Here is a 42893-nt window from a genome sequence, read left to right as displayed (position 1 = left end):
CCCGCCAGACGCCGCACCGGCACCAATGATGGTGTGGATTTCGTCGATGAACAGGATCGCCTGCGGGCGCTTGCGCAGCGCGCCGAGCAACGGCTTGAAGCGCTTCTCGATGATTACTTCGGGCAGCACGGTGTCGCGCGCTTGTTCCAGGCCAAGGATGAGGTTTTCGCGAATGCTTTCCGGTTGCAGGAAGGGTGTTTGCCAGAAGCTTTTCTCGACCTTGTAGCTGTTCAGCAGGATCAGCCGCGGCACGCCGAGGGTAGCCACGGTCTGGAACAGCCGGCGCAGCATTTTCGGCCGAGGTACGGCGAGCACCAGGGTCAGCGGCAGCTTGGCCGGTGGCTGCTGGTCAAAGACGACTTCCAGTTCGGCTTCGTGCTTTTCCAGGCGCAGCACCGTGGCCTTGCCCATCAGGCCGTTGATACGGCCCACGCGCAAATTGTCGCCCACCGCCACACGGTGGATGTCCTGCATGTGGGTGAAACGCCGGTCTGCGAGAACGACGCGGTTGGCCGAGACGAAGTCGGCCTCTTCAAGGAGCAACAGGTTCACGGTTGGGTCGCTGGTGGCTGGTCGTTATGGTCGTTGGCGGCGCTATCGTCGGCTTCGCTGCGTTTGCGGATCAGGCTGCCGCACAGCACGCCGATCTCGAACAGCAGCCACATGGGTACGGCCAGCAGGGTCTGGGAGAAGATGTCCGGTGGGGTAAGGACCATGCCGACCACGAAGCAGCCGATGATCACGTAGGGGCGAATCTTCTTGAGGTACTTCACATCGACCACGCCGATCCATACCAGCAGCACCACCGCCACCGGTATTTCGAAGGCCACGCCAAAGGCGAAGAACAGCGTCATCACGAAGTCGAGGTAGCTGGCGATGTCGGTCATCATCGACACGCCTTCCGGCGTGGCGCTGGCGAAGAAGCCGAAGATCAGCGGGAACACCAGGAAGTAGGCGAAGGCCATGCCGGCGTAGAACAGGAAGATGCTCGACACCAGTAGCGGAATGGCGATGCGCTTTTCATGACGGTAGAGCCCGGGTGCGATGAAACCCCAGATCTGCTGCAGGATGAACGGGATCGCCAGGAACAGCGAGACGATCATGGTCAGCTTGAAGGGCGTGAGGAACGGTGATGCCACATCGGTGGCGATCATCGTGGCATTGGCCGGCAAGTGCTCGCGTAGCGGTGCGGAGACCAGGGTGTAGATCTGCTGGGCGAAGGAGAACAGCCCGGCAAAGATCAGGAAAATGACGGCAACGCAGCGCAGCAGGCGGGTGCGCAGTTCGGTCAGGTGCGAAACCAGCGGCATAGGCTGGTCATGTTCCGGATTTTCGCTCATGGGGCTCGCGGCGGTTGAGGCGGTTCAGAAGGCGTGGCCGGGGTGGCAGCGGTCTCGACCGGCCTGGCTTCGAGCCCGGCGGGCGGCTGCACGGTGGCGGTGGTGACAGGCGGCTGCGCCGGTGGCGTCATCGGGTTGAGGATGCGCTTGGCTTCCTCTTCCATCTGCAGAATGTGCTCATTGTGCAGCTGGCGGCGGATTTCGTCCGCGCCGATCTCGCGCTCCACTTCCATCTTGATGCTGTTGAAACTGCGCTTGAGCCGGCCGATCCACAGGCCTGCCGTGCGCGCGGCACCGGGCAGGCGCTCGGGGCCGAGCACCAGCAGGGCGACCAGACCGACGAGCAGCAGCTCGCTGAAACTGATGCCGAACATTAGTCAGTCTTTCCGCTGCGGCTCTTGGACCGACTGGGCCTGGCCTTCGATGGTGTGGCCCTGGTTCTGCTGGGCAGTGTTCTGCACCGGTGGAACGGGCTGGGCAGGCGGCGGAGTCTGCTCGGCCGGCTTGTTCTCTTCGTCGCTCATGGCCTTGCGGAAGCCTTTGATCGACTCGCCCAGGTCGCTGCCGAAGTTCTTCAGCTTCTTGGTGCCGAACACCAGGACCACGACGACCAGCAGGACGATCCAGTGTTTCCAGTCAAAGATACCCATTTCGTACTCCTGAAATTTACAGGTACAGCGAATTTTTTCGGCAGCGCGGCCCCTGTGGGAGCGGGTTTACCCGCGAACACCGGCGAAGCCGGTGCCACCGCGTTGCATTCTTCGCGGGTGAACCCGCTCCCACAGGGGGAAAATACATCAGGCCGACGGTTGGCGTGCGGCCTTCTCATCATGCCCGGACAAACCGAAGCGACGTTCCAGCTCATCGAGCACGGCTTGCGGATGCTGGCCCAGCGCACTGAGCATTACCAGGCTATGAAACCACAGGTCGGCGGTTTCGTAGATGACATCGCTGTAATCCTTGCTGACCGCAGCGTCCTTGGCGGCAATGATCGTCTCGACCGACTCTTCGCCAAGCTTTTCGAGGATCTTGTTCAGGCCCTTGTGGTACAGGCTGGCAACGTAGGAGCTGTCGGGGGCCGCTTGCTTGCGTTCTTCAAGCACTTCGGCCAGGCGGTTGAGGGTGTCGCTCATGTCAGTGTCCTGCGCTGTAGATGGCATCCGGGTCTTTCAGGACCGGGTCGACGGTTTTCCACTGGCCGTCTTCGAAGACGCGGTAGAAGCAGCTTTCACGGCCGGTATGGCAGGCAATATGGCCCAGTTGCTCGACCATCAGGATGATCACATCGGCATCGCAGTCCAGGCGCATTTCATGCAGCTTCTGCACATGCCCGGATTCCTCGCCCTTGCGCCACAGCTTGCCACGCGAACGCGACCAGTAGATGGCGCGTTGCTCGGCGGCGGTCAGGGCCAGCGATTCGCGGTTCATCCAGGCCATCATCAGCACGCGTCCGGTCTTGTGGTCCTGGGCGATAGCCGGTACCAGGCCCTCGCTGTTCCACTTGATCTCGTCCAGCCAGTCTTTCATCGTCGACTCCAAAGCGGGCCCGCTCCTGTGCCGGGCCCTTTGCGCTAGTGTGCCAGCCATGGGCGCGGCTGGCTATTGGCGCACGATCAGGTAAAGGCCGGCGGCCAGCATCAGCCAGGCAGGCCAGGCGGCAGGGGCGGTCAGGCTCGCGGCCTCGGCGGCACCAGCAGCCAGTACCGCACCACCGCCCAGCAGGCCGGCACCCAGCAGGCGCAGCGCCCAGCGGTCGCCCTGGCGACGGCGTTCAGGCAGTTGCGGGTCGTGCAGGTGCGGTTGTGACAGGCGTTCGAGGACGTCGCGGGCCATGTCGGCCAGGTGCGGCAACTGCTCGACCTGGCTGTGGATGTTGCCAAGCACGGCTTTCGGGCTCATGCGGTCACGCATCCAGCGTTCGAGGAACGGCTTGGCGGTGCTCCACAGGTCCAGGTCGGGGTACAACTGACGGCCCAGGCCTTCGATGTTGAGCAGGGTTTTCTGCAGCAGGACCAGCTGCGGCTGGACTTCCATGTTGAAACGCCGTGCCGTCTGGAACAGACGCATCAGCACCTGGCCGAAGGAAATATCTTTTAACGGTTTTTCGAAGATCGGCTCGCAGACGGTACGGATCGCTGCTTCGAATTCATTGACCTTGGTGTGCACCGGTACCCAGCCCGAGTCGATGTGCAGTTGCGCGACGCGGCGGTAGTCTCGCTTGAAGAAGGCAATCAGGTTACGCGCCAGGTAATCCTGGTCCTCGTCCGTCAGGCTGCCGACGATGCCGCAGTCGATGGCGATGTACTGCGGGCTCCAGGGGCGTACCGTGCTGACGAAGATGTTGCCGGGGTGCATGTCGGCGTGGAAGAAGCTGTCGCGGAACACCTGGGTGAAGAATACTTCCACGCCGCGTTCGGCCAGCATCTTCATGTCGGTGCGCTGATCGGCGAGCGTGGCCATGTCGGTCACCGGCACACCATAGATGCGTTCCATCACCAGTACTTTCGGCCGGCACCAGTCCCAGTACACCTGTGGCACATACATCAGCTCGGAACCTTCGAAATTGCGCCGTAGCTGGCTGGCGTTCGCCGCTTCGCGCAGCAGGTCGAGTTCGTCGTAGATGGTTTTTTCGTAATCGCCGACGATTTCCACCGGGTGCAGGCGGCGAGCATCGGCAGAGACACGCTCGGCACCTTTGGCGATCAGGAACAGCCAGGCAATATCAGCGGCGATCACCGGCTTGAGGCCTGGCCGGACTACCTTGACCACCACCTCTTCGCCGCTTTTCAGGCGGGCAGCGTGAACCTGAGCCACCGAGGCCGAGGCCAGTGGCTCGACGTCGAAGCGGCTGAACACCTGGCTGACCGGGGCGCCGAGCTGCTCTTCGATCAGCACCACGGCCTTTTGCGGGTCGAACGGCGGCACGCGGTCCTGCAGCAACATCAGCTCATCGGCGATGTCGGTTGGCAGCAGGTCGCGGCGGGTAGACAGCAGCTGACCGAACTTGATGAAAATCGGCCCAAGGTCCTGCAGCGCCAGGCGCAGGCGCGCGCCACGGCTGAGCTCGGACGGCTTGCGCGGGAGCCAACGCCACGGCATCAGCAGGCGCAGGCTCATCAGCCACCAGGGCAGCGGGTAGTCGAACAGCAGGTCATCCAGCCGGTAACGGATGACTACACGCTGGATGCGAAAAAGACGGCGGACGGCGAGCAGCTTCATGCGTTATCGCTGATATCAAGGGATCGGGAGAGGCGCTTGAGGCGCGCCTCGAGGCGTTCTGTATCGAGCTTCAGGGCATCGAGCTCGCTGAAGGCGGCTTCGGCTTCGCGTTTGCCGACCAGGGTGCGGGATTCTTCGGCCAGGTACTCGGAAAGGTTCTGGCTGAAGCGCGCCAGGCCCTGGCGGGTCCAGCGTGCGCGCAGGCGGATATGGCCGGCCAGCAGCGCGGTGGCGACCGGGCCGAGCCAGCGTTGCAGCTCGTGCTCCCAGTCGAGCTCCAGGTCCTGCAGCACGCCGAACAGGTCGAGCAGCACGGCACTGTCGCCATGCAGTTCGACTTGCGGGCTGTGCAGCACGGCAGTCTTGTCCCTGGCTACGGCCAGTTGTGCCAGGCTGCCGGCCGGGGCGCGCAGGCTGCAGTCGACCTCGCCTTGCCAGTGGGCGGCGAGCATCAGGCCCTCTTCATCGGGCAGGATGAACACCTGCAGGGCCGGTTGGCGGCAGTCGATCTCGATGACCTTGCCTTCCAGCGCGGCCAGCCGCGGCAGGGCCGTGCTGTCCATGCGCAGCACGCGGTTCAGGCCATGTTCGACGCTGGCGAGCAGCCCGGCCAGCAGCATCAGGGTTTGATTCCCCGGTGCACGGCGACGATGCCGCTGGTCATGTTGTGGTAGGTGACGCGGTCGAAACCGGCCTCGACCATCATGGCCTTCAACGTTTCCTGATCCGGGTGCATGCGGATCGACTCAGCGAGGTAACGGTAGCTCTCCGAGTCGTTGGTGATCAGCTTGCCGGCCAGCGGCATGAAGGCGAACGAGTAGGCGTCGTAGGCCTTGGACATGAGCTTGTTGGTCGGCTTGGAGAACTCCAGCACCAGCAGGCGACCGCCCGGCTTGAGCACGCGCAGCATCGAGCGGATGGCTTCGTCCTTGTGGGTAACGTTGCGCAGGCCGAAGGCAATGGTCACGCAGTCGAAGTGGTTGTCGGGGAATGGCAGCTTTTCGGCGTCGGCCTGGACGAACTCGATGTTGCCGGCCACGCCACGGTCGAGCAGGCGGTCACGGCCGACCTTGAGCATCGACTCGTTGATGTCGGCCAGCACTACCTGGCCGGTCGGGCCGACCAGCCGCGAGAACTTGGCGGCCAGGTCGCCGGTACCGCCGGCGATGTCCAGCACACGGTTGCCGGCGCGTACGCCCGACAACTCGATGGTGAAGCGCTTCCACAGGCGGTGCATGCCGCCGGAAAGCACGTCGTTCATCAGGTCGTACTTGGCCGCTACCGAGTGGAACACCTCGGCGACTTTCTTCGCCTTCTGGCTTTCAGGGACATCCTGGTAACCGAAATGGGTGGTGGGTTCGGCGTGGTCGCCTTTGCGCTGGTCGTTCATATCGCTTCACCGGAAAAAATTACCGCCATTCTAGGGCGAACGGGCGGATTTGTCTTGGCGGGGTGTGCCAGTGGGCAGGGGCGGGCATAATGCCCATTATGTCTTCATCTTCAGGAACACCTGCATGACTCAGATCAGCGTCGAACGCAAACATTCCCTCGGCCGCGATGCCGCCCGTGCCAAGGCCGAAGCGCTGGTCGACAGGCTGACCCGCGAATACGACCTCAAGGCCACCTGGAACGGTGACCGGGTCGACGTGGCGCGCAGCGGCGCCAACGGTAGCGTGCATATCGGTGAGGACAGCATCCGCGTGGAGCTGAAGCTGGGCATGATGCTGTCGATGATGAGCGGTACCATCAAGGGCGAAATCGAGCGCGCACTGGACAAGGCCCTGGCCTGAGGCCCAGCGCGCGCGGCCTGCTATGGTAACGCGGGCGGAAACGGGATGAGATCGGCAATCTGTGCCAGGCGCAGGTCGCCACGGTAAATCGCTATTCGCTCCCGCGGGTTACTGGCCAGCTCCAGTTCGGCGTCCCGGCCGACAGCGCGGGGCTCGCGGAATTTCAGGTGGCCTTTGACGAAATCATGGGGCTGGGCATCCGCAGTACGGTAATGAAAGTGGGCCTCCCACAGTACCGTTTGCGGCGCTTGGACGTCGCTGATCAGGTAGGTGTCGAGGTAGTCATCGGCGTGGCGAAGCGCCTTGCGCACTATGCCTGGCCTGATCGAGACGCGCTGCTGCCCTACCAGGTAGCGCAAGGCGGCGCTGTCTGGGTGGCGGGAGTTCAGGTAGGCATTGGTGAGCAGCAGCTGCTTGCGCTCGCTGACCCTGGCGATCGCCTGGCGCAGCTGATCGACCAGGCTGCCGTCGGTCCGCTCCAGTTGTCGCGCCAGCGCGCTCATGTCATCGATAGGCCAGTCCAGAAAGTCAGCCAGGCTATTGGGCTGGTTTGCGTAGCGGGCTGCGAAGTCGAGTTTTTCGTCAATTCTTGCCAGCAGGTGCCTGGCTTCCGTGCGCAGCTGGGACAGGTCGGACTCTGCGGCGCGCGGCTGGGCGACTTGCTCATGCCACTCATTGCCGCGTCGCTCGTAGTTGCCAGCGGGTTGCTGATTCAGCGGGTTGCGTTGAACCGCGCGGTCGCCTTGCGCTTCGACCAGCGCCGGGCGCCCGCGTGCGACGCGGATCACCGTGCGCCTGGCCGGCATCGGGTGCTGGATTGTGCGCTGCGGCGGCGTGGCGATGCCTTTGTCGAGGCTGGCCAACGCCGTGGCCAGCTGGGCTTCGGTCGTGTGTACCAGCGCTTGCATTTCCTGGATATATTCATCGAGGATGGCCTCGTCCAGGGCCGGGTCGCTGAGCGACCTCATGTAGTGGGCCTTGTCGAGTATCGCGCGATACCGGCGTAGCACATCTTCCAGCACGTCGGCCTTGTCTTCGGCAGAGCCGTCGGCCGTGGCGAGGCCGTCATGGCTCCAGACCGTACGGCTCAGTTCATTGTTGCTGAGCACCTCCCGTAACGGCAGCAGGTTGTCCGCTGCTTCGGCGGTTAGCTTGGTCTTGTCCAGTGTCAGGTAGGCCAGGTCGCCGATTAATTGCGCGCGCACCACTAGCGTTGAATAGGTGCGCCGTTTGATGGCGTTTTCGATCTTGGTGGCCTTGTCGGCGAAGTCGATTTTGCTGTTTTCCAATGCTTCGGGTATGGCCCGATCCAGGCGTCGGCTGACCACCAGCAGACGGCGGCTGGCCTGCAGCGAGTCGCGAACGCTGTCACGGTAGCTGAGATAGCTCTGAATCTGCTCGTCGGTCTGCGGCAGCCGCACCATGCGCTTGCCCTGCTCCACCAGCAGTTCACGATCGACTTGTTCCAGCAGACGTTGGCATAACAGCATGTCGTTTTCGATGGCCGCCCCGAACCAGTTGCTGAATTTGCGTGCGTTGTTTTCGGTGGTGTCGAGCCTTAGAAAGCGCGGTTCACTCAGCTCCCTGAAGGTGTTGACGTTCGCTTGCAGAATCTCGCCCTGATTCTCCAGGAACAGCGCAGAAGCCTTGAGCTCGGTGGCATGTAGCCGACGCTGGGCCAGCAGCTGTTGTTTTTGCGCCTGCAGTGCTTCTGGTGGATTGGCGCGCTCATGCGCGGGCAACGCTTGCGACGCGCGGCGGTAGGCTGCGGCGAGCTCGTCATGATCGGCAAGGCGCTGGCTGTTGCGTTCCATGAGAGGGCGCAGCTTGTTCAGCGCGTCGCCATTGCGCATTGCCGCATCGTGCAGTTGTGAGTAGCGCTGCTGGTTGTCGGCGTTGATGGACCTGCTGGTCCTGGGCATGCCACCTGCCAATTTAAGGTTGAGCGCCCATTCTCCGTTCCAGCGCGTCAGCCAAGGGCCTCTGCTACGTTCACGGCCTACGATGTGGTAACCGTCGGGTGCGCCCTGCCATCGTGATTGCCATTCACTGCTGCTCGGGTCCGGGCCGACGATCTGTATGCCGCCCCATGTCTCCTGTACTTCGTACGCTACCCCCTGCAGTGCCACATAGTGGCGGTCGGCGATTTTATACAACCCGCGCAGGCGGCCCTCTACCAACGGTGCATGACCCTCCAGCGACAAGGTGGCCCGAAGCTTGACCAGCGCCTGGCGCTCGGGCGGCGTCAGGTTGCCCATGCGTTGGTTGTTGTGCCAGCTGGAGAGCCGCATTGGCACGGCCTTCTGTTCGGTGGTCAGTGTTTCCCAGGTGCGCTCATGCGGTTTGTCTGCGACCGCTGTCATGGCACCGTCCGGCTCGACGGGCTCGGCGAATCGCAACCTCTCAGCCGGCAAGCCGCTGGCGGGGAGGGGCGCATCTCGGTGTGCCAGAAGCATGGCCAGGTTGGTCAGCAGGTCGACTGTCGCCACGATCCGCGCGTCATCGCTACCGTTGGCCAACACCGATATATCATTCCGGGTGGCCGACAGCGCTTGCACCAGCCAGGTCAGGACGGCCAAGGGGCCGCGCCAGAATACGGTCAGGTTGTTGAACAACGACCAGGCCGCTTGTTGCACCAGTTGCCATTTTTCCTGCGCGTTGGACATGCTGCTGGTGGATGCGGCCAGACGCATGGCGCTGATCCTGGCGTCGAACAGGTGCGTGTCCAGATCGGTGAGCCAGGGGCTGAAAACGCAATCGACCGGTTGTCGAAGCAGCTGCACGAGTTCATCCGCCACCAGGCTGTCCCCACCCAGCAAATGTGCCAGTTGCTCCAGCCTGGGATGGAGGTGAGGGCGCGTGAAGCCGTCGTTTGCATATACCGCGCGTACGTCTTCATGCAGCCAGTCGAGGACACTTTGTTGCAATTCACCTTCAGTGCGGATTGCGGCCATCAGCTGATCCAGCTCAGCGAACTCCAGCAGGGCCTGGCTGGCATAGAACGGTCGGTACAGGACCCAGCCGTGCGTGGCGGGTAGCTTGATGAGGAACATGCCGTGGGCGATGTCCGTGGTCGCAGCGCCTGGCGCGCAAAGAAAGGCCAAGGGGGCAATGCGCAGTGGCTGGCCATCGCCGTTACCTTGGCAACAAGCCAGTAGCGCATCGCGCGCGGATTCGCTCAGCTGTTGCTGGATGCTGGCCTGGAGGGTGCTGAACAGCAAGTGGCTACGCCATTCCCGGGCGTATTGCCGGATCCGCTCGGCCCTGCGTGGTTGTTCGGCCACTGTAGTGTCCAGATAGCGAGGGTAGTGGCCACCAATATCCACTTCGTGTATCAGCGCGTTGATCTGCTCGATGCTCAGCCAACCGCCGGGCTTGCCGCCAGTGGGCACCGTCACGCCAGTCATTACCTCGCCAGCGCCCAGGCGCAGGCGAGCGATCGCCAGCTCAGTCAAGCTTACCCTGCGCAGGGGCAGCGATTGCCCGCCTTGTATCGTGTTGCCGACGATGCTTTGTGAAACCTCGATCATGACCTCGTCAGGGTCGTGCTGTGCCACCTGCGGGTAGCTGCTTTGCAGTTGTTCGCGCAGGCGGCGTTTGGCGTAGCGCTGAAGGTCGTCGATATCGCTGAGTGAGGTGGAACCTTTGGCCTGCCCTTGCTGAGCCGCCAGGTCGAGCAGCGCCGCATGATAGGCGTAACGGTCGCTGCCCTCGGCGTCGGCCAGCCATGCCGGCAGGCTGACAGCAGGCGAGTCGTGCAGCCGACAGGCCTGGTTCAGAAAGTGCGCACTTGGGTCGGTCAGCCGGTGCAACTGGTTCTGCAGGTCACTCACCGAGGTCAACGAGCCGAGGCGCAAGCGCTCGATGTCTTCAAGCATGGCATTGAGCATTTGCCTGGCCTGAAAGGCGAATGGACTGCCAATCACGGGGGTGTGCGCCCATGACAGTCGCTCAAAGCGATAGCCCCGGGCCAACTCGTCCTGCAGTGCGCTGGCGAAGGCTGCAAGGTCGGTGAACCTGCGCACCCTGCCATCAGGCTTGCAATGCAGAAGCAGGCGCCGCGAGCCGTGCGTCATGCTCAGCAGCAGGCCCGCCAGTGTTACCGGCAGCGTCCCGCCTGCTGTTTTCAGGCTTACGCTCACTGCGCTGATGACCAGGTCTTCATGGGCCTCGGCGAGCAGAGCGTACAGGGCAGCCTTTTCATCGTTGTCCAGGCCCTGATCGTGCATGTTGCTGATCAGCGCGGCCTTGATCGTGTGCTCGAGCCAGCGCATGCGGCAGACCTGGCTGGTTTGGTCGATGCCATTCCAGAAACCGACCTGCGCCTGCTGAAACTTCTCCAGCAGGGCCCCCAGCACGTGGTCCAGGTCCTCGTTGAGCCTGCTCAGGTCCAGGGCAATCGCAGGCTTTTTGCTGCTGCCCGTCCCCTCAACCTGTACCTGAAACGGCTGCGGCGGCGCGATGCTTGGCCGATCGCCAGGGCTCAGCTGCAGATGTTTACCCGTCAGAAAATGCTCAAGCAGTTTATCCAGCAGCGAGCGGTGCGGGTCGGCACCACCTGCAGTGGGCAGGATGACGAATTCATCGAGCGAGGTGAGCTGTGGATGGTTGTTGCGCACCCACGGGTAATGATCAACGAGAACCTGGAACCCTTCATGGGACAGCACCTCACGTACCGTGGGGCGTCCAGCGAAACAGTCTGCGACTTTTTGTTTGAAGGTTTCCCTGGTTGCGTCAGGGGTGTCAGTCATGGCGTCAGCTCCGAACAGGTGAGTGACGTGACGCTAGCGTGGGGTTGCCCTGCACATGCGGTAGATGGTTAAAGCCGGTGGCACCTTAGGGTGAGGATTCTAATTTTCCTGCCTACCGTATGCTCAAGCCCAACCTTCATGGGCGGTTGTTCCCACTCATGAGCATGAGGTACACAGCATGGCCAAAGTGAACGTGAAGAAAAAGGACGACGCCCCGGGCACCCTGGGCGAGGTGCGCGGCTACGCACGCAAGATCTGGCTGGCCGGGATTGGCGCGTACGCACGCGTGGGGCAGGAGGGCTCGGACTACTTCAATGAGCTGGTCAAGGCTGGCGAAGGCGTCGAGAAACGTGGCAAGAAGCGCATCGATCAGGAGCTGGAGGCAGCCAATAACCAGATCGATGAAGCCACCCAGGCTGTCAGCCGTGTGCCAGGCCGGGTAGAAATTCAACTCGACAAGATTGAAAAAGCTTTCGACGCGCGGGTAGGGCGCGCCTTGAATCGCCTCGGCATTCCGTCTAAACATGACGTTGAGGCGTTGTCCATCAAGCTTGAACAGCTGCATGAGCTGCTCGAGCGCGTCGCGCACAAACCATAAGGAGAGCAGGATGGCTGGCAAGAAGAATTCCGAGAAAGAAGGCAGCTCCTGGGTCGGCGGGATCGAGAAGTACTCCCGCAAGATCTGGCTGGCAGGGCTTGGTATCTATTCGAAGATCGACCAGGACGGCCCCAAGCTGTTCGACTCGCTGGTGAAGGATGGCGAGAAGGCCGAGAAGCAGGCGAAGAAGACTGCCGAAGATGTTGCTGAAACTGCCAAGTCGTCGACCACTTCGCGTGTGTCGGGCGTGAAGGACCGTGCACTGGGCAAGTGGAGCGAACTCGAGGAGGCTTTCGACAAGCGCCTGAACAGCGCCATTTCGCGCCTTGGCGTGCCTAGCCGCAATGAGATCAAGGCCCTGCACCAGCAGGTGGACAGCCTGACCAAGCAGATCGAAAAGCTCACCGGCGCTTCGGTTACGCCGATTTCGTCGCGCGCTGCGGCCAAACCGGCTGCGAGCAAGGCGGCCAAGCCACTGGCCAAGACGGCAGCGGCCAAGCCTGCGGCGAAAACCGCGGCAGCCAAGCCCGCAGCCAAGCCAGCAGCAGCCAAGACCGCAGCGGCTAAACCTGCTGCCAAGACTGCGGCGGCCAAACCCGCGGCGAAACCGGCAGCGGCCAAGCCGGCCGTGGCGAAAAAGCCTGCAGTGAAGAAAGCCCCGGCCAAGCCGGCGGCCGCCAAGCCGGCAGCTCCAGCGGCCAGCGCCACTCCGGCCGCTAGCGCAGCTCCGGCACCAACCGCGGCTCCGGCCAGCAACCCGCCTTCGGCACCGACAGGCACCGGCACTCTGATCTGACACCGCGTCGCCTTATTCGCGAGTGAACCCGCTCCCACAGGCACACTACAGACCTTGTGGGAGCGGGTTCACCCGCGAATGCGTCGGTTGCTGCAATACATTCCTGTCAGTCTTACCCCTCCAGATAACGCACCGCCAACTGCTCCGTCGCCCCCCGCGCCTGGGCCTGCAGATGCGGCGCCACCAGCATCATCACCTGGTACACCACTATCCCCACATCCCCCTCGCGCCCCAGTACCCGCTGATAATCCAGCGAGAACATCAGTGTCAAAGTGATCTGCTCCACCAGTTGCCCCAGCGCCTGGGTCTCGCTCTCTATCAGCCCTTGGCCCTTGAGGCTGGCCAGCAACGCCGCCAGAGTGCGCTTGAGCGCGTTGATCAGGCTGCGCATGCCGCGCGCCAGTTTGGGCAGGCGCCCAGTCAGGTTCGACAGGTCCTGGAACAGGAAACGGTACTGCGCCATGCGTTCGACGATCAGGTGCAGGAACAGCCAGTAATCCTCGGCATCCAGGCGTACCTCCAGCGGCGGGTCGAGCAGGGGCATCAGCGCTTCTTCAAAGCGCTCGAACAGCCCCAGCACCAACGGCTCCTTGCCATGGAAGTGGTAGTAGAGGTTGCCGGGGCTGATGCCCAGTTCGTTGGCAATTTCCAGGGTGGACACGTTCGGTTCGCCCTGCTGGTTGAACAGCTGCAGGGCACATTCGAGGATACGATCGCGAGTCTTCATCCAGTCGGCATGCTCATCGGGTCAGCACATAGGTGCCCGGCGCCGGGCCCAGCGGTGGGTAGGTGGCATTACCCAGCTCGTTGCGCGGTGCCTTGAGCGGGCCGGAGCGCGGGGTGATCCACTCCAGCCACAACGGCCACCAGCTGCCTTCGCTGCGCTTGGCATCGTGGAACCAGGCACGCGGGTCGCTGGACAGCTTGGGGTTGGCCAGGTAATAGGCCTTGGGGTTGCCGGGCGGGTTGATGATGCTCTGGATGTGCCCGCTGTTGGCCAGCACGAAGCGCCGGTCGCCACCCAGCAGCAATGTCGAGCGGTACACTGCATCCCACGGGGTGATGTGGTCGTTGCTGCCGGCAACGGTGAAGCTGTCCAGCTCGACCTTCTTCAGGTCGATGGGTGTACCGCATACCTCCAGCCCGGCGGGGTGGGTAAGCGGGTTGAGCTTGAAGAAGTCCAGCAGGTCGCCATGCAGTGCGGCGGGCAGGCGCGTGCTGTCGGCGTTCCAGTACAGGATGTCGAAGGCTGGTGGTGTCTTGCCGAGCAGGTAGTTGTTGACCCAGTAGTTCCATATCAGGTCGTTGGGCCGCATCCAGGCGAAGATCCGCGCCACTTCGGCGCCATCCAGCACCCCGCGCTGGTAGGAGCGACGCTTGGCGGCCTCGATGGTCTGCTCGTCGGCGAACAGGCTTGCGGGGCTTTCGAACTTGCTGTCCAGCAGGCTGACCAGGTAGGTGGCACTGCGTACCCGGCGCAGCTGGTGCTTGGCCTGCAGGTGGCCCTGCAGCGCGGCCATGGTCAGGCCCCCGGCGCAGGCGCCCATCAGGTTGGGGTCGCGGTTGCCGCTGATGCTGCGGCAGGCGTTGAGCGCTTCTTCCAGGGCCTGCACGTAGCTGGACAGGCCCCATTCGCGGTGGCGCGGGTCGGGGTTGCGCCAGCTGACCATGAACACCTGCAGGCCATTCTTGAGCATGTACTGGACGAAGCTGTTGGTCGAGCTCAGGTCGAATATGTAGAACTTGTTGATCTGCGGGGGCACCACCAGCAGCGGCCTGGAGTGTTGCTTTTCGCTCATCGGCTTGTACTGGATCAGCTCCAGCAGTTCGTTGCGAAACACCACGGCACCGGCGGTCGCGGCCAGGTTGCCGCCCACTTCGAAGGCGCGCTCGTCGACCTGGCGTGGCAGGCCGTCGTTGTGGCGCAGGTCATCGAGCAGATGGGCCACGCCGCGTACAAGGCTCAGGCCACCGCTGTTGAACAGTTCCTTGACCGCCAGCGGGTTGAGCAGCGAATTGCTTGGTGCCAGTGCATCGTTGATCAGGTTGAACAGGAAGTGCGCACGGGCCCGGTCATCGTCGTCCAGGTGGCTTTCCTCGATCCACAGGCGGGTCTGCTTCTGCCAGGCCAGGTAGGCCTGCAGGCCGCGCCGGTAGAACGGGTTCTGGCTCCATGTCGGATCGTTGAAGCGCGCATCGCGCGGGTTCGGCTGAAACGGTGTGTCACCCAGCATCACCCGACCCAGCTGGCCACCCAGAGCCAACAGGTGATGCGCGGTATGCAGCGGGTGGCGCAAGCTTTGACGGCTGACATTGCGCAGCGTGGAAATCAGGTCACGGCCACGCAGGCCGAGGATGGCGTTCTGCACGTTCATGCTGGTGGCGGGAAGCGTTGGCGTTCCTTTGGCCGGTTTGTCTTTCATGGCAACACTCCCTCGTCCTGACCTGGTGCTTCATGACTAAACATATTCACTGATTTAGCAGGGGCTCTGTGGGAGCGGGTTCACCCGCGAACACCGGCGAAGCCGGTGCCATGCACCGAGTTGGATTCTTCGCGGGTGAACCCGCTCCCACAGGGCCCCAAATCGCCCTCACACACCCGAAGCCGGGCGGGGATGCATGACAGCGCGCTGACGTTCTTGCTGAAGGAACTTCATGATGATCGGGGCGACGGCCTCGGCCCGGGTGATCAGGAACAGATGACCGTCGTCGATAATGTGTAGCTGGGCATTGGGAATTCGCCAGGCCAGCAGACGCATGTTGATCAATGGGATCAGCGGGTCGTCGTCGCCTGCCAGCACCAGGGTCGGCTGCTGGATCTTGTGCAGCCAGTGGATGCTGGTCCAGCCAAGCCCGGCGAACAGCTGCCAGTAGTAGCCCATCTTGCCGCCGGAGCGCACCTTGGCGGCGTGCTGCATGGCCAGCTCCGGGTCCCGTCGGAAGCCGCCGCCGTAGATCATCGGTGCGATGCGGATGACATGCGACGGCTGTACGTAGCGCCGTGGGCTGGCCATCATCCACAGCACCTTGGGTTTGCCCGGTACCATCACCGCACCGGCGGCAGTGGCGGCCAGCACCAGCTTCTTGCAGCGCTCGGGGTAGTCATGGGCGAACTGCTGGGCCAGGGCGCCGCCCCAGGACACGCCGATGACATTGACCTGGCCGTAATCGAGGTAGTCGAGCATGCGCGCCGTCAGCTTGGCCAAGCCGGGGAAGCGGTACGGGTGGCGCGGCGTGGACGAGCCGCCGACCCCGGGCACATCGAAGGCAATGACTTCCAGGTCCGGGTCCAGTGCTTCGATGAACGGGAACACCAGCTCCAGGTTGGCGCCGATGCCGTTGAAGATCAGCAAGGGCGTCAGGTGCGGTTTGCCCGGGCGGACGGCGGTGCGGATGGACTGGTTGTCCAGCTCGACGGTCCTGAAGATATAGGGTTGCGGCATGCACGTGACTCATGGGGTGAAATGAACACCGTGGCTCCCCGCTGGGGCCACGGCGCTGCTACTCAACGTTCGTGAACGTAGGTGCCCGGGGCGGCTTCGCCAGCGGCGTAGGCACGGTTGCCCAGGCGGGTCGGCGCCTTCTTCAGCTCGCCGGCACGCTCGGCCAGCCAGCTCTGCCAGTGCAGCCACCAGGAGTCGGCATGCTTGGTGGCGTTTTCCTGCCAGGCCACCGGGTCACCCGGGCGATCTGCACCGGTCATGAAGCGCGCCTTGGGGTTGCCTGGTGGGTTGAGGATGCTCTGGATGTGGCCGCTGTTGGACAACACGAACTCGATCTTGCCGCCGAACAGGTGCGCCGAGCGGTAGCACGACTGCCATGGGGTGATGTGGTCGTTGGTGCCGGCGAGGCTGTAGATATCGCATTTGACCTGTTTCAGGTCGATCGGGGTGCCGCACACTTCCATGGCGTCCGGGCGTGTCAGTGGGTTGCTCTTGAACATCTCGATCAGGTCGCCGTGGAAGGCCGCCGGCAAGCGCGTGGTGTCGTTGTTCCAGAACAGGATGTCGAACACCGGCGGCTCGTTGCCGAGCAGGTAGTTGTTGACCCAGTAGTTCCAGATCAGGTCGTTGGGGCGCATCCAGGCGAACACCTTGGCCATCTCGCTGCCTTCCAGCACGCCAGCCTGGTAGGAATGGCGCTTGGCGGCTTCCAGGGTCTGCTCGTCGACGAACAGCGCGACCTGGTTGTCCAGGGTGGTGTCCAGCACGCTCACCAGCAGGGTCAGGGCATTGACCTTGTTCTCGCCGAGGGCGGCATAGTGGCCGACCAACGCCGTGCAGGTGATGCCGCCGGAGCAGGCACCGAGCATGTTCAGGTCCTTGCTGCCGGTAATCGCCAGCACCGCGTCGACCGCCTCCTTGAGCGCATCGATGTAGGTGGACAGGCCCCATTCGCGCTGGGCTTTGGTCGGGTTGCGCCAGCTGATGATGAAGGTCTGTTGCTGCGAGCGCAGGCAGTAGCGCGCCAGGCTCTTTTCCGGGCTCAGATCGAATACGTAGAACTTGTTGATCTGCGGCGGCACCACCAGCAGTGGGCGGGCATGTACCTGCTCGGTGATGGGACTGTACTGGATCAGCTCGAGCACATCGTTGCGGTATACCACGGCGCCGTCGCTGGTACCCAGGTTCTTGCCCACTTCGAAGGCGTCCATGTTCACCTGGCTGGGCATGCCACCGTTGTTGACCATGTCCTTGGCAAGGTTGGACAGGCCATCGAGCAGGCTCTTGCCACCGGTTTCGAAGAAGCGTTTGACCGCTGCCGGGTTGGAAAGGGTGTTGGTCGGAGCCATGGCTTCGGTCATCAGGTTGATGACGAACTGGCCGCGGCTGATGTCCTGGGGCGACAGGTCGCTGCTGCCGATCCAGTCCTGCAGCTCCTTGCGCCAGGCCAGGTAGGTTTGCAGGTAGCGGCGGTAGAGAGGGTTGTTGCTCCATGCCGGGTCATTGAAGCGACGGTCGTCGCTTTCCGGGGCAAGGCTGGACTTGCCCAGCAGCACGTTCTTCAGCTCCAGGCCAAAGTGCGCCACATGCTTGGCGCTGTGCAGCGGTTGGCGTACGGCCTGGCGCAGCACGGTGCGTGCCGAGCTCAACAGATCCTTGCGCCGGATACCGATGACCGGGTTCAGCCCCAGGGTGTTTTCCGAGGCCTGCCGCTGCAGCTCATCGTTGTTCTTGTTACTCATCTAAGACGCTCCGTTGTCCTGAGACGAGTACCGGTTGCTGTGACAGGTGCACAGTCCTGAGCCCGGTACTGCTACTCGGGTGACCAGTGATAAGGAACAGCGGTGCTGCGAGGGTTCTGTCTACCTGCAAATGGATGCAGGGAGCTTGCCAGCCTCATTGGTTACCCGACTTTCATGTAATGCGCAAGACAGCCCTTCACTGGGCTGTCTGTAGGCCATTCAAACAGATGAATCTAGAAAATGCGCTCTAAACCTTTCAGGCCTTGCGCTAGAGCATGAGTTTGACCACCGACTCGGCGGGGTCGCGGGATTTTCCGGCCTTGTGCAGTTCGTCGAGGTACTCGGCCCACAGCTGTTCCTGGCGCAGGCACAGCTGCTCGAGGTATTCCCAAGTGAACAGGCCGCTGTCATGGCCGTCGTCGAAGGTCAGTTTCAGTGCATATTGGCCGGCAGGTTCCAGGCCGCTGAGGCCGACGTTGATCTTGCCGAACTGCAGGATTGGGTTACCGTGGCCCTGGACCTCGGCGGAGGGGGAATGCACGCGCAGGAACTCGGCGGGCAGGTGGTAGACCTCGCCGGGGGCGTAGGTGAGGCTGAGGGTTTTCGAGGCTTTGTGCAGGTTGATGGCGGTGGGCAGGCGGGCCATGGGCAGAATCTCTCCGGAGCTGATGAAGCAAGCTTCCAGCTTATGGGCGAGGGATTCAAGGGCCCTTTCGCGGGTAAACCCGCTCCCACAGGGTCATCACATTCCTTGGAATTGTGGTGACCCTGTGGGAGCGGGTTTACCCGCGAAGAAGGTGAAACCAGTCTTACAGGATGTAGCGCGACAGGTCTTCGTTCTGCGCCAGCTCACCCAGGTGGCTGTTCACATACGCCGCGTCGATCTGGATCGGCGCTTCGTCATGGGTGCTGGCCAGGTCGCCAGCGCTGAACGACACCTCTTCGAGCAAACGCTCGAGCAGGGTGTGCAGGCGGCGGGCACCGATGTTCTCGGTCTTCTCGTTGACCTGGTAGGCAATCTCGGCCAGGCGCTTGATACCGTCGGCGAGGAACTCGATGTTCAGGCCTTCGGTCTTGAGCAGGGCCTGGTACTGTTCGGTCAACGACGCGTGCGGCTCCTGCAGGATGCGCTCGAAGTCTTCAGGAGTCAGGGCCTTGAGCTCCACGCGGATCGGCAGGCGGCCTTGCAGCTCGGGCACCAGGTCGCTCGGCTTGCTCAGGTGGAACGCACCCGAGGCAATGAACAGGATGTGGTCGGTCTTGACCATGCCCAGCTTGGTGTTGACAGTGCAGCCTTCGATCAGCGGCAGCAGGTCGCGCTGCACGCCTTCACGGGACACATCGGCACCGCCAACATTGCCACGCTTGGCAACCTTGTCGATTTCGTCGATGAACACGATACCGTGCTGCTCGACCGCTTCCAGGGCCTTGGCCTTGAGCTCTTCCTCGTTGACCAGGCGGCTCGCTTCTTCATCACGAACCATCTTGAGGGCTTCTTTAACCTTCAGCTTGCGCGCCTTGCGCTTGCCTTTGCCCATGTTGGCGAACAGGCTCTGCAGCTGGTTGGTCATTTCTTCCATGCCGGGCGGCGCGGCAATTTCGACGCCCACGGCATCGGCCACTTCGATCTCGATTTCCTTGTCGTCCAGCTGGCCTTCGCGCAGGCGCTTGCGGAACAGCTGGCGGGTGTTGGAATCGCTGCTGGTCTGCGCGGCTTCTTCGCTGAAGCTGGTCACGCGTGCCTGTGGCAGCAGGGCATCGAGGATGCGGTCTTCGGCGGCGTCTTCGGCGCGGTGGCGCACGCGGATGATCTCTTGCTCGCGCAGCATTTTCAGCGCGGCATCGGCCAGGTCACGGATGATCGACTCGACGTCGCGGCCCACATAGCCCACTTCGGTGAACTTGGTGGCTTCGACCTTGAGGAACGGCGCATTGGCCAGCTTGGCCAGGCGGCGGGCGATTTCAGTCTTGCCGACGCCGGTGGGGCCGATCATCAGGATGTTTTTCGGGGTTACTTCGGCGCGCAGCTCGGCGGGGAGCTGCATGCGCCGCCAGCGGTTGCGCAGGGCGATGGCCACGGCGCGCTTGGCGTCGTCCTGGCCGATGATGTGGCGGTTGAGTTCGTGGACGATCTCGCGGGGGGTCATGGACATGATCAATTGGGTCCTGGGGCAGATGAGTCAGCGTGGAAAAGCCCCCGCACCGGGCGGGGGCGCCAGAACAGCTGAATCACTCGGCCAGGTCCTGCTCCTCGATGGTCAGGTTGTGGTTGGTGAACACGCAGATGTCGCCGGCGATGTTCAAGGCGGTTTCGGCGATTTCACGGGCCGAGAGGTCGGTCTTGTTCAGCAGGGCGCGGGCTGCGGCCTGGGCGTAGGCGCCACCGGAACCCATGGCGATCAGGCCGTCTTCGGGTTCGACCACGTCGCCGTTGCCGGTGATGATCAGGGAGGCGTCCTTGTTGGCCACGGCCAGCATGGCCTCCAGGCGGCTCAGGGAGCGGTCGGTACGCCATTCCTTGGCCAGCTCGACGGCGGCACGGACCAGGTGGCCCTGATGTTTCTCGAGCTGGCCTTCAAAGCGCTCGAACAGGGTGAACGCATCGGCGGTGGCACCGGCGAAGCCCGCGATGACCTGGCCGTGGTACAGGCGGCGCACTTTCTTGGCGTTGCCTTTCATCACGGTGTTGCCGAGGGATACCTGGCCGTCGCCGCCCATGACGACTTTGCCGTTACGGCGGACAGAAACGATGGTGGTCAAGGGGAGAGTCTCCACGCAGCGGGGCGAAAGTGCCTGATGCAGACTCATATGGGGGTGGGGGAAAGGATTTCAACCGTGGGGGATGAATGGTCGGGCCGGGCAGGTAGATCTGTGTTTGGTCATTCGCGGGTAAACCCGCTCCCACAGGGATCCCGCTGTTTTCAAGGACAGCGCAATACCTGTGGGAGCGGGTTTACCCGCGAATGGCTTTACTCAGGCCTCGTGGCAGATGTGCCCATCGACCAAGGTATAACGCACCGCACCCGGCAGGCAGTGGCCGATGAACGGGCAATTCTCGCCGCGCGAGAACCACTGCTCGCCAGCCACGGTCGAGGCTTGCGGGTCGAACAGCACCAGGTCGGCCGCGCCACCCACTTTCAGCTCACCGGCCGGCAGGCGCAGGGCCGCCGCCGGGCCGCTGCTCAGGCGGGCCAGCAAGGTTGGCAGGTCGAGCAGGCCGTCCTGCACCAGGGTCATCGCCAGCGGCAGCAGCAGTTCGACGCTGCTGATGCCCGGCTCGGTGGCGCCGAACGGGGCCAGCTTGGCGTCGCGCTCGTGTGGCTGGTGGTGGCTGGAAATCGCCTGGATCACCCCCGACTTCACGGCCTCGCGCAGGCCGTCGCGGTCAGCGGCGGTGCGCAGCGGCGGCTGCACGTGGTACAGGCTGGAGAACTCGCGCAGCGATTCGTCGGTGAGAATCAGCTGGTACAGCGCCACATCGGCGGTTACCGGCAGGCCCAGGGCCTGGGCCTGGGCGATCAGCCGCGCGCCACGGGCGCTGGTGATCTGGGTGAAGTGCGCGCGCACGCCGGTCTGTTCCACCAGCAGCAGGTTGCGCGCCAGGGCCACGGTCTCGGCGGTTTCCGGAATGCCCGGCAGGCCGAGGAAGCTGGCCATGGCACCTTCATGGGCCAGGCCACCTTGGGCCAGGTCGCGGTCCTGGGAGTGGAACACCACGGTCAGGTCGAAGGTGGCGGCGTATTCCAGGGCTCGGGCCAGGGTACGGTTGTTGGGGATTTCCTTCAGGCCATTGCCGAAGGCCACGCAACCGGTGTCGCGCAGGGCCACCAGCTCGGCCAGTTGCTCGCCTTCCAGGCCCTTGGTCAGGGCGCCGATCGGGTAGACCTTGCTGTTGGCAGCCTCGCGGGCGCGGTCGAGGATCAGTTCGGCCACGGCCGAGGTGTCCAGCACCGGCTTGGTCTGCGGCGGGCAGCACAGGCTGGTGACGCCGCCGGCGACGGCGGCGCGGGTTTCGCTGGCGATGTTGCCTTTGCGGCTGTAGCCCGGCTCGCGCAGGGACACGCCGAGGTCTACCAGGCCGGGCGCGGCGACCAGGCCATCAGCCTGGATCGTGCGGCTGGCGCTGAACCCGGCCGGGGCGGCGCCGATGGCGGCGATGCGGCCGCCGTCCAGGTGCAGGTCGGTGACCTGGTCCAGGCCGCTGTTGGGGTCGATGACCCGGGCGCCGAGAATACTGATGGTCACTGGGCGTTCTCCTGGTCGAATTGACGTTGCGCGTTCTGCCCGCTCATGGCCATGGACAGCACGGCCATGCGCACGGCGATGCCGTAGGTGACCTGGTTGAGAATCACCGAGTGCTTGCCGTCGGCCACCGCCGACTCGATTTCCACGCCACGGTTGATCGGGCCCGGGTGCATGACGATGGCGTCGGGCTTGGCACCGGCCAGGCGCGCGGTGGTCAGGCCGAACAGGCGGTAGAACTCGCCTTCGCTGGGCAGCAGGCCACCGGCCATGCGCTCACGCTGCAGGCGCAGCATGATCACCACGTCGACGTCCTTGAGGCCTTCGGCGAGGTCGGTGTACACCTTCACGCCGTACTGCTCGATACCGATCGGAATCAGGGTTTTCGGGCCGATCACGCGGATGTCCGGGCAACCCAGCGCTTTGAGCGCCAGCATGTCGGAACGCGCCACGCGCGAGTGCAGGATGTCGCCGACGATGGCCACCGACAGGTTCTCGAAGCTGCCCTTGTGGCGGCGGATGGTGAGCATGTCGAGCATGCCCTGGGTCGGGTGCGCATGGCGGCCGTCACCGCCGTTGATCACGGCAACTTCCGGGCACACGTGCTCGGCGATGAAGTGCGCGGCACCGGAGTCGGAGTGACGTACCACGAACATGTCGGCGGCCATGGCTTCGAGGTTGCGCAGGGTGTCGAACAGGGTTTCGCCCTTGCTGGTCGAAGAGGTCGACACGTTCAGGCTGATCACGTCGGCCGACAGGCGCTGGGCCGCCAGTTCGAAGGTAGTACGGGTGCGGGTGGAATTCTCGAAGAACACGTTGCACACGGTCTTGCCGCGCAGCAACGGGACTTTCTTCACGGCCCGGGCACCGACTTCCAGGAAGGAGTCGGCGGTGTCGAGGATCTCGGTAAGCAGTTCGCGGGGCAAACCGTCGAGCGAGAGGAAGTGGCGCAGCTGGCCCTGATCATTGAGCTGCAGCGGGCGCTTGGCGTCGATTGGCGTCATCGCGGGGGACTCTTAAAGGGCGGAAGCGGAGGCGAGGTCCTGGCGCTCGAGGGCGAGCGGTGCGGGTCCGGTCAATTTTACCCGTTCATGGGCGGCCAGCGACAGGGTGGCGCCGAGTACATTCGGGCGGATTGGCAGTTCGCCGGCATCCAGGTCCAGCAGGCAGACCAGAGTGACGCTGGCCGGGCGGCCATAATCGAACAGTTCGTTGAGCGCGGCGCGCACCGTGCGGCCGCTCATCAGTACGTCATCCACCAGCACCAGGTGCTGGCCTTCGACCTCGAACGGCAGCTCGGACGGGCGCACTTGCGGGTGCAGGCCGTTCTGGCTGAAGTCGTCGCGGTAGAACGAGACGTCCAGGGTGCCCATGGGGCTGGTGTCGCCCATGGCTTCCTGCAGGGCCTGGGCAACCCAGACGCCGCCGGTGCGGATACCGATGTAGCGCGGCTCGGTAATTGCCCGGCGGGCCAGGTGGGCGCGTAGGTCGTCAGCCATCTGCCGGATCAGCTCGGCGGGATTGGGTAGGCTCATTGCGGGCTCCTCGGAAGGGTGCGCCGGGCGCGCCCGGCGGCAAAGATGATCAGGTATTGGCCTCCAGCCATCCTTGCAGCAACAGGGCGGCGGCGATGGCATCGACCGGGTTGTCGCGGTAGCTGCCGCGCTGGCCGCCACGGGCCATGCGCTCACCCTTGGCCTCGAAGGTGGTCAGGCGTTCGTCGTGGGTGTGCACGGGCAGGTTGAAGCGGCCGTTCAGGCGGCGGGCGAACTTTTCCGCGCGGGCGCTCATTTCGCTGGGGGTGCCGTCCATGTTGAGCGGCAGGCCCACGACGATGGCGTCGGGCTTCCATTCGGCAATCAGCTTTTCCACCTGGGCCCAGTCCGGCACGCCGTTCTGGGCCTTCAGCGTGCACAGCTCGCGGGCCTGGCCGGTGACCACCTGGCCGACGGCCACACCAATCTGTTTGCTGCCGTAGTCGAACCCCAGCAGCAGGCGTAGTTCAGGGTGCAGTTCAGCCATCAGGCGTGGCCCGCCTGGCTGGTCAGCAGGTTCAGGTTGATGCCCAGGCTGGCGGCAGCGGCTTCCAGGCGCAGGTCGCTGGCCTTGCCGAAGATGATTTCCGGGTCGAACGGGCAGTTGAGCCAGGCGTTGTCGGCCAGTTCCTCTTCCAGTTGTCCGGCTTCCCAGCCGGCATAGCCCAGGGTGATCAGGCTCTGTTTCGGGCCGACTCCGGCGGCGATGGCCAATAGAATATCCTGCGACGTGGTCAGCGACAGCCCTTCCAGCGCCACGGTGGCCTGGAAGCTGCACTCGCTGCTGTGCAGCACGAAGCCACGGTCGGTCTGTACCGGGCCACCTTGGTAGATCGGCACCTGCAAGGTGCTGGCCGGAGGCATTTCGTCCGGGCGCAGCTGCTCGAGGATATCGGCCAGGTTCAGCTCCTGCGGCCGGTTTACCACCAGGCCCATGGCGCCATGGGCGTTGTGCTCGACGATGTACGTGAGGGTCTGGGCGAAGTTCGGATCGGCCATGTGCGGCATGGCGATCAGGAACTGATGCTTGAGGTAGCTCGGCGTGAGGGTTTTCATGGGGGATAGTGTGGCGCCAGGTGGCGAGGCTGACAAGGTGCGTAACGAGGCTTGCGCGTTGCCTGTGGGAGCGGGTTTACCCGCGAATGCGCCAGATCAGGCAGCGATGTCGCTTAGTCGGACGCTTTCGCGGGTAAACCCGCTCCCACAGGGACCGCGTAATACCGCAGGTCAGTTACTGGACAAACGGTCCCCACGGGCAAAGCGCCAGGTGCGGATGATTTCCAGCCGGTCGAACTCGGCCAAATCCCCGGTAAACGGCGCAAACGGCGCCGCCAGCCGAACGATGCGCTGCGCCGCCTGGTCCAGCACCGGCTGCCCGGACGACTCCAGCACCAGTACCTCATACAGCGAACCATCGCGGTTGATCGACACCATCATGCGCAGGTTGCCGTAGATCTGCTGCCGACGCGCTTCGTCGGGGTAGTTCAGGTTGCCCACCCGCTCGACCTTCTTGCGCCACTCTTCCTTGTACCAGGCGCCCTTGTCGCGCATGGTCGAGGCGGCATTGAGCCGGTGGATGCGCGGGCGCTTGGCGTACAGTTGCTGCTCGTTGGACAGCTCCGCCTCCAGGCTGGCGATCTGGCTGGACAGTTGCGAGCTGTCGAAATCTGGGGCGGGCGCAGCCGGCTTGGGCTGCGGCTTGCTTTCCTTGGGCTTGGGCTCGACCTTCTGCGCCTTCGGGGCGGTGGTCACTACCGCCGACTTCTGCGGAGTTGGCGGTGGCACCACCTCGGGCCTGGCCGCAGGTGGCGGGGTGATCTTGTTGATCTTGCTGTCCTGGAACGGTGCCAGCTCGGTGGTCTTGGGCACCGCTTTCTTGTCCAGGGTGCCGCTGCCCTGCTGGTTGTCCTGGGCCTGGAAGTCGGCCTTCTCCGGCGCCTTCTCGCTCTTGAAGGTGGCCAGGGTGATGTCCATGGTGTGGCGGATTTCGGCAGGCTTGACCACGCTGAAGCCGACACCGAGGATCAGCGCCAGGTGCACCAGGGCAGCCAGGAACAGGGTAAAGCCGAGCCGGTCCACCGGGCGAACACGGGGAGGCAGCAGGTCGGCGGGGATGTCAGCGGGCAGCGTCATCGGGTTTCCAGCAACCGCAGGGCGGGGTAGCAGGCCAGGCTAAAAGAACCCGCATCATACCCCACTCTGGGTTGTAGCCGTGCGTCGGCGGTCAGCGCGCCTTCAGCTGGCGATCAATGGCATCCATCAATTGCCCGCCGATGTCGGTGTTGTAGGCGGCATCGATCTCGCGGATGCAAGTGGGGCTGGTGACGTTGATTTCGGTGAGGTAGTCGCCGATCACATCAAGGCCCACGAACATCAGGCCCTTCTCGCGCAGGGTCGGGCCGACCTGGGCGGCGATCCAGCGGTCGCGGTCGGTCAGCGGGCGTGCCTCGCCACGGCCGCCGGCGGCCAGGTTGCCACGGGTCTCGCCGCTGGCCGGGATACGCGCCAGGCAGTAGTCCACCGGTTCGCCGTCGATCATCAGGATGCGCTTGTCGCCGTCGACGATCTGCGGCAGGTACTCCTGCGCCATGATCTGCTGGTTGCCATGCTGGGTCAGGGTTTCCAGGATCACCGACAGGTTCGGGTCGTTCTTGCGGTGGCGGAACACCGAGGCGCCGCCCATGCCGTCCAGCGGCTTGAGGATTACGTCACCACGGCTGTTGGCGAACTCGCGCAGGATGTCGACACGGCGGCTGACCAGGGTCGGCGCCATGCACTGCGGGAGCTGGGTGGCGAACAGCTTTTCGTTGCAGTCGCGCAGGCTCTGCGGGCGGTTGACCACCAGCACGCCTTCGCGTTCGGCCTGCTCCAGCAGGTAGGTGCTGTAGACGAACTCCATGTCGAAGGGCGGGTCCTTGCGCATCAGGACCACATCCAGCTCGGCCAGCGCACTGTCCTGCTCCTCGCCCAGCTCGAACCAGCGGGCCGGGTCGGCGAACACTTTCAGCGGGCGCATCTGTGCACGGGCCTGGCCGGCGCCCAGGTACATATCGCGCTGCTCCATGTAGAACAGGCTCCAGCCGCGTGCCTGGGCGGCCAGCAGCATGGCCAGCGAGCTGTCCTTCTTGTAGGAGATGGACGCGATGGGGTCCATGACAATGCCGAGGCGAACGCTCATGGGGTGGTTCCTCTTGGCGGCAGGTGGCCGCGATGGATCGAAAGAAAAGTGGCTCAGGGTGGCGCCGTGAACGCCGCCGGTCAAGGGGCGCCGCAGATGGAACGGCCACCCGGAGTGTGCTAAAAATGCCAGGCATAGCGCTATACAACAGGCCTTTGGGGCTGCTGCGCAGCCCTATCGCGACGCAAGGCCGCTCCTACAGGAGATCGCGGTCCCTTGTAGGAGCGGCCTTGTGTCGCGATAGGGGCGCGAAGCGGCCCCGGGAATTCGGCATAAGCAGCGATGGTAGCCCAAGAGATGGAACAACCCCTGAAGGTGATGGTGATCGACGATTCGCGCACGATCCGCCGCACCGCGCAGATGTTGCTCGGTGAAGCGGGCTGCGAGGTGATCACCGCCAGCGATGGCTTCGATGCCCTGGCCAAGATCGTCGACCACCAGCCCAGCATCATCTTTGTCGATGTGTTGATGCCGCGCCTGGACGGCTACCAGACCTGCGCGGTGATCAAGCACAACAGTGCCTTCAAGGACACCCCAGTCATTCTGCTGTCGTCCCGTGACGGCCTGTTCGACAAGGCCCGCGGCCGGGTGGTCGGTTCCGACCAGTTCCTGACCAAACCGTTCAGCAAGGAAGAACTGCTCGACGCGATCCGCGCCCACGTGCCCGGTTTTGCCGCAGCCCGACAACACGCACCCTGACCGCGCCCCGCCATGGCACGGTCTTTCTTTCCTGATGGGGAAACAGCATGGCCCGAGTTCTGATTGTCGACGACTCGCCGACAGAGATGTACCGATTGACCGAATGGCTGGAAAAGCACGGCTACCAGGTGCTCAAGGCCAGCAACGGTGCCGATGGCGTGGCCCTGGCCCGGCAGGACAAGCCCGACGCGGTGCTGATGGACATCGTCATGCCCGGCATGAACGGCTTCCAGGCTACCCGCCAGCTCAGCAAGGACCCGGAAACCAGCGCCATCCCGGTGATCGTGGTCACCACCAAGGACCAGGAAACCGACCGTATCTGGGCCAAGCGCCAGGGCGCTCGTGACTTCCTGACCAAACCGGTGGAAGAGGACGCGTTGATCGCCAAGCTCAAAGAGGTGCTTGGGGCTTGACCACCCGCCCGCAGGGCGCGTCGCTGACCGCCTTCGAGTTGTTGCTGGACATCGACCGGCGCTGCCGCCTGCTGGTCGCCGACCAGCCGCCGCAGGACATCCGCCTGCAACAGTGGAGCGGCATCGGCTTTCGCATTGCCGGGCAATGGTTCGTCGCGCCCATGGGCGAGGTGGCCGAGGTGCTGCGCGAGCCGCGCAGCAGCCGCGTCCCCGGCGTGCAGCCATGGGTGTGCGGGGTAGCCAACCTGCGCGGCCGGTTGTTGCCGGTGATGGACCTGAGCAGCTTCTTCGGCCTGGGCCACGCCGCCCCTGGCAAGCAGCGGCGGGTGCTGGTGCTGGACCGCGAGGACCTGTTCGTCGGCCTGCTGGTGGACGAGGTGCTGGGCCTGCAGCACTTTGCCCTGGACAGCCTGCAACTGTCGCCACCACAACCCCTGATTCGCGCCGCTGCCCCCTTCGTGCAGGGGCACTTCCCGCGTGAACGCAACTGGGCGATCTTCAGCCCCTTCGCCCTTGCCCAGGCGCCGGGCTTTCTCGATGTGGCGTTATAGGACCTGCGAACGTGAACAAGCCTGCCACCCCCGTCACCAGCGTGACCCCGCGTACCCGCAGCATCGCGCAGATCACCGTGCTGTTCCTGATCCTGATCCTGTCGATCATCCTGCTGTTCGCCAACTTTGCCTACCTGAACACCCAGTCCAACTACGACAAGCAGTACATCGGCCACGCCGGTGAACTGCGGGTGCTGTCGCAGCGCATCGCCAAGAACGCCACCGAAGCCGCCACCGGCAAGGCCCTGGCCTTCAAGCTGCTATCGGACGCGCGCAACGATTTCGAACGGCGTTGGGGCTACTTGCGTGAAGGTGACAAGTCCACCGGCCTGCCACCTGCGCCGCCCACGGTGCGTGACGAGATGGAAGCGGTACGCCGCGACTGGGAAAACCTGCGCAAGAACACCGACACCATCCTGGCCAGCGAGCAGACCGTGCTGTCGCTGCACCAGGTGGCGGCGACCCTGGCCGAGACCGTGCCGCAGTTGCAGGTGGAATACGAGAAAGTGGTCGAGATCCTGCTGCAGAGCGGTGCCCCGGCCAACCAGGTGGCGGTAGCCCAGCGCCAGCTGCTGCTGGCCGAACGCATTCTCGGCTCGGTCAACACAGTGCTGGCCGGTGACGATGCCGCGGCCCAGGCGGCCGACGCCTTTGGCCGCGATGCCGGGCGCTTCGGCCAGGTACTCGAGGGCATGCTCAGTGGCAACGCGGCGATCCAGGTGACCCGCGTAGAGGACGCCGATGCCCGCGCGCGTCTGGCTGAAATTGCCGAGCTGTTCCAGTTCGTTGCAGGCTCGGTGGATGAAATCCTCGAAACATCGCCAGAACTGTTCCGCGTGCGGGAGGCGGCGGGCAACATCTTCAGCCTGTCGCAAACCCTGCTCGACGAGGCCTCGCACCTGGCCAACGGTTTCGAGAACCTGGCCGGCGGGCGCACGCTCGACACCGTCGGCGGTTATGCCCTGGGCCTTCTGGCGCTGGCTTCGATCATCCTCATCGGCCTGGTCATGGTACGCACCACCAACCGCCAGCTGCGCGAGACGGCGGAAAAGAACGAACGCAACCAGCAGGCGATCATGCGCCTGCTCGACGAAATCGAAGAGCTGGCTGACGGCGACCTGACCGTGACCGTATCGGTGACCGAGGACTTCACCGGCGCCATTGCCGATTCGATCAACTATTCCGTGGACCAATTGCGCGACCTGGTCGCCACCATCAACCACAGCGCCGTGCAGGTCGCTGCTGCCGTGCAGGACACACAGAACACCGCACGCCAGCTGGCCAAGGCCTCCGAGCACCAGGCCGAACAGATCAGCGAGGCATCCGAGGCGGTCGGCGACATGGTCGAATCGATCGACCGGGTTTCGGCGCATGCCTACGAGTCGGCCAAGGTGGCCGAGCGCTCCGTGGCAATCGCCAACAAGGGCAACGAGGTGGTGCACAACACCATCAACGGCATGGACAACATTCGCGAACAGATCCAGGACACTGCCAAACGGATCAAGCGCCTCGGTGAGTCTTCCCAGGAAATCGGCGATATCGTCAGCCTGATCGACGACATTGCCGACCAGACCAACATCCTGGCCCTCAACGCGGCGATTCAGGCTTCGCTGGCTGGCGAGGCCGGCCGTGGGTTCGCCGTGGTCGCCGACGAAGTGCAGCGCCTGGCCGAACGTTCGTCGTCGGCCACCCGGCAGATCGAGGCGCTGGTGCGCACCATCCAGGCCGACACCAACGAGGCGGTGATCTCCATGGAGCAGACCACCGCCGAGGTAGTGCGCGGTGCCCGCCTGGCCCAGGATGCCGGGGTGGCGCTGGCCGAGATCGAAGGCGTATCGCAGAACCTCGCCGACCTTATCCACAGCATCTCCGATGCCGCCCAGCTGCAGACTTCGTCTGCCGGGCAGATCTCCCACACCATGGCGGTCATCCAGCAGATTACCGCGCAGACCTCTGCCGGCTCCAGCGCCACTGCCGACAGTATCCGCCACCTGGCGCGCATGGCCAGCGAGATGCGCCGTTCGGTGTCCGGGTTCACCCTGCCGCCACCAGCAGAGCCCAAATGATGAGCTCAACTGATGAGCTCAACTGAAAAGCCGCGCCGAGGAGTGCCCATGGCTGTAGCAGCTGTAAGCCCCGAGCGCCACGACACAGTGGCGCTGGCCTGGACCAAGGCCGCCATCCTCGACTGCCTGGGCCAGGCGCGCCAGGCGCTGGAGCGCTTTGCCGGCGAGCCTGGCGACCTGTCGATGCTGGCATTCGTGGTCGACAATCTGCACCAGGTGCACGGTTGCCTGCGCATGCTCGAACTGCGCGGGGCCACGCGCCTGGCCGAAGAACTGGAGCTGTTCGCCAAGGCCCTGGCCGATGGCCAGGTCAGCCCCCGCGGTGATTGCCTGGGCGCATTGTTCCGTGGCCTGGAGCAACTGCCGTCGTATCTGGAGCGCCTGCGCGGCGCTCGCCACGACCTGCCATTGGTGATGCTGCCGCTGCTCAACCAGCTGCGGGCCTGCCGTGGCGAGGAGCCATTGGCGCAGGCCAGCCTGATCAGCGGCGCCACCCAACGCTTTGCCGGTGCCGACGACCTGGCCAACCTCGACCTGTCGCTGGGCAACTGGCGCGAGCAGCTGCAGGCAGGGCCCGGACGCGATGCCCTGCGCTCGGTGGTAACTGCGCTGTGCGACGACCTGGTGCGCATCAAGGAGCGCCTGGACCAGTTCGTGCGCGGCGATCGCCAGCACAGCGAGCAGCTCGATGCCCTGCTGGCACCCCTGCGCCACGTGGCCGACACCCTGGCAGTGCTGGGCTTCCAGCAGCCACGCCGGGTGATCATCGACCAGGTGCTGGCGCTGCAGGCCCTGGCCCAGGGCGAGCGGGCGGTGGACGACGCGGTGTTGATGGATGTAGCAGGAGCCCTGCTGTATGTGGAGGCCACGCTCAATGGCATGGTCGGCCCGCTGGAGGAAAACGGCCAGGGCGGCCTGCCGGGCTCGGACCTGGCCGAAATCCGCCAACTGGTGTTGAACGAATCGCTGAACGTGCTGCAGCAGGCCAAGGATCTGATCGGCGATTGCCTGGAGTCCGGCTGGCCGCGACAACGCCTGCAACCCTTGCCAGGGCTGTTGCAACAGATTCGCGGTGCGCTAGCGATGTTGATGCTACCGGCGGTGGCCGAGCTGTTTGCCGGTTGCGCCAGCTATGTGCAGCGCTGGCTGCAGCATCTGGATGTAGAACCGCCAGCCGACGAGCTGACGCACCTGGCCGAGGCCCTGAGCGCTGCCGAATGCTACCTGCAATGGCGTGTGGCGGACCCATTGGCGGATGGCCAGCCCTTCATCGACATGGCGCGCGCCAGCCTGGCGACGCTGGGTGTGCACTGCGCGCTGGTCGAGGCCACCGTAGGCCACGATGGCAGCGCTGATGGCATTGATGACGAGCTGCGCGAAGTGTTTCTCGACGAGGCTGGTGAACTGCTGCCGGAAATCGAGCGCCATTGGTTGCGCTGGCGTGCCGACAACCAGCAGCGCGAGGCACTGGCAGAAGTGCGCCGCGCCTTGCATACGCTCAAGGGCAGCGGGCGCATGGTACATGCCGAGGCGGTGGCCGAGCTGGCCTGGGGCGCCGAGCACCTGTTGAACCGGGTACTCGAGGGCCGCAGCGTGCTCAGCCCGGAAGGCGTAGTGGCCCTGCAGCAGGTGTTCGTTCACCTGCCCGACCTGCTGGCCGATTTTGCCGCAGGCCAGTTGCCGCAGCTGACGGAAATCGAGCAACTGGCCGGGCACCTGCATGCCCTGGCCGAAAACGATGCCCCGGTGGCGGCCGACATCGACGGCCTCGACCCGCAATTGCTGGATATTTTTCGCAGCGAGGCGCAGGGCCACCTGGCCAGCCTGGATGCTTTTCTGCAGGGCACCGACGGCCACGATACGCAGGTCAGCGATGGCCTGCAGCGCGCCCTTCACACGCTCAAGGGCAGTGCCGCCATGGCCGGGGTGATGCCAGTCGCCGAACTGGCCACCGCCTTCGACCGCCTGGCACGTGAATACAAGGGCCACCAACTGCCCCTGCAAATGGCCGAGATCGAATGGCTGGAAGCTGCGCGCTCGCTGTTCCACCTGGGCCTGGCGCAACTCGACAGCACACCGCTGGCGGCCATCCCCGGTGCCGCAGAGCTGATCGAGCAGGTCGGCCAGGCGGTGGATGGGCACCTGGCCAGCTTGCATGGCGACCCGCAGCATGCGCGGCGTAGCAAGCGCGACCCGCAATTGACTGCCAGTTTCCTGGCCCAGGCCATGGATATCCTGCTGGAAGCCGAGTCGTTGCTGTCACGCTGGCAGGAGCAGCCCGGCCAGCGCGATGCGCTGGAAACCCTGCTCGACGAACTGACATCCCTGGGCCACGCCGCACACCTGGCCGACCTGTGGCAGATGGACGACGTGTGCGAGGCCTTGCTCGACCTGTACGGCGCCGTTGAGGAGGGCAGTCTGCCCGCTGATGCACGCTTCTTCGCCCATGTGCAGCGGGCCCATGAGGCCCTGCTCGACATGCTCGACGAAGTGGCGGCTGGGCAGGACATCCCGCCGAGGGCAGAGCTGGTCGACAGCCTGCGCAACCTGCTGGGCCAGGCCCTGGCACCGGAGGCCACTGGCCTGGTGGGCATCGACACGGTCACGCCGCTGCACCCGGACATGGACCTGGCCGATACCCTTGGCCTGGGGCAGGCGCACAACCCTTTGCTGCCGCCTGTGGCCGAGCCGCTGACCGAAGAGCCGGAAAGCCCTGGCGAAGAGCTGCTGGACGTCTTTCTGGAAGAAAGCTCGGACATCGTCGAGAGTGCCGCCGCAGCCCTGGCGCGCTGGCAGGCCGACCCGCGCAGCAGCGTCGAAGTGGACAACCTGATGCGCGACCTGCACACCCTCAAGGGCGTGGCGCGCATGGTCGAAATCGCACCGATCGGCGACCTGGCCCACGAACTGGAGTTCCTCTACGAGCTGCTGGCCGCTGGCCGTATGCCGCCGAGCGCACCACTGTTCGCCTTGCTGCAGAACTGCCATGACCGCCTGGCGCACATGCTCGATGCTGTGCGTCTGCGGCAACCGCTGCATGCCGCCACCGCGCTGATCGACTACATCCGCAACTTCAGCTTCTCGGCCCTGGCCGACAGCGCCGCCGGCCAGGGGCCGGTCGAGGCCGCGATCAGTGAGGCGCCTGCGGCAGCTCCCGAGCGGGCGCCAGGCGACATGGTCAAGGTCGATGCCGAGTTGCTCGACGACCTGGGCAACCTGGCCGGTGAGCACTCGGTCATCCGTGGGCGCATCGAGCAACAGGTCAACGATGCGCAGTTCACCCTCAACGAGATGGAAACCACCCTCGAGCGCATGCGCGACCAGTTGCTGCGCCTGGATATCGAGACCCAAGGGCGGATCTCCAGCCGGCAGCAGTTCGAAGGCGATGCCTATGACGACTTCGACCCGCTGGAAATGGACCGCCACTCGCAGCTGCAGCAGCTGTCGCGGGCCCTGTTCGAGTCGGCCTCGGACTTGCTCGACCTCAAGGAAACCCTGGCACAGCGGGCCCAGGAGGCCTACAGCCTGTTGCAGCAGCAGGCGCGGGTGAACAGCCAGTTGCAGGAAGGCCTGACCGCTACCCTGATGGTGCCCTTCGAGCGCCTGGTACCGCGCTTGCAGCGTGTGGTGCGGCAGGTGGCCAGCGAGCTGGGCAAGCAAGTGGAGCTGGTGGTCGGCAATGCCGAGGGCGAACTGGACCGTAGCGTGCTCGAACGTATGGTGGCGCCGCTGGAGCACATGCTGCGCAACGCTGTTGACCATGGCCTGGAAAGCCGCGAAATGCGCCTGGCCGCCGGCAAGCCGGAGCAGGGCACCATCCACCTGAATCTGTTGCACGAAGGCGCCGACATCGTTATCGAAATGACCGACGACGGTGCCGGGGTGCCACTGGAAGCGGTGCGCCGCAAGGCCATCAAGCGCGGCCTGCTGGACCCGCAGGCGCAATTGAGCGATCACGAGATCCTCCAGTTCATCCTGCGCCCGGGCTTTTCCACGGCCGAGAAGATCACCCAGATTTCCGGGCGCGGCCTGGGCATGGATGTGGTGCACGAGGAGGTCAAGCAGCTGGGCGGCTCGATGAGTATCGAATCGGCCCAAGGCAAGGGCGCGCGCTTCCTGATCCGCCTGCCGTTTACCGTGTCGGTCAACCGTGCGCTGATGGTGCACCTGGGCGAAGAGCAGTACGCCATTCCGCTGAACACCATCGAGGGTATCGTCCGCGTGCCGCCGGCCGAACTGGCAGCGTGCTACCAGCTGGACGCCCCACGTTATGTGTACGCCGGCCACGAATACGAGCTGCGCTACTTGGGTGAGCTGCTCCAAGGTATGCCGCGCCCGGCATTGCTCGGGCAGAGCGTTCCGCTGCCGGTGCTGCTGGTGCATTCTCAGGAGCAGTCGTTCGCCATCCAGGCCGACAGCCTGTCGCCCAGCCGCGAGATCGTGGTGAAGAGCCTGGGGCCGCAGTTTGCCGCGGTTGCCGGGTTGTCGGGGGCGACGTTGCTGGGCGATGGCCGGGTGGTGCTGATTCTCGACCTGCTGGGCCAGTTGCGTGGCCAGCAGCGGCGCCTGGCGCGCCTGCCGGGCGGCGACGCGGCCCGGCGCCAGGTGTTCGGCCCGGCGCCACGGCGGGCGTTGCTGGTAATGGTAGTGGATGACTCGGTGACCGTGCGCAAAGTCACCAGCCGCCTGCTGGAACGCCATGGCATGAGCGTGCTGACGGCCAAGGACGGAGTCGATGCCATGGCCCTGCTGGAAGAACATCGCCCCGACGTGTTGCTGCTGGATATCGAGATGCCACGCATGGACGGCTTCGAGGTGGCCACACGCATCCGCCGTGACGAGCGGCTGAAAGACTTGCCGATCATCATGATTACCTCGCGCACCGGGCAGAAGCACCGCGACCGTGCCATGGCCATCGGCGTCAACGAATACTTGGGCAAGCCGTACCAGGAGTCGATCCTGTTGCAGAGCATTGCCCATTGGAGCCAGACCCATGCTTGAATTGATCGCCGGCCAGCGCAGCAGCCTGACCGGGCTTTTGCTGCCGTTGGGCGACCGTACCCTGGTGTTGCCCAACGTGGCGGTGGCTGAACTGAGTGGCCAGCGCAACCTGGTGTGCCAGCGCGGCGAGCCGGCCTGGCATCTGGGCTGGATCGACTGGCGCCAGCAGCGCCTGCCGCTGATCGGCTTCGAAGCCGCATGTGGTGGCGAGACACCCTGCGGCGAGCGGGCTCGCGTGGTGGTGCTCAATGCCCTGGGCGATACCGGCCTGCGCTACCTGGCGTTGTTGCTGCAGGACATACCGCGCTCGTGCAAGCTCGACAGCCAGCTGAACTACGTGGATGTGGCGCTGGGCCGGCTGGAGCTGGCGGCGGTGCAGGTAGGTGAACAGGTGGCACGGGTGCCCGACCTGGTGGGGCTGGAGCGGCTGGTGCGTGACGCGCAATTGCAACCTGAGGTTGGGTAGGATGTAAGCCATAGGGCCTCTTCGCGGGTGAACCCGCTCCCACAGATACGGCACCGTCCTCAGGCTTTTTGGGATCCCTGTGGGAGCGGGTTCACCCGCGAAGAGGCCGGAACAGAAGGACGCAGGAACCCAGCCCACCTCAGGAGGTCTGTGTTTGCATGTACTACGGTGAACGCTTCAATGCCTGGACCCACCTGGTCGGTGCCGTCCTGGCCTGTATCGGTGCCATCTGGCTGATCGTGGCTGCGGGCCTGCAGGGCGACCCGTGGAAGATCGTCAGTTTCTCCATCTACGGCAGCACCTTGCTGTTGCTGTACAGCATTTCTACCCTGTACCACAGCACTCGCGGGCGGGCGAAGGTGATCATGCGCAAGCTCGATCACCTGTCGATATACCTGCTGATTGCTGGCAGCTACACGCCGTTCTGCCTGGTCAGCCTGCGCGGGCCCTGGGGCTGGAGCCTGTTCGGGGTGGTCTGGGGGCTGGCGGTGATCGGCATGCTGCAGGAAATCAAGCCGCGCTCCGAGGCGCGCATCCTGTCGATCATCATCTATGCAGTGATGGGCTGGATCGTGCTGGTGGCGGTCAAGCCATTGCTGCATTCACTCGGCAGCGCCGGCTTTGCCTGGCTGGCTGCCGGCGGGGTGTTCTACACCGTCGGCATCATCTTCTTCGCCTTCGACAGCCGCTTCCGCCACTGGCATGGCATCTGGCACTTGTTCGTGATTGCCGGCAGCCTCATGCACTTCGTGGCGGTGTCGTTGTACGTGCGCTAGTTAAAAGTCGCCCCACAGTTGCTGTGCCACCGACAGTGCCACCACCGGTGCGGTTTCGGTGCGCAGCACGCGTGGGCCCAGGCGTGCTGCGTGAAAACCCGCAGCCTTGGCCTGGTCGACCTCCGCCTCGCTCAGCCCGCCTTCGGGGCCGATCAGGAAGGCCAGGGTGGCAGGCTTGGCATGGCTGGTGAGCGGTTCGGCCACTGGGTGCAGGACCAGTTTCAGGTCGGCCTTGGCGCCGTTCAGCCATTCGGCCAAAGTCACCGGTGGGTGGATGACCGGCAAGGTCGAGCGGCCGCATTGTTCGCAGGCACTGATGGCCACCTGGCGCCAGTGGGCCAGGCGTTTGTCGGCGCGTTCGTCCTTCAGCCGCACTTCGCAGCGTTCGCTGACGATCGGGGTGATTTCGTTGGCGCCCAGCTCGGTGGCTTTCTGGATCGCCCAGTCCATGCGCTCGCCACGGGACAGGCCTTGGCCGAGGTGCACGTGCAGTGGTGAGTCGGCTTGGCCGGCGAGGGCCTGGTCGAGGCTGACGCGGACGGTTTTCTTGCCCACTTCGAGCAACTGGCCGCGGTATTCCTGGCCGCTGCCGTCGAACAGCTGCACGGCATCGCCAGGGGCCATGCGCAGTACGCGGCCGATGTAGTGGGCCTGGGCTTCGGGCAGATCGTGCTCGCCAAGGCTCAGGGGGGCGTCGATGAAGAAGCGGGACAGTCTCATGGTTGAGCTCAAGCTAAAGGTAGAAGGTGGTCCCTGTGGGAGCGGGTTCACCCGCGAATGCGGCGGTGACTCCACTATTGCATTCGCGGGTGAACCCGCTCCCACAGAGTACGCGGCGGGCTTTCGGGCTTAGCCCGGGTCACGGAAGTCGGGGTGGAAGTTGGCCGGTACGGCCACGCTGACGCTATCACGGGTGGCAATGTCGATGCCTTCGCTGGCCACTTCTGCCAAAAAGTCGATCTGCTCTGGCGTAATCACATAAGGCGGCAGGAAGTACACCACGCTGCCCAGCGGCCGCAACAGGGCGCCACGAGTCAGGGCATGTTCGAACACTTTCAGGCCACGACGCTCCTGCCATGGGTAGGCGACCTTGCCGGCCTTGTCCTGGACCATCTCGATGGCCAGGGCCATGCCGGTCTGGCGAATCTCGGCCACATGTGCGTGGTCGGCCAGGTGCGCGGTGGCGCTGGCCATGCGTGTGGCCAAGGCCTTGTTGGCCTCGATCACGTTGTCCTGCTCGAAGATGTCCAGGGTCGCCAGCGCCGCGGCGCAGGCCAGCGGGTTGCCGGTGTAGCTGTGCGAGTGGAGGAACGCGCGCAGGGTCGGGTAATCGTCGTAGAACGCCTGGTACACCTTGTCGGTGGTCAGGCAGGCGGCCAGTGGCAGGTAACCGCCGGTCAGGGCCTTGGACAGGCACAGGAAGTCGGGGCGGATGCCGGCCTGTTCGCAGGCGAACATGGTGCCGGTGCGGCCGAAGCCCACGGCGATCTCGTCGTGGATCAGGTGCACGTCGTAGCGGTCGCAGGCCTCGCGCAGCAGCTTGAGGTACACCGGATGGTACATGCGCATGCCGCCAGCACCCTGGATCAGCGGCTCGACGATTACCGCACTGATCGAGGCGTGGTGCTCGGCCAAGGTCTGCTCCATGGCCTGGAACATATTGCGCGAGTGCTCTTCCCAGCTCATGCCTGCGGGCCGCAGGTAGCAGTCGGGGCTGGGCACCTTGAGGGTGTCGAGCAGCAGCGCCTTGTAGGTTTCGGTGAACAGCGGCACATCGCCGACCGACATGGCAGCGATGGTTTCGCCGTGGTAGCTGTTGGTCAGGGTGACGAAGCGCTTCTTGCCCGGCTTGCCGACGTTCTGCCAGTAGTGGAAGCTCATCTTCAGCGCCACTTCGATGCACGACGAACCGTTGTCGGCATAGAACACCCGGTCGAGGCCGGCGGGGGTCATGGCTACAAGACGCTCGGACAGCTCGATCACCGGCTGGTGGCTGAAACCGGCCAGGATCACGTGCTCCAGCTGGTCGACCTGGTCCTTGATGCGCTGGTTGATGCGCGGGTTGGCGTGGCCAAACACGTTGACCCACCAGCTGCTCACCGCATCCAGGTAGCGCTTGCCTTCGAAGTCTTCCAGCCACACGCCTTCGCCGCGCCTGATCGGGATCAGCGGCAGCTGCTCGTGGTCTTTCATCTGGGTGCAGGGGTGCCACAGGACCTTGAGGTCGCGTTGCATCCACTGATCATTGAGGCCCATGGGCACTTCTCCTGGCTTTGCGGCTTGGTTCGACCGCGTAAGCCTAAGCAATGCCGCAGGGCAGGACAACCGCCGCTGTTCATCGGGTTGCCAGCTTCGCTTGCCACCGTTCGAATTCGCCGCAGGTAAAAATGTCAGTGGCGAAAAGGACTTGATGTCACTGCGCTGGCAGGGGCGGCGGACCTGACGTATTCTTAACGCATCTCTCCCGGGGCATTCCTGCCTCTCCCCGTTTCTGTAACCCCCTGACTCGGAGTTCGCCGACATGGCTGCTGCTTGGGTGCGCCTGTGCGCGTTGGTATTGATTGGTGTGTCCAGCGGCGCCGCGCTGGCAAAGGACAAGACGCCTTCGGCGATCGTCGTGGGTGGCGGCCTGGCGGGCCTGACGGCCGCCTACGAGCTGCAGAGCAAAGGCTGGCAGGTAACGCTGCTGGAAGCCAAGCCAGGCATGGGCGGGCGCTCGGGCCTGGCCACCAGCGAGTGGATCGGCAACGCGAAGGCGCAGCCGGTGCTCAACCAGTACCTCGACCGTTTCAAACTTGAAACACTGCCGGCACCGGAGTTCGTGCGTACCCCCGGTTACCTGATCGATGGCGAGTATTTCAGTGCCACCGACCTGGCCACCAAGCAGCCGGCCACCGCCGAGGCGCTCAAGCGTTACGAGAAAACCCTCGATGACCTGGCCCGTTCGATCGACGACCCACTGAAACCGCAAGCCAACAGCACGCTGTTTGCCCTTGACCAGATCAACGTCTCCACCTGGCTGGACAAGCTGCAACTGCCGTCCACCGCCCGTCAGCTGGTCAACCAGCAGATCCGTACCCGCTACGATGAGCCATCGCGTCTGTCGCTGTTGTACTTTGCCCAGCAGAACCGCGTGTATCGCGGTGTCAGCGACCGTGACCTGCGTGCCGCGCGCCTGCCCGGCGGCAGCCCGGTACTGGCCCAGGCATTCGTCAAGCAACTGAAGACCATCAAGACCAGTTCGCCGGTGACCTCCATCGTCCAGGACAAGGACGGTGTCACGGTCAAGGTTGGCAGCGTCGGCTACCAGGCGGATTACCTGGTCATGGCCGTCCCTCTGCGTGCCCTGGCCAAGATCCAGATGACCCCGGGCCTGGACAGCCAGCACCTGGCGGCGTTGAAAGGCACCAACTATGGCTGGCGCGACCAGCTGATGCTCAAGTTCAAGAAGCCGGTGTGGGAAAGCCGTGCGCGCATGTCGGGCGAAATCTTCAGTAACGCTGGTTTGGGCATGCTGTGGATCGAGCCTGCGCTCAAGGGTGGGGCCAACGTGGTGATCAACCTGTCGGGTGACAACGCCCGTCTACTGCAGGCGTTCGGCGACAAGCAGATGGTCGACCAGGTGCTGATCCGCCTGCATGCGTTTTACCCGCAGGCGCGTGGCTCGTTCACCGGCTACGAGGTCAAGCGCTACAGCACCGACGCCGGCACCGGTGGCGCCTACCTGGCCTATGGCCCGGGCCAGATCAGTAAGTACTGGCGCCTGTGGGAGCGCCCGGTGCAGCGCATCACCTTTGCCGGTGAGCATACCGACGCCCTCTACCCAGGCACCCTGGAAGGCGCCCTTCGCAGCGGCCAGCGCGCGGCCAGCCAGGTACAGGACCTGCTGGCCGGCAAATCGTTCGACCCGGCCAAGGCGGCACCGGTGGCGGCAGCAGCAGCTGCAGGTGCCGTGGCGGCCAAGGAGGGCAAGGGTGGGTTCTTCTCCAATATGTTTGGCGGCTCTGACGACAAGGGCGACAAGGCTGACAAGGCCCCTGCCAAGGCCGAGCCGAAAAAGGATGATGAGGCCAGGCAGGACAAGCCGGGCTTCTTCAAGCGCCTGTTTGGCGGGGCGGACAAGCCTGAGGTGAAGGCCGAGCCGATTGCCAAGGCTGAAGAGGTGGCGCCGGTACCTGCGCCAGCGCCACAAGCCGCCCCGGCCCCGGTTGCACCAGCACCTGTGGCCAAGGAAGCGGTGGCCAAGCCTGCTGCGACCAAGGCTGCATCTGGCAAGCATGCCCCGGCGCACAAACCGGCCCAAAAGCCTGCCGAGGCCAAGAAGGCAACTGCCAAGTCCGAGCCGGCCAAGAAAGCCGTAGCCAATACCCAAGCCAAGGCCGGTTGATTTATTCACAGTGCCGGCCCTTTCGCGGGTAAACCCGCTCCCACAGGTCCGGCACAGGTAGCAGGAACTGCGCCGACCCTGTGGGAGTGGGTTTACCCGCGAAGGGGCCGGCATTGGCAACCGCGAACGCTCCGTCTATCGTTAATGTTTCCTTAATGGCAAGGTTACAGAATACATATCGGATTTCTCGATAATCCAAAGCAATTTTTTCCGCTTTTCTTCGATACGTTACGCGTTAGTCTGTGCACAGCTTTCACGGGGAAACACGTCAACATGCAACTGCGCAATTCACCTTCTCGCTACGGCGTGGTCAGCATCGTCCTGCACTGGGGCGTGGCTCTGGCAGTGTTCGGCCTGTTCGGCCTGGGCCTGTGGATGGTCGGCCTCGACTACTACAGCCCTTGGCGCAAGGCCGGCCCGGACCTGCACAAGAGCATCGGCCTGGTGCTGCTGGCGGTGATGCTGCTGCGGGTGGTCTGGCGCTTCATCAGCCCGCCGCCACCGGCACCGGCCAACCACGGCGCATTCACCCGCCTGGCAGCCAAGTTGGGCCACCTGGCCCTGTACGTGGGGCTGTTCGCGGTAATGATCGCCGGTTACCTGATTTCCACCGCCGACGGTGTCGGCATTCCGGTGTTCGGCCTGTTCGAAGTGCCGGCACTGGTCAGCGACCTGCCCGACCAGGCAGACCTGGCAGGCGTGATTCATCTCTGGCTGGCATGGGGCTTGGTGATTTTTGCCGTGCTGCATGGCCTGGCAGCGCTCAAGCACCATTTCATCGACCGTGACGCGACCCTGACCCGCATGCTGGGCCGCAAAGCTTGACTCTCAACCTCAATTGCATAGGAAGGAAGTAAGGATGTTGAAAAAGACTTTTGCCGCTCTGGCGCTCGGTACCGCTCTGCTCTCCGCTGGCCAGGCCATGGCTGCCGAGTACAAGATCGACAAGGAAGGCCAGCACGCGTTCGTTGACTGGAAGATCAGCCACCTGGGCTACAGCTTCATTCACGGTACCTTCAAGGACTTCGACGGCAACTTCACCTGGGACAGTGCCAAGCCTGAAGCCAGCAAGATCAACGTCGATCTGAAAACCGCCAGCCTGTGGTCGAACCACGCCGAGCGTGACAAGCACATTGCCAGCGCCGACTTCCTCGATGTGAAGAAGTACCCGGAAGCGAAGTTCGTCTCCACTAGCGTCAAGTCGACTGGCGACAAGACCGCTGACGTGACTGGCGACCTGACCATGCACGGTGTGACCAAGCCGGTTACCTTCAAGGCTACCTTCAACGGTGAAGGCAAGGACCCATGGGGCGGTGAGCGCGCTGGCTTCAACGCAACCACCACGCTGAACCTGAACGACTTCGGCATCAAGGGCCCAGGCGCTACTTCGCAGACCCTGGACCTGGATATCAGTGTTGAAGGTGTGAAGCAGAAGTAATTCTTACCTGCTGAAAACTGAGAGGGCCGCTTTGCGGCCCTATCGCGACACAAGGCCGCTCCTACAGGGAATTACGTAACCCTGTAGATACTCTGTTGGCGGTCAAGCTTTTCTGAGGTGTTCAGAGCTGAAAAGCTTGGCCGTATCAAATGGCTCATTCCCGCGCATGCATGCCCAGATGCCTGTCAGGTACTTGCGCATGACCGCAGCGATAGCCTGCATTTTCTTCTTGCCCCTGTTGACCAACGACTCGTAAAAAGCCTTCGCATAAGGGTCGCAGCGCACTGCGGTCAAGGCAGGCATGTACATGGCTGCCCGTAGATAAGCATTCCCACTTTTGCCGAGTCTGCCGGGCTTATCAATGCTCGTTCCCGATTGGGTCTGTCGAACATCGAGACCCGCGTGGCGAGCTACCTGCGAGGACTTGAGTATTTGAGGAAGGATGGTCAGTTCAGCCAATGC

At 64.1% G+C, this 42893-nt stretch carries 40 protein-coding genes; 13 read left to right on the top strand and 27 right to left on the bottom strand.

Annotation, left to right across the window (positions count from 1 at the left end; translation table 11 throughout):
* The 9 genes from J5M58_RS22310 to ubiE form a co-directional block, all read right to left on the bottom strand.
* Nucleotides 1-552: RsmE family RNA methyltransferase (locus J5M58_RS22310; protein WP_368857206.1), on the bottom strand; the 552-nt coding region annotated here is incomplete at its 3' end.
* A complete protein-coding gene (gene tatC, locus J5M58_RS22305) occupies nucleotides 549-1340 on the bottom strand; it encodes a twin-arginine translocase subunit TatC (protein ID WP_085621727.1) in 792 nt (263 codons plus the stop codon). The genes J5M58_RS22310 and tatC, both read right to left, overlap by 4 nt.
* On the bottom strand, nucleotides 1337-1714 hold the full coding sequence (tatB, locus tag J5M58_RS22300) for a Sec-independent protein translocase protein TatB (protein WP_025340918.1): 378 nt from the start codon (nucleotides 1712-1714) through the stop codon (nucleotides 1337-1339). The genes tatC and tatB overlap by 4 nt, the downstream gene beginning before the upstream one ends.
* Before the next feature lie 3 nt (nucleotides 1715-1717).
* Nucleotides 1718-1990, bottom strand: coding sequence for a twin-arginine translocase TatA/TatE family subunit (locus J5M58_RS22295; protein ID WP_112249552.1), 273 nt, complete (start codon nucleotides 1988-1990; stop codon nucleotides 1718-1720).
* 147 nt (nucleotides 1991-2137) lie between these two features.
* Nucleotides 2138-2473, bottom strand: a complete 336-nt coding sequence (locus J5M58_RS22290; protein ID WP_013974545.1) for a phosphoribosyl-ATP diphosphatase — start codon at nucleotides 2471-2473, stop codon at nucleotides 2138-2140.
* A 1-nt stretch (nucleotide 2474) separates the two neighbouring features.
* Nucleotides 2475-2867, bottom strand: coding sequence for a phosphoribosyl-AMP cyclohydrolase (gene hisI, locus J5M58_RS22285; RefSeq protein ID WP_013974544.1), 393 nt, complete (start codon nucleotides 2865-2867; stop codon nucleotides 2475-2477).
* A gap of 72 nt (nucleotides 2868-2939) precedes the next feature.
* Nucleotides 2940-4559: a ubiquinone biosynthesis regulatory protein kinase UbiB gene (gene ubiB / locus J5M58_RS22280; protein WP_207879642.1), complete on the bottom strand. Its 1620-nt coding sequence runs from the start codon at nucleotides 4557-4559 to the stop codon at nucleotides 2940-2942.
* Complete coding sequence (locus J5M58_RS22275; RefSeq protein ID WP_112249548.1) at nucleotides 4556-5179, bottom strand: SCP2 domain-containing protein; 624 nt, start codon at nucleotides 5177-5179, stop codon at nucleotides 4556-4558. Before J5M58_RS22275 ends, ubiB begins: the two co-directional genes overlap by 4 nt.
* Nucleotides 5179-5949: a bifunctional demethylmenaquinone methyltransferase/2-methoxy-6-polyprenyl-1,4-benzoquinol methylase UbiE gene (ubiE, locus tag J5M58_RS22270; protein WP_013974541.1), complete on the bottom strand. Its 771-nt coding sequence runs from the start codon at nucleotides 5947-5949 to the stop codon at nucleotides 5179-5181. Before ubiE ends, J5M58_RS22275 begins: the two co-directional genes overlap by 1 nt.
* A gap of 124 nt (nucleotides 5950-6073) precedes the next feature.
* Between ubiE and J5M58_RS22265 the strand changes: the two genes are divergently transcribed.
* Nucleotides 6074-6349 (top strand): polyhydroxyalkanoic acid system family protein, encoded by a 276-nt coding sequence (locus J5M58_RS22265; protein ID WP_112249546.1) that lies wholly within the window; start codon nucleotides 6074-6076, stop codon nucleotides 6347-6349.
* A gap of 20 nt (nucleotides 6350-6369) precedes the next feature.
* Here the strand turns inward: J5M58_RS22265 and J5M58_RS22260 are convergent, their stop codons facing one another.
* Nucleotides 6370-11100 (bottom strand): DUF6543 domain-containing protein, encoded by a 4731-nt coding sequence (locus tag J5M58_RS22260; protein WP_243432458.1) that lies wholly within the window; start codon nucleotides 11098-11100, stop codon nucleotides 6370-6372.
* 178 nt (nucleotides 11101-11278) lie between these two features.
* Here J5M58_RS22260 and J5M58_RS22255 point away from each other — a divergent pair, with 178 nt between their 5' ends.
* On the top strand, nucleotides 11279-11698 hold the full coding sequence (locus tag J5M58_RS22255) for a phasin family protein (RefSeq protein WP_112249544.1): 420 nt from the start codon (nucleotides 11279-11281) through the stop codon (nucleotides 11696-11698).
* Between the two features lie 10 nt (nucleotides 11699-11708).
* Nucleotides 11709-12494, top strand: coding sequence for a phasin family protein (locus J5M58_RS22250; RefSeq protein WP_207879640.1), 786 nt, complete (start codon nucleotides 11709-11711; stop codon nucleotides 12492-12494).
* A 112-nt stretch (nucleotides 12495-12606) separates the two neighbouring features.
* Here the strand turns inward: J5M58_RS22250 and J5M58_RS22245 are convergent, their stop codons facing one another.
* From J5M58_RS22245 to gshB, 14 genes are all read right to left on the bottom strand, one after another.
* Nucleotides 12607-13221 (bottom strand): TetR/AcrR family transcriptional regulator, encoded by a 615-nt coding sequence (locus J5M58_RS22245; protein WP_112249540.1) that lies wholly within the window; start codon nucleotides 13219-13221, stop codon nucleotides 12607-12609.
* 13 nt (nucleotides 13222-13234) lie between these two features.
* Nucleotides 13235-14917 carry a class II poly(R)-hydroxyalkanoic acid synthase gene (phaC, locus tag J5M58_RS22240; RefSeq protein WP_112249538.1) on the bottom strand — a complete coding sequence of 561 codons (1683 nt, stop codon included), beginning with the start codon at nucleotides 14915-14917 and terminating at the stop codon, nucleotides 13235-13237.
* Nucleotides 14918-15085: 168 nt separating this feature from the next.
* Entirely contained in the window at nucleotides 15086-15937 is an 852-nt protein-coding gene (gene phaZ / locus J5M58_RS22235; RefSeq protein ID WP_112249534.1) for a poly(3-hydroxyalkanoate) depolymerase, read from the bottom strand.
* Between the two features lie 62 nt (nucleotides 15938-15999).
* Nucleotides 16000-17679 (bottom strand): class II poly(R)-hydroxyalkanoic acid synthase, encoded by a 1680-nt coding sequence (gene phaC / locus J5M58_RS22230; RefSeq protein ID WP_112249532.1) that lies wholly within the window; start codon nucleotides 17677-17679, stop codon nucleotides 16000-16002.
* A gap of 268 nt (nucleotides 17680-17947) precedes the next feature.
* Complete coding sequence (locus J5M58_RS22225) at nucleotides 17948-18325, bottom strand: gamma-butyrobetaine hydroxylase-like domain-containing protein (RefSeq protein ID WP_003249306.1); 378 nt, start codon at nucleotides 18323-18325, stop codon at nucleotides 17948-17950.
* 163 nt (nucleotides 18326-18488) lie between these two features.
* Nucleotides 18489-19832 (bottom strand): ATP-dependent protease ATPase subunit HslU, encoded by a 1344-nt coding sequence (hslU, locus tag J5M58_RS22220; RefSeq protein ID WP_003249308.1) that lies wholly within the window; start codon nucleotides 19830-19832, stop codon nucleotides 18489-18491.
* A gap of 76 nt (nucleotides 19833-19908) precedes the next feature.
* On the bottom strand, nucleotides 19909-20439 hold the full coding sequence (hslV, locus tag J5M58_RS22215) for an ATP-dependent protease subunit HslV (protein WP_025340909.1): 531 nt from the start codon (nucleotides 20437-20439) through the stop codon (nucleotides 19909-19911).
* A gap of 213 nt (nucleotides 20440-20652) precedes the next feature.
* Nucleotides 20653-21924: a dihydroorotase gene (locus tag J5M58_RS22210; RefSeq protein ID WP_112249527.1), complete on the bottom strand. Its 1272-nt coding sequence runs from the start codon at nucleotides 21922-21924 to the stop codon at nucleotides 20653-20655.
* Nucleotides 21921-22925 (bottom strand): aspartate carbamoyltransferase catalytic subunit, encoded by a 1005-nt coding sequence (locus J5M58_RS22205; RefSeq protein ID WP_003257774.1) that lies wholly within the window; start codon nucleotides 22923-22925, stop codon nucleotides 21921-21923. The genes J5M58_RS22210 and J5M58_RS22205 overlap by 4 nt, the downstream gene beginning before the upstream one ends.
* Nucleotides 22926-22937: 12 nt before the next feature.
* Nucleotides 22938-23456 (bottom strand): bifunctional pyr operon transcriptional regulator/uracil phosphoribosyltransferase PyrR, encoded by a 519-nt coding sequence (gene pyrR / locus J5M58_RS22200; protein WP_063912001.1) that lies wholly within the window; start codon nucleotides 23454-23456, stop codon nucleotides 22938-22940.
* Nucleotides 23457-23505: 49 nt separating this feature from the next.
* Complete coding sequence (ruvX, locus tag J5M58_RS22195; protein WP_013974530.1) at nucleotides 23506-23943, bottom strand: Holliday junction resolvase RuvX; 438 nt, start codon at nucleotides 23941-23943, stop codon at nucleotides 23506-23508.
* Nucleotides 23943-24512, bottom strand: coding sequence for a YqgE/AlgH family protein (locus J5M58_RS22190; RefSeq protein WP_112249525.1), 570 nt, complete (start codon nucleotides 24510-24512; stop codon nucleotides 23943-23945). Before J5M58_RS22190 ends, ruvX begins: the two co-directional genes overlap by 1 nt.
* A gap of 171 nt (nucleotides 24513-24683) precedes the next feature.
* Complete coding sequence (locus tag J5M58_RS22185; protein ID WP_207879638.1) at nucleotides 24684-25589, bottom strand: energy transducer TonB; 906 nt, start codon at nucleotides 25587-25589, stop codon at nucleotides 24684-24686.
* A gap of 91 nt (nucleotides 25590-25680) precedes the next feature.
* Nucleotides 25681-26634, bottom strand: a complete 954-nt coding sequence (gene gshB / locus J5M58_RS22180) for a glutathione synthase (RefSeq protein WP_207879636.1) — start codon at nucleotides 26632-26634, stop codon at nucleotides 25681-25683.
* Nucleotides 26635-26931: 297 nt separating this feature from the next.
* Here gshB and J5M58_RS22175 point away from each other — a divergent pair, with 297 nt between their 5' ends.
* The 7 genes from J5M58_RS22175 to J5M58_RS22145 all read left to right on the top strand — a co-directional run bounded on the left by J5M58_RS22175 (nucleotide 26932) and on the right by J5M58_RS22145 (nucleotide 36606).
* A complete protein-coding gene (locus tag J5M58_RS22175; protein ID WP_112249519.1) occupies nucleotides 26932-27333 on the top strand; it encodes a PleD family two-component system response regulator in 402 nt (133 codons plus the stop codon).
* Between the two features lie 47 nt (nucleotides 27334-27380).
* A complete protein-coding gene (pilH, locus tag J5M58_RS22170) occupies nucleotides 27381-27746 on the top strand; it encodes a twitching motility response regulator PilH (RefSeq protein ID WP_112249517.1) in 366 nt (121 codons plus the stop codon).
* Nucleotides 27743-28297 carry a chemotaxis protein CheW gene (locus J5M58_RS22165; protein ID WP_112249515.1) on the top strand — a complete coding sequence of 185 codons (555 nt, stop codon included), beginning with the start codon at nucleotides 27743-27745 and terminating at the stop codon, nucleotides 28295-28297. The genes pilH and J5M58_RS22165 overlap by 4 nt, the downstream gene beginning before the upstream one ends.
* 41 nt (nucleotides 28298-28338) lie before the next feature.
* Nucleotides 28339-30363 (top strand): methyl-accepting chemotaxis protein, encoded by a 2025-nt coding sequence (locus tag J5M58_RS22160; RefSeq protein WP_235874656.1) that lies wholly within the window; start codon nucleotides 28339-28341, stop codon nucleotides 30361-30363.
* 48 nt (nucleotides 30364-30411) lie between these two features.
* The gene (locus tag J5M58_RS22155) at nucleotides 30412-35364 is read left to right on the top strand and encodes an Hpt domain-containing protein (RefSeq protein ID WP_207879633.1); all 4953 of its coding nucleotides are present in this window, start codon (nucleotides 30412-30414) and stop codon (nucleotides 35362-35364) included.
* Nucleotides 35357-35830 carry a chemotaxis protein CheW gene (locus J5M58_RS22150; protein WP_112249509.1) on the top strand — a complete coding sequence of 158 codons (474 nt, stop codon included), beginning with the start codon at nucleotides 35357-35359 and terminating at the stop codon, nucleotides 35828-35830. Before J5M58_RS22155 ends, J5M58_RS22150 begins: the two co-directional genes overlap by 8 nt.
* A gap of 158 nt (nucleotides 35831-35988) precedes the next feature.
* The gene (locus J5M58_RS22145; RefSeq protein WP_112249507.1) at nucleotides 35989-36606 is read left to right on the top strand and encodes a hemolysin III family protein; all 618 of its coding nucleotides are present in this window, start codon (nucleotides 35989-35991) and stop codon (nucleotides 36604-36606) included.
* On the opposite strand, the gene J5M58_RS22140 is transcribed toward J5M58_RS22145, so the two are convergent.
* Together J5M58_RS22140 and J5M58_RS22135 are read right to left on the bottom strand one after the other, a co-directional pair.
* Nucleotides 36607-37326, bottom strand: a complete 720-nt coding sequence (locus J5M58_RS22140) for a 16S rRNA (uracil(1498)-N(3))-methyltransferase (RefSeq protein ID WP_207879622.1) — start codon at nucleotides 37324-37326, stop codon at nucleotides 36607-36609.
* Nucleotides 37327-37455: 129 nt separating this feature from the next.
* Nucleotides 37456-38862: an adenosylmethionine--8-amino-7-oxononanoate transaminase gene (locus J5M58_RS22135; protein WP_207879620.1), complete on the bottom strand. Its 1407-nt coding sequence runs from the start codon at nucleotides 38860-38862 to the stop codon at nucleotides 37456-37458.
* Nucleotides 38863-39127: 265 nt separating this feature from the next.
* Between J5M58_RS22135 and J5M58_RS22130 the strand changes: the two genes are divergently transcribed.
* The 3 genes from J5M58_RS22130 (at nucleotide 39128) to J5M58_RS22120 (ending at nucleotide 42431) form a co-directional block, all read left to right on the top strand.
* Complete coding sequence (locus J5M58_RS22130) at nucleotides 39128-40993, top strand: flavin monoamine oxidase family protein (protein ID WP_207879619.1); 1866 nt, start codon at nucleotides 39128-39130, stop codon at nucleotides 40991-40993.
* Nucleotides 40994-41266: 273 nt separating this feature from the next.
* Nucleotides 41267-41818, top strand: a complete 552-nt coding sequence (locus J5M58_RS22125; protein ID WP_133975897.1) for a cytochrome b — start codon at nucleotides 41267-41269, stop codon at nucleotides 41816-41818.
* Nucleotides 41819-41852: 34 nt separating this feature from the next.
* Nucleotides 41853-42431 carry a YceI family protein gene (locus J5M58_RS22120; RefSeq protein WP_025340897.1) on the top strand — a complete coding sequence of 193 codons (579 nt, stop codon included), beginning with the start codon at nucleotides 41853-41855 and terminating at the stop codon, nucleotides 42429-42431.
* Nucleotides 42432-42533: 102 nt separating this feature from the next.
* Here J5M58_RS22120 and J5M58_RS22115 read toward each other — a convergent pair.
* On the bottom strand, nucleotides 42534-42893 hold a 360-nt coding region (locus tag J5M58_RS22115; protein WP_207879617.1), incomplete at its 5' end, for a transposase.

The organism is Pseudomonas sp. 32_A (assembly GCF_017490905.1).
Lineage (GTDB): Bacteria > Pseudomonadota > Gammaproteobacteria > Pseudomonadales > Pseudomonadaceae > Aquipseudomonas > Aquipseudomonas inefficax.
The sequence above is the reverse complement of the archived record's forward strand: the minus strand, read 5'-3'. Positions and strand labels throughout refer to the sequence as shown.

Excerpts from the sequence above, each read along its gene's own strand:
- tatC (WP_085621727.1), bottom strand. The coding sequence starts at position 1,340 with ATGAGCGAAAATCCGGAACATGACCAGCCTATGCCGCTGGTTTCGCAC.
- tatB (WP_025340918.1), bottom strand. The coding sequence starts at position 1,714 with ATGTTCGGCATCAGTTTCAGCGAGCTGCTGCTCGTCGGTCTGGTCGCC.
- J5M58_RS22295 (WP_112249552.1), bottom strand. The coding sequence starts at position 1,990 with ATGGGTATCTTTGACTGGAAACACTGGATCGTCCTGCTGGTCGTCGTG.
- J5M58_RS22290 (WP_013974545.1), bottom strand. The coding sequence starts at position 2,473 with ATGAGCGACACCCTCAACCGCCTGGCCGAAGTGCTTGAAGAACGCAAG.
- hisI (WP_013974544.1), bottom strand. The coding sequence starts at position 2,867 with ATGAAAGACTGGCTGGACGAGATCAAGTGGAACAGCGAGGGCCTGGTA.
- ubiB (WP_207879642.1), bottom strand. The coding sequence starts at position 4,559 with ATGAAGCTGCTCGCCGTCCGCCGTCTTTTTCGCATCCAGCGTGTAGTC.
- J5M58_RS22275 (WP_112249548.1), bottom strand. The coding sequence starts at position 5,179 with ATGCTGCTGGCCGGGCTGCTCGCCAGCGTCGAACATGGCCTGAACCGC.
- ubiE (WP_013974541.1), bottom strand. The coding sequence starts at position 5,949 with ATGAACGACCAGCGCAAAGGCGACCACGCCGAACCCACCACCCATTTC.
- J5M58_RS22265 (WP_112249546.1), top strand. The coding sequence starts at position 6,074 with ATGACTCAGATCAGCGTCGAACGCAAACATTCCCTCGGCCGCGATGCC.
- J5M58_RS22260 (WP_243432458.1), bottom strand. The coding sequence starts at position 11,100 with ATGACTGACACCCCTGACGCAACCAGGGAAACCTTCAAACAAAAAGTC.
- J5M58_RS22255 (WP_112249544.1), top strand. The coding sequence starts at position 11,279 with ATGGCCAAAGTGAACGTGAAGAAAAAGGACGACGCCCCGGGCACCCTG.
- J5M58_RS22250 (WP_207879640.1), top strand. The coding sequence starts at position 11,709 with ATGGCTGGCAAGAAGAATTCCGAGAAAGAAGGCAGCTCCTGGGTCGGC.
- J5M58_RS22245 (WP_112249540.1), bottom strand. The coding sequence starts at position 13,221 with ATGAAGACTCGCGATCGTATCCTCGAATGTGCCCTGCAGCTGTTCAAC.
- phaC (WP_112249538.1), bottom strand. The coding sequence starts at position 14,917 with ATGAAAGACAAACCGGCCAAAGGAACGCCAACGCTTCCCGCCACCAGC.
- phaZ (WP_112249534.1), bottom strand. The coding sequence starts at position 15,937 with ATGCCGCAACCCTATATCTTCAGGACCGTCGAGCTGGACAACCAGTCC.
- phaC (WP_112249532.1), bottom strand. The coding sequence starts at position 17,679 with ATGAGTAACAAGAACAACGATGAGCTGCAGCGGCAGGCCTCGGAAAAC.
- J5M58_RS22225 (WP_003249306.1), bottom strand. The coding sequence starts at position 18,325 with ATGGCCCGCCTGCCCACCGCCATCAACCTGCACAAAGCCTCGAAAACC.
- hslU (WP_003249308.1), bottom strand. The coding sequence starts at position 19,832 with ATGTCCATGACCCCCCGCGAGATCGTCCACGAACTCAACCGCCACATC.
- J5M58_RS22205 (WP_003257774.1), bottom strand. The coding sequence starts at position 22,925 with ATGACGCCAATCGACGCCAAGCGCCCGCTGCAGCTCAATGATCAGGGC.
- pyrR (WP_063912001.1), bottom strand. The coding sequence starts at position 23,456 with ATGAGCCTACCCAATCCCGCCGAGCTGATCCGGCAGATGGCTGACGAC.
- ruvX (WP_013974530.1), bottom strand. The coding sequence starts at position 23,943 with ATGGCTGAACTGCACCCTGAACTACGCCTGCTGCTGGGGTTCGACTAC.
- J5M58_RS22190 (WP_112249525.1), bottom strand. The coding sequence starts at position 24,512 with ATGAAAACCCTCACGCCGAGCTACCTCAAGCATCAGTTCCTGATCGCC.
- J5M58_RS22185 (WP_207879638.1), bottom strand. The coding sequence starts at position 25,589 with ATGACGCTGCCCGCTGACATCCCCGCCGACCTGCTGCCTCCCCGTGTT.
- gshB (WP_207879636.1), bottom strand. The coding sequence starts at position 26,634 with ATGAGCGTTCGCCTCGGCATTGTCATGGACCCCATCGCGTCCATCTCC.
- J5M58_RS22175 (WP_112249519.1), top strand. The coding sequence starts at position 26,932 with ATGGAACAACCCCTGAAGGTGATGGTGATCGACGATTCGCGCACGATC.
- pilH (WP_112249517.1), top strand. The coding sequence starts at position 27,381 with ATGGCCCGAGTTCTGATTGTCGACGACTCGCCGACAGAGATGTACCGA.
- J5M58_RS22155 (WP_207879633.1), top strand. The coding sequence starts at position 30,412 with ATGGCTGTAGCAGCTGTAAGCCCCGAGCGCCACGACACAGTGGCGCTG.
- J5M58_RS22150 (WP_112249509.1), top strand. The coding sequence starts at position 35,357 with ATGCTTGAATTGATCGCCGGCCAGCGCAGCAGCCTGACCGGGCTTTTG.
- J5M58_RS22145 (WP_112249507.1), top strand. The coding sequence starts at position 35,989 with ATGTACTACGGTGAACGCTTCAATGCCTGGACCCACCTGGTCGGTGCC.
- J5M58_RS22140 (WP_207879622.1), bottom strand. The coding sequence starts at position 37,326 with ATGAGACTGTCCCGCTTCTTCATCGACGCCCCCCTGAGCCTTGGCGAG.
- J5M58_RS22135 (WP_207879620.1), bottom strand. The coding sequence starts at position 38,862 with ATGGGCCTCAATGATCAGTGGATGCAACGCGACCTCAAGGTCCTGTGG.
- J5M58_RS22130 (WP_207879619.1), top strand. The coding sequence starts at position 39,128 with ATGGCTGCTGCTTGGGTGCGCCTGTGCGCGTTGGTATTGATTGGTGTG.
- J5M58_RS22125 (WP_133975897.1), top strand. The coding sequence starts at position 41,267 with ATGCAACTGCGCAATTCACCTTCTCGCTACGGCGTGGTCAGCATCGTC.
- J5M58_RS22120 (WP_025340897.1), top strand. The coding sequence starts at position 41,853 with ATGTTGAAAAAGACTTTTGCCGCTCTGGCGCTCGGTACCGCTCTGCTC.